The sequence below is a fragment of the Flavicella sediminum genome (genome assembly GCF_006381105.1).
Taxonomy (GTDB): Bacteria; Bacteroidota; Bacteroidia; order Flavobacteriales; family Flavobacteriaceae; genus Flavicella; species Flavicella sediminum.
The window spans coordinates 173,015-230,685 of the sequence record NZ_VDET01000002.1; the positions used below are offsets into that span (position 1 = coordinate 173,015).

Sequence of the window (57,671 nt, forward strand, 5' to 3'; positions counted from 1 at the left end):
TCAATCACTAGTACATTTTTATTAGGAAATAAAAACGAAGCAGCACTCATCAAAGCAATTCTATCCACCCCTAAAGTAATAGGGGTTTTATAAGAGTTTATAAACGGAACCTTTGTTTGGCTATTTAACCATACTACTGCTGAAACATTTTTTAATATAGCTGCTATTTTCTTAGTTAACGCACCTACTGAAGATACAATTGTATTAAAAATTTCGTGTTCAATGAAAATATTTTTAATTTTTTCTTCGAAATCATTTTCATCGCTTACAAAGCTGAAAACAATGCTATCTCGCTCAAAAACAAATACTTTAATTCGACTATTACCTGCGTCGATTATTAGATTTTTCATATTATTTTATAATCCTTCAAAGATACGAATACATTTTTTCAAAATATGTTTGGATATATCTAAATATTACATGTATATTTGCAACCGCTTAGGCAAGCAGACTAGTTCTAAATGCCGCAGCAACAAAGGTGCCTTAGCTCAGTTGGTAGAGCAATGGACTGAAAATCCATGTGTCCCTGGTTCGATTCCTGGAGGCACCACTTAAAAACCGTAAAGATTCATTTCTTTACGGTTTTTTTTACACTCCAAACTTTCAACTCACATACAATTTTTGGGTCAGTCGTAAAAGTTGTGGGATTTTGATAATTACGCATAAATATTGGCAAGTCTAAATAGGAAAAAAGGAATATTTCTTACACCTCTAAATTGTGCTCTAAAGTCTTTAATTTTGGCATTGAAGGATTCAGCAGAACAAGTTTAGCAGTTTTCGAGCAAAAAAAAACCATAACAAATGTTATGGTTTTTTTTATGCGGAGAATGAGGGATTCGAACCCCCGGAGGTGTGACCCTCAACAGTTTTCAAGACTGCCGCATTCGACCACTCTGCCAATTCTCCAAGTGTCTCATCAGGTATTCCCTGAATGCGGTTGCAAATATACAGGCTTTTTACAATACACTCAAACTTTTTTTAATCTTTTTTTACATTTTTTTTATTTCAAAAATCAATCTACTGAAAACAAAAAAGTTAGAACAAAATTATTTTTACTTTAAAAGGATTTACCAACATTAAGTACCTTTGTTTTAAAATATTTGTATGACATTAGATCTTATTCTTCTCATTATTGCTGGTTTTTTTGCTGGAGCCATAAATACAATTGCCGGCGGAGGATCCCTATTGACTTTGCCTTTACTTATTTTTATGGGCTTGCCAGAGGCCATCGCCAATGGAACAAATAGAATTGCTATCTTTTTTCAGACAGCATCCTCTGTCGCTGGTTTTCGAAGTAAAGGCGTAGTAACATATCCTTTTAGCCTTTACTTAGGCATATCAGCTTCCATAGGCTCCTTTATAGGCGCACAATATGCTATAGACATTGACGGTGCAACCTTTAAAAAAATCTTATCTATTGTCATGATTGTTGTTGTGTTCTTAATTGTATTCAAGAAAAACAACAACTCATTAGAAGTCTTAGCAGAAAGAACTACAGGAAAACATTTATACATAGCCATTATTGTTTTTTTCTTTGTAGGACTTTATGGTGGTTTTTTAAATGCAGGCGTCGGTTTTATAATGCTAGCCATATTACCCATGATCAATCGATTTACTTTAGTAAAATCGAACGCTACCAAAGTAACCGTTGCTTTTATTTACACGGCCATTGCCTTGAGTGTATTTATATTTAATGGAAAAGTAGATTGGAAATTAGGTTTAACGCTAGCTATTGGAAATGCTACGGGAGCTTGGTTTGCCAGCCGTTATTCAGTAAAAAAAGGTGATAAATTTATTCGGTATGCTTTATTTGTGATTGTTGTGGGAATGTCTATAAAATTATGGTTTTACAATAGTTAATTATCTCTCGATTAGAAAGGTCATGAAAAAAGTTTTTTTTAACTTCGCCAAAAATAATTTTTATGTCGAATTCTTTCGGAAAACTTTTTAGAATAAGCACTTTTGGTGAATCACACGGACCAGCAATTGGCGGTGTTATAGACGGATGTCCTCCTGGTATTGAACTAGATTTTGAAGCCATTCAAAATGAACTGAACAGAAGAAAACCTGGACAATCTAAAATTGTGACCCAACGAAAAGAACCAGATGAAGTAAAATTTCATTCTGGAATTTTTGAAGGCAAAACGACAGGTGCTTCTATTGGTTACGTGATTGAAAACACCAATCAAAAATCGAAAGACTATTCCCATATTGCTAAAACATACCGTCCTTCACATGCCGATTACACCTACGACAAAAAATACGAAGGTCATAGAGATTATAGAGGAGGCGGAAGAACTTCAGCAAGAGAAACAGCCAATTGGGTTGTAGGAGGTGCCGTTGCCAAACAAATTATTAAAAACATTAAAATAAATGCCTATACATCTGCTATTGGCCCTATTCAGTTAAACACACCTTATCAAGAATTAGATTTCAATCAAATTGAAGCTAATATTGCACGTTGTCCGGATCCAGTCATTGCAGAACAAATGATTGATTATGTTTCTGACATAAAGAAACAAGGGGATACCGTTGGTGGTGTTGTAACTTGTGTTCTGCAAAATGTACCTGTCGGATTAGGAGAACCTATTTTTAATAAATTACATGCTGCTTTAGGACAAGCAATGCTTTCTATCAATGCCGTAAAAGGTTTTGAATATGGTAGCGGTTTTGAAGGAGCTAAAATGAAAGGTAGCGATCATAACGATATTTTTAATGCGGATGAATCGACGAAAACAAATCTTTCTGGAGGTATTCAAGGGGGAATTAGTAACGGAATGGACATATACTTTAAAGTAGCTTTTAAACCTGTTGCCACCATTATTCAAAAACAAATGACCATTGATAGCGATGGAAATGAAGTAGAAATGATGGGAAAAGGAAGACATGATCCTTGTGTTGTACCTAGGGCTATTCCTATTGTAGAAGCCATGGCTGCCATGGTATTAACAGACTTTATGATGTTAAACAAATCGACTCAGATATAAACATACAAAACTCACCAATTGGTGAGTTTTTTTATTTTACAGCAATGAAAAAATGGAAGATTTTAAATAAAAAAGACATGTCTCCTAGCAAATGGTTTCCTATTGAACGCCATACGGTAGAAATGCATGATGAAAAAATTGTTGACGATTTTTACATTTCTCCCTTAGGAGATGGTGTGATGACACTTCCTTTTACTAAAGACAACAAAATTGTTCTTATAAAACAATACAAACACGGTTTTGGAGAAATTACTTATGACTTACCTGCTGGATTTACACAAGTAGGAAAATCAGTTGAAGCATCAGCACTTGCTGAATTAGAAGAAGAAACGGGCATTATAGCAACTAGTAGCGACTTATTCTTTTTAGGGAAATTTTGCAATGTTCCCGCCAAACTAAAACATACAACTTATAGTTATTTAGTTAGAAATGTTTGTTTTAATGGAGTACAAAAGCTTGATGACTGCGAAGAAATACTTGTAGAAACACAAGAACCCCAAAAAGTAATTTCTATGATAAAAGAAAATATAATTATGAAAAGTGACGTGGTGGCCACTATTATGAAAGCTTATTTAGAATTCCCTGAATTGTTTATTTAATCCAAATTTATTTAAACCTAACAGGTTTTGAAAACCTGTTAGGTCTTAATAAAATATTATTTCGCTTTATTTACTTTATTCATATTGGCTTTAGCGAAAGAGGCCCAACCCGAATAATTTTTCCCACCAACAACAACGCCACTGTTATAGTAGTGACATACGGCAGCGGCCAAACCATCGGTAGCATCCAGGTTTTTAGGTAAGGTTTTTAAATTCAAAGTAGATTTTAGCATCAAAGCAACCTGCTCTTTACTAGCATTTCCATTTCCGGTAATAGCCATCTTAATTTTTTTGGGAAGGTATTCTGTAATTGGAATTTCTCTTGACAAACCAGCAGCCATTGCCACACCTTGCGCCCTACCCAACTTTAACATGGACTGCACATTTTTCCCAAAGAAAGGAGCTTCAATAGCAATTTCATCAGGATGATAGGTATCAATCAGCTCAATGGTACGTTCAAAAATAAGCTTTAATTTGGTATAAGGATCATCGTACTTCTGAAGTAACAATTCATTCATTTGAATAAATTCCATTTTTTTCTTCACTATTTTTATCAATCCAAATCCCATAATGGTGGTTCCTGGGTCTATTCCTAAAATGATGCGTTCAACACTCAATACACTATTATTTACAATTAATACTTTCACTTTATTTTATCGCATATTAGCAACAAAACAACACCACGAAGATAAAGAAATTCAATGCAGTAAAACTTACGAGATGCCAATCTACCAAATATTTTTTCTATTTTCACAAACTCTTAAACCCTATACCTTTTGATTTTATTTGGATGTTTTATAAGCCTAAGCTATGTTAGTGTATTAACGTATTTATTAATGGGCTTTGAAAAAAACAAACTTGCTAAACCAATAAACATCCCAAAAACTAATTTTTCTATTATCATTGCTTTTAGAAACGAAGAGAAAAACCTACTCACTTTACTGAACAGCTTAAAACTACTAAACTACCCCGATAGTAAATTTGAAATTTTATTGGTGAATGATTTTTCTACTGACAACTCAGTTCCTATTATCGAAAATTTTCAACAAGAAAACAAAACGATAGCGCTACAAATCTTACACACTCCACAGACTACAAAAAAACAAGCCTTAACATTCGGAATACAACATAGTAAATTTGACCAAATAATAAGCACAGATGCCGATTGTATAGTACCCATTAACTGGTTAAAAAGTTACGATGCCTTTTTACAAAAACATCCCGCGAAATTAATTTCTGGGCCAGTTGCTTATAGTACCGACAATTGCTTTTTACAACAATTTCAGAATTTAGAATTTCTAAGTCTTATGGGAGCTACTATTGGTGGTTTTGGAAACAAGTCACCTTTTATGGCGAATGGTGCTAATATTAGCTATTCTAAAATAATTTTTAAAGAGCTACTTGGCTTTAGCGGAAATGAATTCATTGCCAGTGGAGATGATTTGTTTTTACTGGAGAAAATAGAAAAAAACTATAAAAATGAAAGCCATTTTTTGCAGAACTGCAACGCTATTGTAACAACCAAACCCGCTCTAACATTTCAGGAATTAAAAATGCAGCGCATCCGTTGGGCAGCTAAAATGACACATTCTAAAAACAAATTTGCAAAAATAGTAGGCATCGTAGTTTTTACCATGAATTTGAGCCTTATCATCTCCATCGTTATATCTATAAAATGGACAATCCTATTACTTACTAGTAAAGCTGTCATTGATTATTTACTCGTCAGAAAAACTGCTTTGTTTTTGGAACAAAAATCTTGGAAAAAATATTTCTTACCCAGTTTATTCCTATATCCATTATTCAACACCTATATCGCCATATTAGCACTTTATAAGGGCTATACATGGAAGGGAAGAAACTTTAAACAATAATTACTTTGCAGGAAATAAAGCTTCAATAAAACTATCGACATTGAATAATAAATAAACAATGACCACTAGTAAAACTAGTAATATCACAGTTCGTTTTTTATTAGGTACTTTACGTTTTTTAAGTCTGTCCATTTGATGATTTTATTTCTTGTGCTAATTTATAAAAACTAGATGAGTGTGTGACACAAAAAATCCGCTTTCCTTTCGAAAAGCGGATGCTTATAAATTGTATTGAAACTACATTTTTTTCATTTGTTGTTTCATCATTTTAATTTGATCATTCAACATACCATGTTTGTCTAATTTCTTAGCTTCATTCAACAAGGTAGTCGCTTCTCTTTTTCTTCTTTTATGCATGGCTACACCTGCTAAGTTTAATTTCGCCATGGCCACATCATGATCCATAGACAGACCAATGCTCAAGGCTTTTTTAAACAACTTTTCTGCTTTGGTCATGCTAGTTTGAGTCACCATTAAACCTTGTAAAAAATAGAAATAGGCTTCTTGAGGTTTTCTTAAAGCGCTTTCAGGCTTTTTAATATAATCTAACCATTTTTGTGCGCCAGGAAAATTTTGTTTTCTAATTTGTAAAAAAGCCAATAATAAAAATTCATTTTTATAGAAGAAGAAAATAAAGACTCCTGCTAACAGAAGAATCATAATTCCATTCATTATATTTTCATCTATAAATTGAAATACAGCCCAAACAGAAATTAATACGGCTAAGGCTATTTTAATATACTTACTAAACATTTTTAATCTAATTTTTATAATTAAAGCTCCTTTAAAAGGAAAGCAAATTTACATTTTTTTAAGCTATCTAAAAGCTATTTTTTATAGTATTTCAAATGTTTTCTATACGCTAGCACTCCTAGAACAGCAACGATACCTATTGAATAATAGACAAATGTAGGAGTTACAATTTTATCTCCACTTGCATAAGAATGCAGTCCTGATAAGTAAAAATTCACACCAAAGTACGTCATGATAATGGAAGCGAAAGCAATCACAGACCAAAGATTGTAAGTAAAACGACCTCTTAAGCCAGGAACCAAACGCATGTGTAAAATAAAGGCATAAATCATAATACTAATCAGCGCCCAAGTTTCTTTAGGATCCCATCCCCAGTAACGTCCCCAACTTTCATTGGCCCACATACCCCCAAGGAAGTTTCCGATGGTTAACATAATTAAACCAACGGTTACCGACATTTCATTAATAATAGTCAATTCTTTGATGGTTTCATTTAATTTCTTCTTGTTAGACTCATTGGTCAAAATAGTTAAAATTAATGCAATAAAACCTAAGATCATTCCTAAAGCAAAAGGTCCATAACTAGCTACAATAATAGCCACATGAATCATTAACCAATAAGAGTTCAATACCGGAACTAAGTTTGCAATTTCAGGATCCATCCAATTCCAATGAGCAATCATCAGAATCATAGATGTTAAAAAAGCTGTTGCAGCAATGGTCAAGGTAGATTTTCTTCCAAAAACCAAACCGAAAAACATAGTTGCCCAAGCTACATAGATCATAGATTCATAGGCATTACTCCATGGAGCATGTCCGCTAATAAACCATCTAGCCGCCAAACCGGCCGTATGCATCGCAAAAAACAACAAGACCAAACCAACAATAAATTTGATACTTATATTTAAGAGTTTACTTTTTGTAAAAATCTGTACAATTACTAAAATAAATAAAAGTAGCCCCGCGTACATATAGTACATAAAGAGCTTCTTAAATATATCGTACTTATTATACGCTATTTCAAATTTTATTTTATCATCAGAAGGATATACAGCAGCTCCGTATTTTTTCTGGAAGTTTTTAATTCCATCTAAAATTTTATCGGTCTCCGTATAATCATTTGATATTTTAGCTTGACCCAAAGTTTGAATATATACGGGTAAAATTTGTTTTACAAAAACAGAATCGATCCCTGTAAACTTAGCCGTAGATAATTCTGGTTGCGACACCCATTTATTCGTTGCATCTTTAGGAATAGGAAATATTCTAAGAATACCACCACCAATAGCAGAATACAACAAACCAACACGTTTATCAACGTTTATTACATCTTTTTGAAACTTACTTTTGATGCTATTCTTTTGCGCTTCAATAACCAATTCCTTGATTTTATAATGTCCATTTTGATCAATAAAATCAATCAAACGAGCATATTTATCAGTAACAGGAATTCCTAGCAAAGATCTTAACTTGTCATTTCCACGTTCTAAATAAATAACAGGAACTTGAAACCATAAGGTAGGATTCTGAACAATCGACAAAAACACTTGGTTCGAATTTAATCCCTTATACGTTTCTTTTTTACTCACTTTACGTAATAACTGAGACGCGAATGTGTGCACAGGTTTCATTCTACCACCTGCATCCTGAATTACCAATTCACTGAAGTCCTCAGCATGTTGTGCATCGACAGCATTGGCAGCCATAATAGAATCCAATTGTGCATCCGTAATTTTATTCACATGATTTTTATGCGTTGAGGCTTGTTCTTCATGTTCCTGCTCATGATTATGATCGTGTTCATGATCGTGCCCATCTTCTTGGCTAAAACCAGAAAAGGCAATCATGAAAAGTAACATACACAAAGTGGCTTGTTTTTTCTTTATTTTTCGAAGCTGGTGTCTTAATCCAGAAAACCTCGTATTCTTTACAAAAAGTATCAATAACAATCCTGCATACAAAGCAAAATAACCAATATAGGTAACTAGAGTCCCCCAGTAATCATGATTTACAGACAAACGAGTTTCTTCATATTGATCTGTGATATCGTAACTAGATTGAAAAAATTTATAGCCCTTATAATTTAATATATTATTCATAAATACTCTAAAGTCAAACGTTTTATCTATGTCAATTACCGTAATTTCACTCGCATAAGACATAGCACTTTGAGAACCTGGATAGTTTTCTAACTGAAAGTCGTTCAATTTAATTTGAAATGGTAGATTTATTTCTTTAGCTCCATAGGTTACCCTAAAATTAAGATCTCCTAAAGTAAACTGTACAGGTGCATTTGTAGCATATTGTCCACCTTTAACTTCAATAGATGTATTTTCGTTTTTTGTCGACACATTAAAAACTAACAAATCTTCAGGATGTTCGTCCTTATTTCCAGAAACCACTGCCATTTCTCCCTTCAAAGGAGGCTTAGGCACTACAAAACTTAAACCTGCAATAGAATGTAGTGTCAAATACTTAAAAGTTTCTAAGGTATCTTTTTTAATACTTCCTTTTAATTGATCTGCCATTCTTAAAAATGTACCGTCAAATAAAGATTCCATCCTTAATTCATCACCTACTTCTTCAAAATTAACCAACGCATTTTCTTTATGGGCATATCCAACTAAAACACCATGGATATTTTCAATTTCTCCCTTTTTAATATAATGATCATGCCTACTACCACTGCTAGATTCAACAAAATGGATATACTTTTCACCATTTTCAGATTCCTTAAACTCGGTAAATGCATTTGGAATATAATTCGTCAATTCAAGGGATACTTCTTGCCCTCTAAAATCGGTATTTAAAGAATAGTTATTTGTACCCCACGCAGACAATAACAAATCGTCTTCCACAATTTTTTGTTCCTTATTATCATCAAGTGTTACCGTTACATAGGTCCTATCAGAAAAGAAAACATTAGAAGTTTCTCCTTCTTTAATTGGCATAATACCTTCGTAACTAATATAACGTGTAATACCAGCACCTATCAAAATACAAAGAAAAGACAAGTGAAATAATAACACAGCCCACTTCTCTTTTTTATACAAACGGTATCTAAATATATTACCAAAAAAATTGATCGTGAACAATACCATGATTGCTTCAAACCACCAAGTATTGTAAACCAATGCTTTGGAGGTTTGTGTTCCAAAATCATTTTCAATAAATGTGGCTATTCCCATCGCGGTTGCGAAAACTAGAAATAGAACGGCCATTAATTTTGTACTAAATAAAAGTGCTACTATTTTTTTCATCTCTTTGAAATTCTGCTTTTTAGACCTTAGAAAACCGCCAATCTACTCTCAGCCGAATCCGACTGCAAATTTAACAATTCTAATCCTAAGAAAATTGTTAAACTTTTGTTTATTAAACAAAAAAAAAGAGTTCTTTTCAGAACTCTTTTTTTATTAGGCTTTAAAGATTGTTTTCCACCATGGGAGTTTTTCAACTTCACCATAACCATAAGCACCATAAGCACCATAGCCATAACTTTTCTTATAATCAGAAGCATTGATCAACATGGCCATGTTTGGCAATCTTTTATCCGTATACAAGTTTTGAGGAATTGCCAATAGACGTTTATCTAAGAAACCTGCTCTAGAAACATAAATAAACAAATCCGCATACTTACTAACTAATAATGTATCAGTCACTAAATTGACCGGAGCCGTATCCACTACAATATAGTCGTACTTCTCCTTAAGTTTTGCAAATAAATCTTCCACTCGTTGATTTAATAGTAATTCCGCAGGATTAGGAGGTATAATACCAGAAGAATAGATATCTAAATTGTCATATCCCGGAATATTGAACTTTAGGTCAAAAACATTTATGTTTTCATCTTTTATATAATTCGTAATACCTTTAGTGTTTGGCAATCCCAAATATTCAGTGATTTTAGGAGCTCGTAAATCCATTCCTACCAAAGCAACCTTTTTACCTGACAAAGCAAGGGTACACGCTAAATTCACAGAAACAAACGACTTTCCTTCTCCACTCGTTGTTGATGTAATAAAAAGAGATTTACAATTTTCTTCAACCCCAGTTAGCAAGAAATCTAAATTGGTTCGTAACAAACGAAAGGCTTCAGCAGTACTAGATCGTCCTCCTTCTTTCACAACTATGTTTTCACCAGTATCATTGATAGGAATATCACCTAATATTGGTGCGGATACATTCTCTTCTAAATCTTTACGTGTATGCAGCTTAGTATCTAACATATCGTTTAGATAGATAACACCGAATGGAATTATTAAACCTAATAACAAAGCAGATAAAACAACAATATTCTTTTTAGGAGAAATCGGTTTTAACGAACCATGAGCATGGTCAATAATTTTTGAATTTGAGGTTGTAACAGCCAATGAAATTTCAATTTCTTCTTGTTTCTGCAACAAATACAAATACAACTCTTCTTTAATCGTTTGTTGTCTCAATATATTCTTAAACTCCCTCTCTTTCCCTGGTATTTCAGATATTCTAGAATTATTGACAGCAGATTTCTCTTTCAAGTTCGTCAAAGTAGTTTGAAGAGATCGTTTTAAGTTTGTAAAACTCTCTCTTAAACTTTTTTGATAATTAGACAACTGACCATTAAACTCTAACACTAGAGGATTATTTCTTCTAGAATTTCGCAAAAGTTTATTCCTCTTTAAAACAATCTCATTGAACTGTTCCACTTGAAGTAATAATGATTCATCTTTAAACCCTAAATTGGTAGGAATTAATTGATAATCCGTATTACTTTGTTCAAAATACGAATCCATCAATTCTATTAAACTCAATTGTGTTGATATTTCGAAAACTTCCCTTTCGTCAATATCCAACGTTCTATAAATATTAGTAGTTTCAGAACTAATATCAGTAATGTTATTAATTCTTTTGTAACTTTCTATTTCTTTATCAATTCTTTCCAAATCATCTTTAATAAGAACTAATCTTTTAGATATAAATATGGAAGTATTTAAATTCACTTCACTCTTATCTCTAATAGTCTCAGAATTATAATTATCTACAAGTTTATCTATTATATCAATTCCTTTTTGTAAAACAGGACTTTTCATACTCAATAACAAAACACTTGAGGAAAAAAACTTATCAACTGGGTTAATTTGAATACCCGAAACGATATTATCAACTTCTGCATGAATGCTAGAAACTTTAACTCGAACTTGTTTATTTAAAAAAACATCTTTATACTTTTTGTTTAATTCAATAGTATATCCGTTTTTTTCGAGCTTAAATTCACTTCCAAATTTTAGGTTTAATGATTCTTTTTTCGAAGCACTAATTAACTCAAATTCTTTTAAATTAATAATTCTAACATAAAAAGTAGTATCTATTTCTTTAGTAATTAATGAAGGTATTTCTTTAAATAAAATAGGACAATCACCTTTATGAATCTCTGACTCCTTTATCCTACCTTCTTCATAATAACGTATATTCAAATCAAGATCTTCAACAACACTTAACGCAAGGCTTCTTGATTTCAAAATTTGCATTTCATTTTGAATGTTACTTCCCGATCCTTCTAACAGTCCTAAATCTTGAAAAGCACTCAATTCGGAGGTAATTGAACTTTGATTATCCTTTATTAAAATTGAAGAATCTATTTGATATAAAGGTGATGAATATCTTATATAAATAAAAGCGATCAACAAACTTGCAACAATGCAAAAAAAGAACCATTTCCAGTGAATAAGATATTTTTCAATCTCATCTCTAATACTAAAATTTTCTTCAACTTTATTTTGTATATTATAATTGGGACTATTCTGACTCATATTTCTACCTTAATGTAATTGATATAATTGTTAACAGCAAAGAAACAGATGAAATAATAATACCATTCGTGGAACTATTCGTAGATGAATTAATTCTTGGTTTATTTGGCTCAACATAAACTACATCATTTTGCTGCAAATAATATACAGGTGAGTTAAAAACTTCAGCAGAAGTTAAATCAATCCTATTATACGTTAGACCTTCTTCCGTTTCTCTTACCACTAAAATATTCTTTCTTTTACCATACACTGTCAAATCTTTAGCAGCTGCAATAGCATCAAGAATAGTATATCTTTCCCTTGTAACCGACTTAATTCCAGGTGAGCTAACCTCTCCTAGTACAGACACACTAAAGTTCAACAACTTCATAACCACCTGAGGCTCCTGTAAATATTTCTCAAGTTTCTTCTCAATAAGATTCACACATTCTAATCTTGTCAAACCTGACAACTTCAGCATACCTAACTTAGGAAAGTCAATCATACCATCTTTTCCAATCAAATATGTTTGTAGTTGTGGGGTCGATGTTGTTGTTAATTGATTTCCTGAAAAAGCAGCAACAGGTAAATTAAATGGTTTTGTAGCCTCATAATCGATAGAAGAAACAGATATAGACAGCCGATCATCAGGTTTCAAAATAGGACTATAATCTTTTAATTCATTAAACCCATGCTTTTCTATTCCTTGAAAATAAACAAGATTTTTTCTTGGAGCGCATGAATAAAAGACACCAATAACCAAGATTAAAAGACAATAATTATATAATACTTTCATTAAATTATATTTTTTTTTTGCAAAGCTACTAGTTTTATTTGTTTAAATCCAATTATTAGTAACTTGATTATTTTTTTCATCTAAATTCTCAAAAACAGAATTCTCAGAAATATACTCCGGAACAATTCCTTTTAAAAAACGCACCAATTCTGCATCTTCAATTCTACTATTATTTTTGCATAGATTCTCAATCCCCGCAACAATCTTCACGCAGTCCAATTCCCTAACTTTGCTAATCATTATTTTTTCATGATGAGTTGGCATCGTATTTTCTCCATCATTTAAAAGTTCTTCATATAATTTTTCACCGGGTCTTAATCCAGTAATTTTTATATCTATATCATCTGGATATTTCAATCCAGAAAGTTGGATCATTTTAACGGCAAGGTCATATATTTTTACCGATTCTCCCATATCAAAGATAAAGATCTCACCTCCTTCTCCCATGGTACCCGCTTCAATAACCAACTGACAAGCCTCAGGAATCGTCATAAAGAAACGCGTAATTTCTTTATGTGTCAATGTCAACGGCCCTCCTTCTTCAATTTGTTTTTTAAACAGAGGGATGACAGATCCATTGGAACCCAACACATTTCCAAATCGAGTTGTAATGTATTTTGTCTTTCCTTCGCCTTCTTTTTGTTTGCAATTGATATACATCTCGGCAACTCGCTTTGTCGCTCCCATGACATTGGTTGGATTTACCGCCTTATCAGTAGAAACCATAACAAATTTATCCGCCTCATATTTCAAGGCTAAATCTGCAATATTTTTTGTACCATTCACATTAATTTTAACCGCTTCATAAGGAGAATCTTCCATTAAAGGTACATGCTTATAAGCAGCAGCATGAAAAACGATATCCGGTTTGTATTTACTAAATAACTGATCCATTCTATACAAATCTCTAACGTCGGAAACATAGACTTCGTAATTGCTTACTCTTTCTCTTTTCAACTCCTGTTCTAAATCATATAAAGAAGATTCTGCTTGATCAATCAAAACCAACTTCTCACAAGGATAACCACTAATTTGGCGAGATATTTCACTTCCAATAGAACCTGCAGCTCCTGTGATAAAAACCGTTTTTCCCTTAAATTCCTGATCCAAAATAGGATTGTCCAAATTTATAGGACTCCTTTCCAATAAATCTTCAATTTTTATTTGTTTTACTTGGCCGATATGAAGATCTCCATCCACCCATTTAGATACAGGAGGTGCTATTTTCACCTGTACATTCAAGCTGTACATTTCATCAACAATTTCTAACAATCGCTCTGGTCTTATTTTCTGAATCGCAATAATAATTTCTTCAATTTTATTATCTTCCACGAAAACATCTGTAATTTCTGTAGAATCGAAAATAGGTAGGCGATTAATTTTCTTACCTGATTTATTCACATCATCATCAATAAAACCGATGATTTTATGAGAACTTTCTAAATCTTTAGACAAAGTTGAATAAACAATGCTGCCCATCTCACCAGCTCCATAAATTAAAACATGAGCTGGTTTTTTTAAATCAGAGGCTATTTTCCGATAAATAAATTTAAAAACAAATCTACTAGTTATTAAAAATATAATATTTAACAGATAGTGGATAACAATAATAACAATTGGTACTGTAAAATAAGGCCTAAAATTAAACCATTTATTTAGTAAGACAATTAATGCTAATAAACAAGCAAATAAACTGACACCTATATAAACATTCAAAGCATCTCTCAAGCCTGTTTGCCTAATCACTCCCTTATAAGAACCAATTAAAAAAAAACTAACGAAAGCAAGTATTGCGATAACCGGAATATCATAGAATAAGCGATACACATCAAAATCAACACTAAAGTTAAAACGAATAAAATAGGCTATAAAGAACGTTTGAACCACCAAAAACACATCAATACACAGCACCATCCATCTTGAAACATTTTTATGGGCATAGTTTGATAAATACGAACGAATCATGCAATTATTATTTTTTAAAATTGTTTAATACCAACTCTACTTATATCATAGGGAACAAAGTTACATCTTTTTTCAAGAAGTAACTTTACAAGTTTATATTCTTTTTATGCCTAAAACAAATCACAAACCAAATTACCAAAAGAGAAATCAACACTCCTATAAACAACTTAACAAAACTCCAAAGACTACCTCTTAGTAAATAGAACTCAGCTCCTAACAAGCTTAAAAAAATCATATACTCAAAGATATTTGTTTTCATTTTAAAATGTCTAAAATCAAAAACAGAATTAACTAATGCTATGAATATTGTAAACAACAAAACACCTAAATAACCGAAGTTTGCATAGCCTTCACCAAAATAAGGCATTGCTACGTTCAAATAGGTATAACCTATTTTCTCTCCTAATAAATGCCCTGTAGGCACAGGTCTATCACTCCAAACAGATTCTTGAACAAAAAACAACAAAGAACCTAAAAGTTGTTTTCCATTGGTTATTATATCTTCATTTACCAACAAACTAAAATTCTGAAAAGCATCAAAATGCCCTGAATTAAACAATTGATAATCAAAAGAAAAATCACCCTCATTCCAATGTCTAAATGAATTTAATAGAGGAAAAACAACTATTAATCCAAAAATAAATAACAATACATAATTTAGTCCCTTTTTAGGCCATGACGAAAATAAAAGAACCACAGGAATAAAAAGTAAGGCTAGTATACTTCGAGAAAGGGATGTTGGAAAGCAAATAATTAATGTAAAAAGAATAAATAAACATTGATGTTTATTAAATATCTTGTTAACTATCCAATAATACATCATAACAAAATAAGGAATAACTTTTACGATCAATAAAACTCCATAACCTATCAAACCGAGATTTGTATTATTTTTTAAATCAAATACGAATGGTCTAAATAAAAGTAATTCCCACTTAAATTTAATCAAATACAAATAAAAGACTATCGAAATTAAGGAAAGTATGTATAGTTTTACCAAGGAAATTGGCAAGGAAGAATAATCAATCTTAATTTTACTGATGCTAAAACGGGTTTCAATTTGTTTATAGAAAAAATTGTATAAAATTAAATAACCAAGTAATATTAACAGCAATATTACTGAAGACTTCATGTAAATTTCATTAGTTATATACAGTTTACAATAAAAAACTTTATTTGCTTTAAATTGACTTACAGGTGCTAAACAAAAAAAGAAATAATAGAATAAACAAAATGTTTTATTCAATGAGTATTTTTGACTGTCGACGGACAGGAGCAATCCATATAACGACACAAAACCGATTGAGCTAAACATTAGATTTAGACAAAAACTATACCTAATACCTATTTTTGAAAAAACAAAAAATAGGGTAAATACAGCTAAAACACTGAATACATTTACAGGTGTAATATATTTATATTTCAACATTTTTTCTTATTCTGTAAAACATATACGATGCTAAAATTCCATAAATAGTTCTTCCTAATATAAACGAAATAGCTCCTCCATAAATTCCATAAATTGGAATTAACCAAATTGAACTAACTATCATAAATAATGTCGAAATAAATACAATTTTACCTAAAATACCATCCTTAAAATAAGCCAATAAGCCATTGACACCATAACTAGATATTACCCCCATCAAAAGTGGAGTTACACTTAAAATTTTAACAACACTAATAAGTTCTTCAACTGCTGTTAAAGAGTTCTTTTTCAACCAAAAAGCAATTATAAAATCACTTGAGAAATACATTATCAAACTTAAAAATCCACCAAGACCAATTAACACCAGTCTAGAAATGGCCATCAATTCATTCTTTTTATTTATTAGTGGATAGAACACATTAGTTAAAACTGAATTGATAGTACTAAAAGCTGAAGTAAACTTAAGCCCCATTTGAAAAACACTTAACTGAGCTGGTAAACAAAAAAAACCTGCTAAAAAAATTGAAATAACGCCATATGTTGAAGGTAACAATAAACTGATAAATGAACTAAAATAAGTTTTTAAATAAATTAGTACTTTATCAATTGAAATTAACCTAATTCTTATTTTCCTTTTTCTAACAACCCATACAAAAGATATTATAGAAACCATACCAGTGCCAACAGCTTCACACAAAGGTATTTTTTCAAAATCAGCTTCAACATTAATAAAATTAATCACCAAAAAGACATAAATTATACCTCCGGAGAGATTAATTAGGGTAATATATTTCATCTTCTCGACCCCTAAAAACAACCACCTAACGGAGAATAAATCACTTATCAGCAAGAAAGAGCCTACTAAATAAATACTTCTTAATTCATATGTCGTAGGAAGAAAAATAATTAAGACTAAGAAAACACTATAAATAACAATAAATAAATATAATTTAACTGTTATAACTTCATTGAAAATATCATTTACTTTTAATGCATTTTTTTTATTCTTTGCTAAATCTCTAACAGCGGTTAAATTGAACCCATAATTCAAAATATTTAATAAAAAATACACTATGGACATTACAAACACATAATGTCCATAATTATCAATCCCTACCTTTAAAATTAAATAAGGAATTAAAAAGATGGTCAAACCAAGATCAATTCCCTTCAATGAAAATAAAGAAATAGTATTTTCTAAAACATTACCTAGCTGTTTCCCAAATTTCATTAATTATTTTTAAAGTCATTTATTGACTGTTTTATGATTTTTATTACTTGTTTTAAATCACTTGTTTCCAAATTTGATCCACTTGGTAAGCACAAACCTCTTTCAAACAAATGTTCGGAAACATTATTTGTAAATGAAGTGCATTTTTCAAAAACAGGTTGTGTGTGCATTGGCTTCCATAATGGCCTCGCCTCAATATTTGCTTTTTCTAAATTCAACCTAATAGACTCTCTTAACTCAAAGCTTGAAGTTAAGACACATGATAACCATCTATTAGAAATAACATTTTTAGGTTCTTCTAAAAACTCAATCTCTTCAATTTCATTCAATTCTAATTTATAAAAATCAAAATTTGCTCTTCTAGCATCAACATGATCTTGAAGAACTTCCATTTGCCCTCTACCAATTCCTGCAACAACATTACTCATTCTATAATTATATCCAATTTTTGAATGCTGATAATGTGGAGCATCGTCTCGTGCTTGGGTAGCTAAAAAAATAGCAACCTGTTTTTGTTTTAAAGACTTACAAACTAATGCACCGCCTCCCGATGTTGTAATTATTTTGTTTCCATTAAATGAAAGCACTCCATAATCAGCAAGCGTGGCACATTTTGAACCTTTATAAACCGAACCTAAAGCCTCAGCCGCATCCTCAATTACTTGTATCTCATATTTAGCTGAAAGTGCATTAATTTCATCCATTTTAGCAGGCATTCCATACAAATGAACTACTATAATTGCTTTGGGTTTTTTCTTTTTTTGTATCCTATCTTTTATTGCATTTTCTAACAATATAGGACACATATTCCATGTATCATACTCACTATCAACAAATACAGGAATTGCTCCTTGATAGGTAATTGGGTTTGCAGAAGCTGAAAAGGTAAACGACTGACACAAAACCTCATCTCCTAACCCCACACCCGCCAAGACCAAAGCCAAATGAATAGCTGATGTACCAGATGCAAGTGCAGCAATATTAGAATCATTCCCTAAATATTGTTCTAACTTGTTTTCGAATTCATTTACATTAGGACCTAATGGAGCAATCCAGTTAGTTTCAAAAGCTTCATTCACATAATCTTGTTCTGTTCCTCCCATATGTGGAGATGACAACCATATTTTTTTATTCATGTTTATTGTATTTAATGATTTTTGCAGGATTACCTACTACTACAGCATACTCTGGCACATCAGAAAGCACAACAGCCCCTGCTCCAATAGTAGCCCATTTACCTATATTTAGGCCTTGTATTAATTGTGCACCAATTCCTACATGTACACCTTCATTTAATGTGACATCTCCTGCAATAGCAGCATTTGGAGATACGTGTACAAAATCTGACACCAAACAGTCATGTTCGATAATTGCACCTGAATTTATAATACAATGCTTTCCGATTTTTGCTGAGATATTAACTACCGCTTTTGGCATTACTACTGTTCCTTCTTCTATCTCTATATTTTTAGATATATAACTACTTTTATGAATTAATGTTACATAATTAGCCTGAATTTTTTCCGCAATTTTCTTTCTAAAAAAATTATTACCGATACTTATCAGTAATAATTCCTTTTCTAAATCATGATTATCATATTTAAGCACAGGAATACCAAGCAATTCATCACAAAATGGATTATCATCTAAAAACGAATCAACAATCATATCTGTCGAAGATTGAATTATGTCCACAATTACTTTACCATGACCACTTGCTCCAAATAAAATCATCTTAATTTTCACCATTAAAAACCTGAGTTGTAGCTTGACCAGCGGTGTTAATTCCCTCAGAAACAATCACTTTTTTTATAGTCAAGAAAATAATCTTCAAATCTAAGAAAAAACTTAAATTTTCAACATACCACACATCATATTTAAACTTTTCACTCCAACTTATTGTATTCCTTCCATTCACCTGAGCCCAACCTGTAATGCCCGGTTTAACTAAATGTCTTTTTCTTTGTTCAATATTGTATAACTTCAAATACTCGGGTAACAAAGGTCGAGGACCTATTAAACTCATGTCTCCTTTCAAAACATTTATTAACTGTGGCATTTCATCTAGGGATGTTTTACGAACAAACTCTCCTATTTTAGTTAACCTCTCCTTATCAGGTAATAAATTGCCTGATTGATCAGTCTTGTCATTCATTGTTTTAAACTTAACAATTCTGAACAACTTCCCATTTAAACCTGGCCTAACTTGATAAAAAAATGGTTTACCAGAATTCGCAACTGTCAAACAACAAAACACAATTAAAAACAATGGACTAAATAAAAAAAAACTAATAAAAGCTACTATAAATTCTATCATCCTTTTTAAATAATTTCTATACATTTTTTTCTAATTCTTTATATTCATTTAAAATTGCTTCCCAAACATTAATTTGACTGTACAAATTACAAATATTTTTTCTTGAATTTACTGAAAGTTTTTTCCTGTAATCAACATCAACAATCATTTTTTCCATCATTTTTTCAATTTTATATGAATTTTTAACAGAAACTATTACTCCATTCAATCCTTCAACTATAATTTCATTACAACCATTAATATTAGATACTATAGAAGGTAAACTCATTGCTCCAGCTTGCAGTACTACATTCGGAAATCCTTCTCTATAACTTGGGAATACTAAAACATGGCTCATTGCAAAAAAAGGTCTAACATCTTTTTGAAAACCTACCGGAATAATATTTTTATTTGTATTTATAAACTTTAATGTATTATTAGATAATGGATCTAAATTAGACTCAAAGTCTCCTACCAATAATAATTTTATTTTAGCATGTTTTGATTCCAAATTAACAAATGCCTCTATTAATTCATTAATCCCTTTATCACCAACCAAGCGCCCTACAAATATAAAAACAAGATCCTCTGGTTGTATTCCATATTCACTTTTTAGCTCACTAGTTGTTTCTTTTGTAAACAAACCAGGATCAAAAAATGATGTATCAATCCCGTTTGAACTACCATTACCGATTACTTTTAATTTTTCAGACTTAGCAAATCCTAAGTCTAATATAATATCTTTTAATCCAAATGAATTAGGAAATACTTTATTAGCACATGTGTATGTTAGCTTTTCAACAAAATTCAAAAGTGCTCTTTTTTTTCCTTTAACTTCCATTAATGGCAAACCTGCAACGGTATGCAATCTAATTGGCACCCTAGCTAGTTTTGCAGCTAGCATTCCTATTGTTCCTGCCTTTGGTGTGTGTGTATGAACAATCAATGGTTTTTCCTTTCTTAAAAAAAAATACATCTTTACTAATGAAACTAAATCTTTAATAGGTGTAATTTCTCTTGTCAATTCAATACAGCGAACATCTACACCTTCTTTAACACCAACTTCCATTAATTGTTTTTCATCAGAGCTAACTGCTATAACTTTATAATGACTTTTCATAAAAGCCATTTGTCCTTCAATTAACTTATCCAATGAGATAGGAACCGTTGTAATTCGAATAAGTTTGTGTTTCATGCTTTTATTCCTTTAAGACATTTATTTGGGGCGAAAATACATTATTTTTCACATTAAACTCTTCTAAATTGTGTTGCCATTTTGGATTTACAATCCTAATTTCTCCATTAATTTTCTTTTTCAACTTATCCTTATTACTTGGCTGATCAATATTAAAACCGGATTTAGAATAATAATCTATAGGATCAATAATCTTCATATTGATTGACCTAACCTCATCTCCTCGTAAATGACGTAAATAAGCTAAAATACCTCTGCTATAATTATTATACGTCACCGGATTATTAACTATGACTTTATCAATAAGATCTTTATTAGTATTGGGTTCAAAATCAATACCACAAGAAGGCAGCGTACCGTTTGTATTTGATACTACAGGTTTTTCCAATAAAAGATTCACACAACTAATTACTGAAATTCCATTTCTTCGACAATTATCAATAACGGGATAATATATTTTCACATCTTGATTTATTTTTTTCGTAGTGCCCAAATAAATTCCATCTCCCCAACAATCTTTTATTATTGGGTTTATAATTTCAATATTATTTGATCCTCTAATAGAAACACCCATTCCCCACTCACCTAGTTTATTTAGATGATCATACCTTTCACCTACAATATTTGGAAAATACAATTTTATATGTGATGAATTGTGTAAACGTAATACTTCATAGTGCTTTAAGTCATTAGGACTCATTATCAATTTGGATTTTTCAGGAAAGACTATAATTTTATTACTAGGTACTGTAATTCCTTTTGCACTTATTAATAATGGAAAATTTGGAAACACTAAAGTATCATGATCATATATCCCTATTTGTATTGCAGCGGAATAGTCTACTGAAGCATCCTTTACATAATTTTCAGGAAGCAACTGAGTTAAATCATAAGCTTTCGAAGCTAGTTTTTTGGCTTCTTTTCTATAACTACATAGTTCTTTTTTAAATTCATATAAACTACTAGGAACCTCTCTATACGTAAATTTACGAGGCTGAGTGCAAGCACTATTATTTAAAAGAAGAAAAACAAAAATGAATGAAAAAATATTTCGCATATAAATTATTTACCTAGAAACAGAGTTTACAAATATACAGATTAGTCCTCTAAATTATTTATTAGATCTTCCCATTTTTTATAAACACTCTTCTCATCATAATTATTTTTAACGAATTCATAGCCATTATTCCCAAGTATGCTTCTTTCATTATCCGATAAATTAATTAATTTTTCCATTTTTTCTGACAAATCAACTGCATTATTTTTTTCTGACAAAAAGCCACATTGAGATTCAGACAATAACTCAATACATCCAGGCACAGCTGTTGCTACTATTGGTTTTTTTTCCGACATTCCTTCTAATACTGCATTTGGAGTTCCTTCCCAAAAAGTTGAAAGTACAACGGCATCTGACTGTAACACATATTCTTTTGGATTGGAGCAAAAACCTAAAATATCAACTTGTCCCTCTATACAATGTTCTTTCAATAATTCAAAAGGCCAAATTGCATTATTTAAATTTCCTAAAACATATAATTTTACCTTAATGTTTTTATCTTTTAAAATTCGAATAGCTTTAAATAAACTAACATAGTCTTTCTGAGGTCTAAAATGAGCTATACTTATAAACGTAAACACCTCCGCTTTTTCCTTTTCAACAACTGTATCTGGAATTGAGATCGCATTATTCATCAAAAATGATCTTTCAGGAATACTCAATCCCTCTGATTTAAATTTGTTTAAAGAAACAATTGAATTAAATGTAGAAGCATTATCAAGTTTATATGTTAACTTATATAGTAACGAATATCTTTTGGCTATTTCATTATTTCTAACAGAAGTTACTAGTTTTACAGAAGTACACATTTTAACAAACCTAGCTATTATATTGGCACCAAACATAAAGGATATAAGTATATCCGTGCTATTTGATTTTATATACTTAATAATTGAAAATACACCTAAGCCCTTCTTTATTGGAATATGCTTAAATAGCACATTTTGTTCTTCTAATTGGTCTTTAAAATCATTTGTAGGCAAAAGGTATAAAACAGCAACATTATGACCTTGTTTTGCTAAAAATATTGACAACTTGACCATTTGCGTTTCTGCCCCTCCTTTTGAAAGAGAAATAGTAAATAATGTAATGTTTTTTTTCATTCAACTTTTTTATTAATTTCAAATCAGGTAATATTTCTATAAAATTATGAGGCTCTTAAATTAAGAGTCTTAATTATAGATTGAACTTTAACGAATACGAAATATATCAAAACAACTTCTGTCGAACAATTCTATTGAACCGTTTTTGTAAACAGCTCTTCATAGTCTTTCATGATTTTTTGTGACTTAAACTTCTCCTTTACAGAAAGATTCACGGCCTCTGTTTTTTGTATGTTTTTCAACTTGTTTAAATCTTTTAAAGTAGACACAAACTCGTCTTCATTTTCCACCAAATAACCATTTACTCCGGATTCAACAATTTCTTTGGTTCCTCCTAAAACATTAAAAGCAATAACTGGTGTTCCAACCAAACAGCTCTCTAACAAAGCATTTGGAAAACCTTCAACAAAAGAACCTTGTAAAAAATAATCGTATTTTTTCAATTCATTCAAAACTTCATTTGTAAATGAAATATAACATATCTTATCTTCTAAATTCAAGGACTTTGCTTTTTCTTTTATTTGTTGTTCACAGTGGCCAGAACCTATTATTGTATAACTAAACTTATAATCTTCAATTTTACTCAAACATTCCAAAAGTCGAATATGACCTTTTTCTTCGCTAAGTCTTCCTACTGTAACAAATTTTACAAGGCTTCCTAATTGCTCCCTTGCTTCAAAAGGTATTTCTTTTGTTATTGGATTGTTAATTACAATTAACTTATGGGGGGCTATATTAAAATTAGTAACAAAATCATCTCGCATGTCTTTAGACTGACAAACAATTTTTTCAATTCCTTTGTAAGATAACTTAATAAGAAAATTAAATAAACTTGTATTAAAAGAAGAAAACTCCATTCTCTTGGAAAGTACACTTGCCTCTCTTACTATAAATTTTATTTTCCTAAAATAAAAAGAAAACAAACCCAATATAATGTTGATATGCCCAATGGAACTAAACACCAAATCTGGTTGCTCTTTTTTTAAAATCTTAAAAAGTGTAGGTATTGCGTTTAGCAGTCTCGTTTTTTCTAAATAGCGTACATCTACTCCTTCTATATCAAAAACAGAATTAGCTTGATTGCCTAAAACTATAAGTTGTGTATCAAACTTTTTCTTATCCATCATTGTAACCAAAAATGAAACAATCCGTTGAGCTCCTCCCGCTCCTATATTGGGTAAAATAAAATATATTTTCATAGTTTTCAAACTCATTCCTTTATATTTAATTATATATCATTCTTCTGAAGCCATTTTGATAAAATATAAACTCTCCATATATAAGATGAATATTCACCCTTCCCAAGTAAATGATCTTCGTACATTTTTTTAAATTTAGAAATATCTAGATTTGGTATTTTATTTAATAGATTATCCGAAAAACTTTGGCTAAACTCTTCTTTCAGTTCATCTCTAATCCAATGACCAATAGGAATAGAAAATCCTTTTTTAGGCTGATTAAAAACCTCCTCTGGAATATATTCTTTTAAAATTTCCTTTAATATGTGCTTCTTTCTTCCATTATTATACCTATATGAAATAGGTAATTCCCTTGCAAATTCAATAATTCTATAATCCAAGAGAGGACTTCTTACCTCAACTGAACTAGCCATACTAGCTCTATCTACTTTTACATTACTATCATTCTCTAACCACAATTTAATATTTAAATCAGCTGTCTTTTGTAAAATATCTGTAGAGCTAGTTCTGTAGCCCCTGTAATGGTTCATCCAACCTAGTTTCCTATTCTTCAAAAGGCTGTTATATCCAATAAAGGTACCTTCAATAAAAGCATTTTTATCTTTTACTTCTAGTAACCTTCTAATAGAACTGATTTTATTGCTTTTACCAGTGAGGCCTAATAGATGAGAAATTATTTTTCGAAAAAACAATGGTACTAAAAATATTTTTTTATATTTTACTATTGCATCAAAATGATTGTAACCTAGAAAGCTTTCATCTCCTCCATCACCTGACAAAGCCATTGTTACGTATTTTTTAGTGATTTTATTTAGCAATAGCGAAGGTAACGCTGAACTATCAGCAAAAGGCTCATCATAGACCTCTAGCAACGTTGGCAGCATCTCATAAAAATCTTTAGGCTTACAAATTACTTCTGTATGATCTGAGTCAATAATTTCGGAAAATTGTTTTGCAACTTTACTTTCATCATATAGTGGATTCTCAAAGCCTATGGTAAAAGTTTTTATTTTTATCGGTGATGTCTTAGAAGCAATACTCGATATTAATGCTGAGTCGACTCCTCCAGATAAAAATGTTCCGTAAGGTACATCTGATTTTAATCTTATTTTAACTGCATCTTTTAATAATTCATGTAGCTTATTCTTAGAATCTTCATAATTTAAATTAGTCTTATCAACTTTTTGTAAATCCCAATAAGAATAAATATTCTGTGTACCTGATAACATATCAATCTCCAAATTATATCCAGGAGGCAGTTTATATACATCTTCATAGATACTAAATGGAGAAGGTATATATGCGCATTCTAAATATATAGATATCGCATCATTATTAATTTTCTTGCCATTTTTAAGAGGAGCCAATTGACTGCATATTTCAAAAACACCATCTTTCCAATAATAATAAAAAGGTTTAACACCTAAACGGTCTCTAGAGCAGAATAACTGCTTTGTAATTGAATTATAAATAACCAATGAAAACATTCCGTTTGCCTTGTCAATAACATTCTTACCCCACTCAATATACCCCCGAAGCAACACCTCTGTATCCCCAGTAGTCAAGAATTTATGCCCTTTTAATTCTAATTTTTTTCTTAATTCTTCAAAATTATAAATTTCACCATTAAAGACTATCGTGAACTCATCAATTTCCATTGGTTGGTTTGACCTTTCGTCTAAATCTAAAATAGCAAGACGTAAATGCGCAAAAGTCAAATTGTCAACTTTCTTAATTCCCGTATAATTAGGCCCTCTAAATTGAATTCTTTCAATTTTATTTTTCACTTCTTCCTTAGAGGAAGTAATATTCGTTACATAAATTCCACACATAAAACCGTATTAAAATATCATTTTATTTTTAAAAATTTTATTTCTACCTATAACAACTATAAATAAAAATTTAGACAAAAAAGTTTTCATCAAAAAGGGTTCCTTTAGCTCACCAATAAACATTAACAACAACAAACCTATAGTTAATAGTTTTTCGTGTTTAGAACCTGACTTATCTGAATTCTTAATTTTTCTAAAGAAAATAAAATAAAAAAGAATAGTTATGGGTAAGCCAAAACTAAAAACATTTTTAATCATCCCTGAATCAGACCCCATTCCATTTGCATAATCATCTGTATCAAAACCAGCTCCAAACAATAAATCTGACGTAGATTTTGGAAAAAACAAATGCCCTTCGGTAAAACTATTCATGTCTTGCCCTCCTTTTTTATCTTCATCAAAAATTTCAAAGGCTTGCCCGTACCACTCAGAAATACTATTACTTTTAGCATTTTGCGAGAAAAAATAGGAAACTGCAATTTGCGATACTATAATTAAAGCCAATCCTACTAAAAAATTCTTTATAAATTTTCCATTCTCAGAAAACATATACGAATAAATAGCAATAAACATTAAAATTAACAACACCCCTGTTCTACCATTAATGGCTGTTGCCAAAAAAATTGGCAATAAACAAATTATATATTTTTTGTTATTTGTAATGGAAAAAAAATACAAAGCCAACAAACCTCCTATAGACAATGTTGTTGAATAGCCAGAACCTGAACTATTACTAAGCCCTCTATATATTCTAAAACTATTTTCATCAAAATTATTTTGTCCCAAAGGAGCCAAAGTATTCATTATACTAAATATAGAACCATTTAAAAATGAAAGCACAACTAACACCGATTGGAAAGCAATGGATATAAAAACTATTTTATAAATATATTGTAAATCTTTTTTAAAGATATTTAGATAAGCTGATAAAAACAAGAAACTTAGCAGATAGGCTTCTAATACTAATAATAAAAACCGGTAGACTTGGTGGTTTATTTCTCCACCAAAGTCCATAGAAACAATGACACCATACACTGCGAATAGCAATAATAAAACATATGACTTGGAAAAAAAAACCATGTTTTTAGGTTTTCTTACAAAAGGAACCACACAAAAACCAATGGTGATAAATATTTTGTCAAAAGACACAGGTAATACACCTAAAATATTAAGTTTAAAAACTATAAAAAAGGTAAATATATTAAGTACTATTAAACACAATGCTCTCATTAAAATTTCATATTGATTTGGAAAAATTCTATTTTTTTAATTTTACATACATAAGCAATAGCACCTTCATTGCATAATAGTGTACTTGTGCTAGTGACTTGTAAATCTTACCATACTTCTTATCAAATTTAACTAGGGTAGCCCATACCATTTGTTTTTTTAAATGTATAGGAAACTTAAATTTACCTTTCGAAAAAGCATCAAACTCTTCCAATAATAATAACGAGGATTTATAAGCAATTGTTCTGTTCTTATGTAATGTACTATTCGTAATACCTCCTTCGTGCAGCCTGTATACGCTCATCTCTTCTTCTATAAAAAACACTTTCTTATCGTTAATCAAAGACATAAACATTGCCATATCACCTTGAAGGATATTGGGGTTTTCTATATATTTTTGATTTTTGTAAATACGAAACAACACCGAAGATGTATGAAAAAACAGTGAATATATGTAATCAAAAATTGTAAATACAGTCTTACTAGAATCAATTCTCCAATCTTTCTTCATCAATTCATCGCCTCTTAAAACATTTGTATTATGCACACACAAATTACAATCTAAATTATTTTCTAAAGCATCCACTTGCTTTTGTAGCTTTAAAGGATCTGTCCAATAATCATCTCCTTCGCACATCGCCAAATATTTTCCTTTTGCCCTAGGAAGGTTAAATTTGACATTGAATCTTTTGACTCCTAGTGAATATTGATTTATTGTTTGAAAAATAGGCTTAATCAAGTCTGGGTACTTCAACTGATACTCCTTAATTATCTCAGCCGTATCATCGGTTGAAGCATCATCATGTATTAAAACTTCAAAATTAAAGTCTGTTTGTTGCATTACAAAACCATCCAAGCATTGTTTAATGAATTTACCATGGTTATATGTAATGCAACTAACCGACACTAGTACATTATGACTCATCTAATTAAAGATTAATTCGATTTTTAATAGTCTCAAATGCTTTATTCGATGTATCTATTAATTTTAAATTTATTTCCTTACATTTTTCAATGATCATGTCTTTTTCTTTTTCCAATTTTTCAATTTTAGAAAATAATTCATCTTTAAAATTATCCTGATTAACTTTCACATTAAAATCTAAAAAATCCAATTCTTCCATCAATCCTCTATGTTTTGGATGATTTTCCAAAGCAATTACAGGAACATCAAAACCTATAGGTACAATTTGACCATGCCCTCTCATCGCTATTGCAAATTCAGCATATTTATAATATCCAACAGCCATTTCAGAGTGATCAAAAGCAAATTGAGCAAAATCCCATACTTCAGCATTATCTATATCCTTAACTATTTCTTGACTAATAGCTACGTCATCTGGAACATGAGGCGCATAAACAACTTTATACCTTTTTGATAGATCTTTTGTAACTTCTATCATATCAGAAATAAAGTTTTTTTGTCTATCAATACTTCCAAAACGACTTAACGGTTTATCGTTTGCTATTTGAACAATTACATAAGGAACATTTTCAAAATTTTTATATTCCGTATTCAAATCTATATGAAATCCAGGATCAGGTATGACAGGTGCCGCAATGCCGGTTTGATCTAATATTCTTTTCGCACTTCCATCATTTCGAACTGAAAAATAAGCAGCGTGTTTAATTGTCTCATTTAAATGATCTATTCCTCTTTGAGGTATACCACCTTCTTCTACCCAATAATTATATCCAACGCCATAAACAATAAATGGTATTTTAATTTGCTTGATAAGCTCTTTATCTATTAGCCAAAACCATCCGTTAGGCCAATGTGCTCCATGGATAATACCCCCACCACCAATAACTAAAAGATCGTATTTTTTATTTACAACCTCATTTATATAATATTCAGTAAACTCTCGTCCTTGTATATTTGTTTCTGCAATATAATCAACATTCAAATTTTCGCGTAATAAATTTTTTACACCTATACCCAAGGCATAGTCTCCAATATTAAAATTTAAACAATAAGTGTGTAATATTCTCATAATATATCTATTTAATTTAGTAAACTCTCAACTGCGTCTGGTGAAAAAACTGGTAAATTCAAATTGTTATAAACTTCAAATCTTTCAACATGTGAATCATCAATAAAAATAGATTCTCTGTCTTTCATATACTTATATTTTTGATCCTCGTTTTTTAAATGAATAATCTCATCAAACAATTCAAGTAGTCGGTATTCCGACAGTGTTTTTTTTATATCCAGGCTATGCTTAGTGATTAATTTTAAGCTTTTATTTTCGTTTAATGCTTGATATAAGAATGCGATTAAAGTAGTATTAACTTTATCTGTTAGTAATAAACAATCATCAAAATCGACATATACTGTTTGGTATTCAATATTAATTTTATATTTATTACTTAAGGCTCTGTCAAGAGTCAAGTCATATTTATTAGAAAAAACACTAACATCATAGCCAAAGGCATCAAAAACAGACAATAAAGCTAGATTTACTCCAGTGTTCCTAAACAAGGCTGAAGATCCAGCAATTCTACTAGCAACTTCCAACAAGGACAACTCACCATTTACGTCTTTCTTTACTTGAAAAAACCATGCTCCTCTAAATTCAATCCTTTTATTTATATTTTTGGCGAAATTTGAAAATTCATTTTCTAAATCCGACACAGGAATAGTATTTACACTAATTCCTTTCATAATTCTTTTTCTTTCTCTAGCTCTAGCGAACAATAATTCTCCATTTTTATCCGTAAAACAATCGACTGTATATTCTTTTCCTGGAAGGTTTTCCAAAATAATACAATTCTCATATTTCTTCAAATGATTAATCCCTTCTTCTTCATCCTCAATCAATTTAGCTCCTCTTGATCCATAACCTACATCTGGCTTCATAAACACAGGAAACAGGCTAACACTCTCAATATCTGTATATTGCATCGGAACGTTCACATAATTTCTCAATACACTATAAGTCGACAACTTAGAACTACAAAGAGTATTGGTTTTAGCAGGTGAACCTATAATTAGACAGCCTAATACATCAGACGCTTCAGAAACTTTAGAAATTACTGCATCCATTGTAGGATAAATTGCGTCAATGCTTTGCTCTTCAATTATTACTTTTAATTTAGATATAAAATCATCTGAATTATAAAAAGGAATGTTTTCAATACATCTATTATATATGAACTTTCCATGATCCTCTACACTACTTCCTCCTATCAAATTTAAATGTCTAGAATACTTTAAAGACCTATGTATTTCTAATCCAATTTCTGAACCACAAGGAAAGACCAAAATGTTTTTTTTCATCATAATTTAATTTTTAATACTTAATAAAACTTCACAAATTACATTAACTTCTTTATTAGATAGTTTAAAATACAAAGGCAAACACAATACTCTTTTAGCAATGGCATCTGTTACTTTTAATGAAATAGGATCTAAATAAGGCAATGAATTGGCTAAAGATGGATAAAAATACCTTCTCGCAAAGATTTCATTTTCTTTTAAAACATCAATACATTTCAACATAAATTCTTCCGTTTCAAAAACCAAAGGAAAATAGGCGTAATTCTTACTTGCCTCACTATGCCAAATCGGCGTTACCGCAGCTAATCCTTGCAGGTTTGTTAAATAAGCTTCTGTCAATTTTTTTCTTTTGTTATGAATGGCTTCAATATGCTTGTAGTTCACCAAGCCCATTGCTGCATGGTATTCTGAATTTTTTCCATTAATACCCAGTTCCGCAAAACTTTCGGGTCCATCAAATCCAAAATTTCTAATTTTTGCTAATTTTTGAGATAATTCTTTATCATTGGTCACTACAAATCCTCCCTCAATAGAATGGTATAATTTGGTAGCATGTAAACTACAAGTACTAATATCTCCATACTCAAAAATAGACTTGCCATGAACTTTTACACCAAAGGCATGCGCCCCGTCGTAAATAACTTTTAGATTATGCTTATTTGCAATTTTTTCAATCGCTATTACATCACATGGATTTCCATAGACATGGGTCGCTAAAATTGCTGTTGTATTTTCGGTAATCGCTGCTTCAATTTTTGCAGCATCAATATTTAAGGATTGCTCATCAATATCTACAAAAACGGGGGTACAGTTTTCCCAAACAATACTACTTGTTGTTGCTATAAATGAAAAAGGCGTTGTTAAAATTTCTCCTTTTAAACCTAAAGCTTTAATAGCCATTTGCAAAGCGATAGTACCATTAGTTACATACAACAAATGGTTTACCTGTAAATGTTTTTGTAAAGTAGCTTCTAATTCGTTAGCCAAAGGCCCCATATTGGTCAGCCAACCACGTTTCCAAATACCAGAAATTAATTCGTTGTACTCTTCTTTTGGAGGTAAAAATGGTTTTGTTACTGGTATCATTTTATTTTCTGTTTTTAATGATATTTAAAACTTCAAATATCGGTCTTAATTTAAATAAATAATTCATAAATAAATAAAATAAACTTCCAACTATAGCCGGTACTACAAGTTGAATAAATTCATGATAATCGTGTAAAAGCATCATACTAAAATACATTATACCACACATTAAAATAGCTAATAGCATTATTGGCAACAGATCAATTAACTGTTTCTTCGATCCATAATCAATCAATTTACCACTGTAGTAGGTGTTAATAAAAAAACCTACTAAAGAACTGAAAATAGAACTCAAAAGCAAACCATAAATCCCATACTGAAAGGCTATAGCAATAACAACTAACAGTACTATTTTTTTATAAATTTCTAATTTCAAAAAAAGATCACTTCTCCCTAATACTTTTAATAAATTAATATTTAAAAAATGTAGTGGGTACATTACTCCAGAAACGCATAAAATTTGAAAAAAAGGAACAGCTTCCAACCATTTCTCGCCCAAAACAGACAAAAACAATGGTTTTGCTACAACCGATAACCCCAGCATAATTGGAGCTATTACAAAAAACGAAACGGTCATTACTTTCTTGAAAACACGTACCAATTTCTCCTTATCATCTTGAATCTTAGACAACAATGGATAACTTACATTTGTCAATACACTAGTCATTGTAGAAACAATATAGTGCTGAAACGTTTGAGAACGTTCAAAAAAACCTAAAACACTAATGGCATAATACTTCCCTATTAAAATATTGTAAATATTTTTAAAGCCCGTATTTAAAAGACTAGATAAAGTTAATTTATAACCAAACTCAAAATGCGTTTTTAACCTATCAGTATCAAACACTAAAATTGGTTTCCAAGAAGCTTTATACCAAAAGACCAATGAACGCACTGTTTGGTTGATTAAAAACATCCAAACCAAACTCCAAACTCCATAACCTAGATACGCCAAAGAAATACCACAAATAATACTTACTACTGTTGCAGGCATCTGATATTGCGTCAGTTTTTTAAACTCCATATCCTTTGTCAAAATAGTATTCTGAATAGACACAGTAGCAGAAATGATAAAACCAATACAATATACCCTAATAATATCAGTTAATGTGGGTTGATTATAGAAAACAGAAACATAAGGTGCTATTAAAAATATAATTATATAAATAACCACACTTAATAATAAATTCGTATAAAACACAGTGGAATAATCCCTGTCATCAACTTTAACAGATCTAATTAAAGATGTAGACAACCCCGTATCGGCAAGGGTTGTTCCAATTCCCATAAAAATAGTGATCATCCCTAAGAGCCCAAAATCATCTGGCTCTAGAATCTTTGCTAAAAACACAGTGGAAACAAACGCAGCACCTCTTGTTAAAAACAGATTAAAAAATGACCAGACTACACCAGACAATGCTTGTTTTTGTAAAGACATTTTTACTTATTTAGCAGATTCTTCAAATAATCATAATAGTCACCTTTTAAGGCATGGATATTATTTAGTATTTGTTCTCTCGTAATCCACTTATAGGCGTAGGCAATTTCTTCAATACAGGCTATTTTTAAACCTGTTCTTTTTTCCACTGCTTTTACAAATTCCGTTGCTTCTGTTAAGGCTTCATGTGTACCAGTATCTAACCAAGCAAATCCTCTACTTAAAATTTGCATTTTTAATTGCTCTTGCTCCAAATATTTTTGATTTACAGATGTAATTTCCAATTCACCTCGGTGACTCGGTTTCACATTCTTTGCAATTTGAATAACACTGTTCGGATAAAAATACAAACCAACTACCGCATAATTAGATTTAGGTTCTTCAGGTTTTTCTTCCAAACTTAAAACATTGTTGTCTTCGTCAAATTCTGCTACTCCATATCTTTCCGGGTCATTTACATAATTCCCAAAAACAACGGCTTTTCCTTCCGTTTTAACGGTTTCAACGGCGCCTTTTAAAATGTTTTGTAATCCCGCTCCGTAGAAAATATTATCTCCTAAAACCAAACAAACATCATCATCGCCAATAAAATCTTCTCCAATAATAAAAGCTTGGGCTAATCCATCAGGAGAAGGCTGTTCAGCATATTCTAATTGCACCCCAAACTGACTACCATCACCCAATAATTTTTTAAAATTAGGCAAATCTACAGGTGTCGAAATAATTAAAATTTCTTTGATACCTGCTAGCATCAATACCGATAGCGGATAATAAATCATCGGCTTATCGTATATAGGTAATAATTGTTTACTAACACTTATTGTTAATGGATGTAATCTTGTACCTGAACCTCCTGCTAAAACAATCCCTTTCATAGCTAATGTTTATTTATATTGTTTGTTATAATATTCTTGATAATCTCCACTTACAATTCTTTCCATCCAATCAAGGTTGTCTAAATACCAGTCAATGGTTTTCACAATTCCTTCTTCAAATTGCAAAGAAGGCTCCCAACCTAATTCTTCTTTAAGTTTTGATGAATCAATAGCATAACGCATATCGTGCCCTGCTCTATCCGTTACATAACTGATCAACTTTTCAGATGTCCCAGCTGGTTTTTGCAATTTGTTATCCATTTCTCTACAAATCACTTTGATCAAATCTATGTTCGACCATTCGTTAAATCCGCCAATATTATAGGTTTCTCCAACTTTTCCTTTGTGCAAAACTACATCAATAGCTCTTGCATGATCTACCACATACAACCAATCTCTAATATTTAAACCAGCACCATAAACCGGTAAAGGTTTTTCATTTAAAATATTGTTAATGAAAAGTGGAATCAATTTCTCAGGAAACTGGTTGGGTCCATAATTATTTGAACAATTGGTTACCAATACAGGCAAACCATAAGTATTGTGATACGCACGTACAAAATGATCTGAACTTGCTTTAGAAGCAGAATATGGAGATTGTGGATCGTAAGAAGTATCTTCTAAGAAATAACCTGAATCCCCTAAAGAACCAAAAACTTCGTCGGTAGAAATATGGTAAAACATTTTTCCGGTCATATCATCTTTCCAGCTTTCTTTTGCTTGATTCAGCAAAGTAAGCGTACCCATTATATTTGTTTGTGCAAATTCAAATGGATTGGTAATAGATCTATCTACATGAGATTCTGCGGCTAAATGAACAACCGTATCAATTCCATATGTTTCAAATATTTCTTTTATGTGAGCACGATCACAAATATCTGCTTTGATGAATTTGTAATTTGGGGCTGTTTCTACAACTTTTAAGTTCTCTAAATTACCTGCATAGGTAAGATTGTCAATATTGACAATTGTATAATCTGGATATTTTTCAACAAATAACTTTACCACATGACATCCAATAAACCCTGCACCTCCGGTAATTAAAATATTCTTCATCTCAAATAATTATAAATAGTTTCTTTTAAATAACAATTTTATAAACCGCTATCTCTAACTGCGTCTGTTAAAACATTTTTTACATCATAAATAATAGCTTTCTCTTTTTTCAATAAAGAAAAATCTATTTCTTTAAATTCATTATGCGCCACAGTTAAAAGAATGGCATCAAACTTCTCCGTTGGAAGCTCTGTTAGTGAATCTAAATTGTATTCATGTTTTACCTCATCGGCGTTTGCCCAAGGATCGTAAATAGTTACTTCAACACCATATTCTTTCAATGATGAAATCACATCGACCACTTTGGTATTTCTAACATCCGGACAGTTTTCTTTAAAGGTAATTCCCAAAGTTAACACCTTTGCATTTTTAATTTTTATGTCTTTCTGAATCATGGTTTTTACAACTTCAGAAGCGACATAGGCCCCCATACTATCATTCAGTCTTCTACCTGCTAAAATAATTTCAGGATGGTAACCATATTCTTGCGCTTTTTGCGCCAAATAATAAGGGTCAACTCCAATACAGTGACCTCCAACTAAACCTGGTTTAAAAGGCAAGAAATTCCATTTTGTACCCGCGGCTTCCAATACATCATGTGTATTGATTCCCATCAAGTTAAAAATCTTAGCCAATTCATTTACAAAAGCAATATTGATATCTCTTTGTGAATTTTCGATCACTTTTGCAGCTTCAGCAACTTTAATGGTCGGTGCCAAATGCGTTCCAGCAATAATAACAGACTTGTACAAGTCGTCTATTTTTCTTCCCATTTCAGGAGTAGAACCCGAAGTTACTTTTAATATTTTTTCAACCGTATGTTCCTTATCTCCCGGATTGATTCTTTCTGGAGAATATCCTGCAAAAAAGTCTTTGTTGAACGTCAAACCAGAAACCCTTTCTAAAACAGGAATACACTCCTCTTCTGTAGCGCCTGGATAAACAGTAGATTCATATACCACAACATCTCCTTGCTTTAATACTTGACCAACCGTTTCACTAGCTTTTACTAAAGGTGTAAGAACTGGTCTGTTATTTTTATCTACCGGAGTAGGTACCGTAATGATGAAATAGTTACATTCTTTTAAATCTTCCAATTTACTAGAACAATACAAACCATTAGCAGCTCCATTTTCCTGAACCAAAACACTTTGTAAAACCTCATCTTCAACTTCTAATGTGCTGTCACTACCTGCCATTAACTCTGCTATTCTGCCTGAATTAATATCAAAACCAACAACTGCATATTTTGTAGCAAATAACCTTGCCAAAGGCAATCCTACATAGCCTAATCCAATTACTCCAATTTTAATCTTAGTCATACTTTTATTTTAATTTTTCCCAATACCAGTTAACAGCTTCTTTCAATCCTTGCTGCAATGAAAATTCTGGATTATAGTTTAATAATTTTTTTGCTTTTTCTATACTTGCCAATGAATGTGGAACATCACCAGCTCTTAATGGTCCATAGACAACTTCAATATCCTTTATTTTCGCATCATATTCTGCTAAATTATCTTTCAATGAAGTCAATAAATCATTTAAAGTAGCTCTTTCACCAAAAGCTGTATTGTACACTTGATTTACAGCTGCTTTATCTTCAACAGTTAATGCACGTAAATTCATTTCAATAACATTATCTATATAAGTGAAGTCTCTTGAATATTCACCATCACCATTAACAACTGGCGATTCGTGATTGATCAATTGATTTACAAACTTAGGAATTACAGCTGCATAAGCTCCATCTGGATCTTGCCTTCTTCCAAAAACATTAAAATATCTTAAACCAATGGTTTCAAAACCATATACTTTAAAAAAAGTATCGGCATACAATTCATTCACAAACTTTGTAATTGCATAAGGAGACAAAGGTCTACCAATGACTTCTTCTACCTTAGGCATCGATTTAGAATCTCCATAAGTAGAAGAACTCGCTGCATATACAAATCTTTTTACTCCTGCATCACGAGCAGCAACTAACATATTTAAAAACCCACCAACATTTACATCATTGGTTGTAATTGGATCGTTAATCGATCTAGGCACAGAGCCTAAAGCAGCTTCATGTAACACATAATCTACACCAGCAACCGCCTTATGACAATCGTCTAAGTTCCTGATATCACCTTTAATTAAAGTAAAGGATTCATTTGCCATAAACGGATCCACATTTTCTTGTTTTCCTGTAGCAAAATTATCCAAACAAACTACTTCATTTTGTTTCTCTAGCAAAGTTTGAATTAAATTAGAACCAATAAACCCCGCACCTCCGGTGACTAAAATCTTCTTATTAGATAATTTAATTTCTGAAATATTACTCATGTTTATTTCTTTTTTTTATATGATTTATACCAATTCACAAACTGTAGTACGCCTTCATTTATTCCAGTTGTACTTTTATATCCTAATTTTTCAATATCCGAAACATCAGCCCACGTTTGTGGAACATCACCTGCTTGCATCGGTAAGAATTCTTTTTGAGCCTCCACACCAAAACTAGTTTCAATAGCTTTGATAAAATCCCCTAAACTTTGAGGTCTCCCATTCCCTATATTTGAAATTCTATAGGCAGGTTTTCCTTCTGCTTTTTCCGGACGATTTTCCAATAATATCTCAATTCCATTAACAATATCATCTATATACGTAAAATCACGGCTCATATTTCCGTTATTAAACACTTTGATGGCTTTGTTATTTGAAATAGCATCAGCAAACAAATAGATGGCCATATCAGGTCTTCCCCAAGGTCCATACACGGTAAAAAAGCGAAGTCCTGTAGTTGGAACATCATACAAATGGCTGTATGTATGCGCCATTAATTCGTTGCTTTTTTTAGTAGCTGCATATAAACTTATCGGGTAATCGACATTATCGGTTGTTGAAAATGGCACTTTTTTATTTTCGCCATAAACACTTGAACTACTTGCGTACAACAAATGCTTGATTTTATTGTGACGGCAACATTCTAAAATGTTTAAATACCCCACCACATTGCTATCAATATAAGCTTCTGGATTTTCAATACTATACCTTACTCCTGCTTGTGCTGCTAAATTACAGACAACATCAAACTCTTGCTCCTTAAATAATTTTGGCAAAGCTTCTCTGTCTTCCAAATTCATTCTTACAAATTGGAAATTTGCTTCATAAAGTGAACCTGTTGCGTTCTTTAAAAACTCCTCAGCATCTACTCTTTGAATGCCCAATTCATTCAAACGGGCATATTTTAAGTTTACATCGTAATAGTCGTTGATATTATCTATCCCCACTACTTGATGTCCTTTGGCTAGCAAAGATTTTGATAAGTGAAAACCAATAAAGCCTGCGGCTCCTGTTACAAGTATCTTCATTTAGTTTTTCCCTATTTGGTAATATTCAAATCCTTTCTCTTCTAAATTAAAGGCGTTGTACTGGTTTCTTCCGTCAAAAATAACAGGCAACTTTAATTGCTGTTTTATTTCTTCAAAATCAGGAGAACGGAATTCTTTCCATTCTGTTAACAAAATTAAAGCATCTGAACCTTTTAACACATCGTATTTTGATTCAAAATATTTAATATTTTCTACACCGTTTAAATAACACTCTTTTGCCTCTTCGATTGCCTTAGGATCATAAGCTTGAATCTTAGCGCCTCTTTTTACCAATTCTTTTACGATATAGATGGCAGGTGCTTCTCTCATATCATCAGTTCCTGGTTTGAAAGCCAATCCCCATAAAGCAAAAGTTAAGCCTGATAAATCTTCTCCAAACTTTTTAACTATTTTTTGAGCAATGACTAATTTTTGAGCATCATTAACATTCTCTACAGAAGTAATCAATTCAGCTTTGTAGCCATTTTCCTCAGCAATTTTCTTTAAAGCTTTCACATCTTTAGGAAAACAAGAACCTCCGTAACCGGCTCCTGGATAAATAAAACTATATCCAATTCGAGCATCCGATCCAATTCCTATGCGGACTTGATTCGCATCTGCTCCAACTTTTTCACAAATGTTTGCAATTTCATTCATAAATGAAATTTTTGTTGCCAACATGGCATTGGCTGCGTATTTTGTCATTTCTGCTGAACGAATATCCATTGAGATAAAACGATCATGAGACATACAAAATGGATGATACAACTCCTTCATTTTATCTATTGCGATAGCACTATCAGCACCTATCACAACTCTATCGGGCTTCATGAAATCAGCGATTGCCGCTCCTTCCTTTAAAAATTCTGGATTAGAAACTACATCAAATTCCAAAGAAACACCTCTTGTATCCAATTCGGTTTGAATAGCAGCTTTCACTTTGTCTGCTGTTCCAATTGGCACAGTAGATTTATCTACAACTACCAGTCTTTTTTGCATCGTTTGCCCTATAGATTTCGCTACTGCTAAAACATATTGCAAATCTGCAGAACCATCATCTCCCATTGGCGTACCTACAGCAATAAAAACTATTTCAGCATCTTTTATTGCCTCTGACAGATCTGTGGTAAAATAAAGATTCTTATTTTTTATATTTTTCAAAACCATTGGCTCTAAACCAGGTTCAAAAATTGGAATGATTCCGTTATTTAACTTTTCAATTTTTTTAGGATCTATGTCTACACAGGTAACTCTATTTCCCATTTCAGAAAAACAGGTTCCAGAAACTAAACCAACATATCCTGACCCAATAACTACAATATTCATATTATATTTTTATTTCTTTAAGCTTCTCTTTGTCATGTACTTCTTTTCTTAATCCGCTGCTAGAAAACCTGTGCTCTCTTTTATTAAAATAAAGTTGAATCCCTTTTTCTTCACAGTACTCTCGTCCTGTAAATTTTTTATTCGCATATTCTTCTCCAATTACTCGTACGTCAATTTTGAAAGATCTCAAAACATCTTCTAAATCTTGTTCTGTAGCATATGGTACTATTTCATCCACAAAACGACAACCTTTCAATTGGATATATCGCTCAACAACCGATTGAACAGGCCTGTTTTTCTCTGGACGATCTAGTGTTGGATCTGTCTGAATTCCACAAATTAAATAATCACATTGTCGTTTTGCGTCTTCCAACATTGTGATATGACCTGCATGTAACAAATCAAAAGCACTAAAAGTAATTCCTATTTTCATAATCTATTTATAGTTAAATACATGATTGCTAAAACTCGTGCAAAAATACTTTAAAATTTTGAGTTTTAATATTTTTTTAACAAATGATAATAATTTAATTACGTCAACCGCAATTACACCTATTCCTTTAACGATAAGTAATTGCGAAACAACCGAAATTCAACAAACTGTAATACAATCAATTAACTAATTAAAACTCATAATTACACTTTTTCAACTCTTGATAAGTTACACCATTTTTAAAAAAGCAAACTCTTAACTCTATTTACACTCCAAAGTCTTCCTCTATCAATTTTACACTTCTGATAAAACTTGGAATAAATATTCTATTTTATCTAATATTGTCACTTGTTGATTACCAACAAACAACCCATGTTCATGTAAGTATTTTGCATTTTTCAATTCACCATGAATTTCATAATCAAAATATTGCATCACCTCATTTTGAGTAAAATCTCCCGTCACTATAGGTCTACAGTCAATATTATTATCCACTAATTTAGCAACAACATCTTCTCTTTTTACTTTAGAAGTCGCTTTAATTATTAATGAAAAACCAAACCACGAACTCTTATCTATATCTTTTTGTATGATAAAATCAGGATGATTCTTAAACAATTCAACAAATTTCTGGGCGTTATTCCTTCTATTCTCAATAAAAGAAGGCAATTTTTTTAACTGCTCTACACCAATAGCACCACTCATTTCCAATGGCCTCACATTGTAGCCAGGTAAAACAAACCTAAATGACTCTTTAAACCAATCCTTACTTTTATTCGACACATGATTTTTGTCGGGCAAATTCCTCGTCCAACCATGCGCTCTCAAAGAGAGTAATATATGATACAACTCTTCGTCGTCGGTAGTAACAAAACCACCTTCCATGGTAGCCATATGATGTGAAAAAAAAGTAGAAAAGGTTCCCATTACGCCGAAAGTACCTGCTTGCTTCCCTTTGTACTCAGCCCCCATCGATTCACAATTATCTTCTAATAAAATAATATTCTTTTCTGAAATCATGGCATTGATCGCATCAAAATCATTTGGATTCCCCAAAAGATTAACTGTCATAATCAACCTTGTTTTCTCAGAAATTGCGGATTCAAGTGCTTCTAAATCAAAATTCAGGGTCTCTAAATCAACATCCACAAATTTTAATTTCAAGCCATATTGCTGCAACGGAAAATAGGTAGTTGACCAAGAAACAGCGGGTACAATAACTTCATCTCCTCTTTTCAGCTTGTTATTTTTTGTAAAAAAAAGTGCTGCGACAGCAATTAAATTTGCTGTTGAACCGGAGCTTGTCATTACACAATATTTTGTATTCAAGAAATCAGAAAAATTTTCTTCAAATTTCTGAACACTATCTCCCATGGTATAAATATCTTTATCAATAACAGACTGAATGGCCTGTAATTCTTTCTCATCCCATGTAGAAGAGGCTAATTTATAATTCATCTTTTAGAATATTATTTTTATAAAAATCATATGTTTTTTCAATACCTTCTTTCATACTTAATGCATGTTTCCATCCAAACTCCGATAGCCTTGTGACATCAATAAGTTTCTGTTTCATTCCTACAGGCTTACTTAAGTCATGTACAAAATCTCCTGTATAACCGATCACGTCCGCTATGGCTTTGTAATACTCATTAATTGTATAGTCGTAGCCCAGTCCTACATTCAGGTTTTGAGGCATTTTTTCAAAATTATCAATTGCAAAAAAGATGAAATTTGCCAAATCTTCTGCATGCATAAATTCCCTTCTCGCCAAGCCATCGCCCCAAATATCAATTGTGCCGAGCTGATTTTCTTTTGCTTCATGAATCTTCCTAATGACCGCAGGAAGCATGTGCGAATTTTTAGGAGAAAACTTATCATAAGCACCAAACAAATTACAAGGTATAATTGTTTTGTAAGCAAAATAATTATCTTCTTGAGAAATATACGCACACAGCCGAGCTGCTACTACTTTTGCCAGTGCATAACCTTCATTTGTAGGCTCTAGTTCACCTTTCAAAATAAGATCTTCATTCAAGGGATTTGCCGCATCTCTTGGATACATGCATGAACTTCCTAAATTGAGCAATTTAGCTACCCTATTTTTTTTAGCTGCTAAAATTACATTTCTTCCCATATCTAGGTTGTCAACTAGAAAACCAACAGGATCTGCCATATTTGCGTGAATACCTCCAACTTTTCCGGCGGCATGAATAATCAAATCGGGTGTGTTATTTTTTATGTATTCATCTACTTCAGAAAAACTAAGGAGATTTAAAACTGCACTTGTTGGGTTTAGAAATTCAAAATCTGCAACATTTTCATGTGCTAAAATATTTCGGCCCACCATTCCTGAGCCACCAGTAATTAATATTTTCATTGAGAATTATTCAAAATAATTATTTGTGTAGTAACCACCTTCTTTCAAATATTGGTCTTTGGTCATTAACTTCAGATCACTTTTCATCATGTCTTTTACCAAGTCTGACAATTCATATTCCAGTTCCCAACCCAATTTATTTTTAGCCTTGCTTGCATCACCTACTAACAATTCCACTTCCGTAGGACGGAAATATTTAGGATCTACTGCTAAAACCTCTTTTCCTATTTCAATTTGATATGCTGGATTTTCACATGCAACTACATATGCCTTTTCATCAACACCTTCACCTTTAAACTCAAGTGTAATTCCAACTTCTGCAAAACTCATTCTTACAAACTCTCTTACAGGAGTTGTAACTCCCGTGGCTATTACCCAATCTTCGGCTTCTTCTGCCTGTAAAATCATCCACATCATGCGAACATAATCTTTAGCATGCCCCCAATCTCTTTTGGCATCTAAATTCCCTAAATAAAATTTATCTTGCAATCCTAAGGCAATTCTAGCTGTAGCACGAGTAATTTTACGAGTTACAAAAGTTTCTCCTCGAATAGGAGATTCATGATTAAATAAAATACCATTACACGCAAACATTCCATAAGCTTCACGATAATTTACCGTAATCCAGTAAGCATACATTTTTGCCACCGCATATGGTGAACGTGGATAAAAAGGAGTTGTTTCCGTTTGTGGAACTTCCTGAACTTTACCATACAACTCTGAAGTTGAGGCTTGATAAATACGTACTTTCTTTTCCATCCCTAACAAACGTACGGCATCTAAAATTCGTAAAGTCCCCAAACCATCCGCATTTCCCGTATACTCTGGTGTCTCAAAAGAAACATGCACATGACTCATTGCTGCCAAATTATAAATTTCATCTGGCTTAATTTGTTGAATTAGTCTTGTAATATTTGTACTATCGGTCATATCACCATAGTGCAAAAAGAAATTTTGATTTTCGATATGTGGATCTTGATATAAATGATCTATCCTATCTGTATTAAACAAAGAAGTCCTTCTTTTCATTCCATGAACCTCATAGCCTTTTTTCAACAAAAACTCACTCAAATAGGCTCCATCCTGCCCTGTTACACCTGTTATAAATGCTACTTTCATATTTAATCTTATAAATTCATAAACTTTATTTTTACAAATAAAATTACGTACTATTACTTCTTTCTTAATTCAACAAATCGGAATTTTCACTATCTAATTTATTATATACTTCTTTTACATCTTGAGAAGCTCTTTTCTGTAAAATCAAATTTGCGTCTGGCGTACAAACAAGAATGGTATTTCTCATTCCTACAAAAGCTGTAAACCTATCGGAACCGATGACCATGTTTCGGTTTTCATCTACTGGATGGCCTTGTCCTACCAAATATTCATACACAGATTCAAACGAACCTAAATCGGACCATTTAAAATTTGCAGGCACTACTTTTATTTTTGAACTGCGTTCCATCACAGCATAATCAACACTGATAGACGGAATATCTAAAGAAAGGTCTAAATCTAAACGACAAACTTTACTGTTTTCATCACCTGAATTTTCCCAAGCTTTTTTTGCTTTCTTATAAACAATAGGAGAATATTTTTCTAATTCTGCTAAAAACACACCTGCCTTAAAACAAAACATACCACTGTTCCATAAAAAACCACCTTTTCTAATAAAATCTTTTGCTGTTTCCAAATTAGGTTTTTCTCTAAAAGAAATCACATCATCCTTCTCATACTCGATATAACCATATCCGGTTTCCGGTTTTTTAGGAGTCACTCCAAAGGTAACTATAAAACCATCTTTGGCCTTTTGAACGGCTTCATCCAACGCTTCTTTATACGCTTTTTCTCCATCAATCATATGATCTGAAGGAGTGACCAAAAGCACAGAATCTGAATCTGCAGCAAAGGCTGCAAAAGCAATTGCGGCAGCTGTATTTCTTGGTGTAGATTCTATAATATCAAAATAGCTCGTATTTGTTTTTTCTAAAATAGCACGACTTAAATGACAGTTATCTGTATTACCAACCACAATTACTTCATCAACTAGTTCTTTGCTTCGAAGCAACGTTTTTTCAAATAAGGATTTATTTTCAAATATTTCTAAATACTGTTTCGGTCTACTTTTTCTTGAAAGCGGCCATAGCCTACTACCGATACCTCCTGTCAACAATACATGAACTAGTTTATTTTCCATAATTATTTTTTTTTAAAACATTGAACTTACTAACTTTTGACCTATTTCTAAACTTTTTTTTTGTGTTTTTTTATTTCCACAAGACATTCCTTTAAAGATTTCTGCCAATCATTTATAGAAACCCCTAATTCTTTTTTTATCAAAGACGTATTTAAAACACTCCTTTTTGGGCGCACGGCTTTTGTTTTATACGCCGTGCTAGCCACCGGCAATACTCGACAATTACTACCAGAAATCTTCATTATTTCTGCGGCAAAACCAAACCAACTACAACTTCCTTCATTTGAAAAATGATACAATTTAACTCCTGTATGTTTTGTATTTACAATATTCTCTAAAATACATTTTGCTAAATCTTTCGCATAGGTTGGTGTTCCAAATTGATCATTTACCACAGTAATACTTTCTTTTTCTTTAGACAGTCTTAGCATTGTTTTACAAAAATTACTTCCAAAACTACTGTACAGCCAAGATGTTCTAATAATCACCGAATTATCTGGCGCTATTTCCAACAAGACCTGCTCTCCTTTTAACTTAGAAACTCCGTAAGCATTGATTGGATTAGGAATTGCATTTTCAGAATAGTCTTTTCCTGAATCCCCATCAAATACATAATCTGTGGATAGATGCCATAAAGAAATTCCATTTTCCTTAGAGACCTCTCCTAAATTCTTTACGCCGATATAATTCACCAAATCTGCTTGAGAACTATTTTCTTCCGCCATTTCTACGTTTGTATAGGCAGCACAATTAACAATTGTATTCACTGAATTCAAAGACACAAATTTCGAAATCTGCTCCTTTTCAATAATATCTAACTCATTTTTAGACACAAAGAAATAATTGAACTGTGGAAATTCATCTTTTAAAGAATAAATTTCACTCCCCAATTGCCCTTCAGAACCTACAACTAAAATATTATTCATAAAATTTCAATTCTTCTTCAAAACATACAGCTTGGTTAAACTCTGGCAATACCAAATCTTTTTCTGAAACAATAATATCTTCGTTTTTCAACTTCCAATCTATATTCAATGTCTTGTCTAAATAAGAGACACCAGCCTCTGACTCTGGGGCATATTTAGCATCTACTTTATAAGACACGATAGCTACTTCACTTAAAACCGCATAACCATGCGCAAAACCCTTTGGCACAAACAATTGCGTTTTATTTTCATCATTCAACAAAATAGAAAACGTATGTCCAAAAGTTTCTGACGATTTTCGCATGTCAACCACGACATCCAAAATTTCACCTTGTATAACTCGTATCAATTTTGACTGACTCCAAATTCCTTTTTGATAATGCAAACCTCTTACTACACCAAAGGTAGATTTAGATTCGTTGTCTTGATCAAAAGAAACCTCAAACCCCAAAAATTTTTCTAATTCTTCTTTTTTAAAAACTTCTGAAAAGTACCCTCGTTCATCATAATAAACCTTAGGATTACACACGACCAATCCAGCTAATTCTGTTTGTAAAAACTCCATTTATTTCTTATTCTTTTTTATCTTTCAAAAGGATGTTTTGATTTAGGCAAACTCACAAAATCATGCACCTCACCTGCTTCTTGTGTACTCAATTCCATATTCCGAATCGCATGTACAATTTCAATTGATTGCCTTGCATCATCCAAACCGAAACCATTTCCATTTAAAATCCCTTCGTAACTTCTTGTATGCAATTCAGTGAAACCTCCACTAAACTCAATTTCTTCTCCCTCAATAGTGATAGATCGATAGGTCCGTTGGCCTTTTTCTTTTATTTCCTCTGGTAACACATTATAGTCGATTGACAAAAACCATTTTACTCTAGCTTTCTCAAATTCTAAATACCCTGCTGCTCTATCGTGCTCATGTAAATGCACTTTATTTGTTTTTACATCTCCAAATACCCATGAAAGCATATCGTAAAAATGTACACCAATATTAGAGGCTATCCCCCCCGACTTAGAAACATCTCCTTTCCAAGATGTATAATACCAATTCCCACGAGATGTCAGATAGGTCAAATCGACATCGTAAATTTTATCTTTAGGTCCGATGGCAATTTTCTCTTTCAAAGCAATAATACTGGGATGCAATCTTAATTGCAAAATAGTATACACTTTATTTCCTGTCGTTTTTTCTATATCAATTAAAGCATCCAAATTCCAAGGATTTAATACCAATGGCTTTTCACAAATGGCATCTGCACCACTTCTAAGTGCCATTCGGATATGCGCATCATGTAAATAATTAGGTGTACAAATACTTACATAATCCAAAGGAATTCCTTTTTCCCGACGCAACCTTTCTATATGACGATCAAACCGTTCAAATTCAACAAAAAAGTCAGCTTCAGGAAAATAACTATCCATCAAACCAACACTATCGAATTTATCCAATGCGGCTATTAAATTATTATTTGTATCCTTAATTGCTTTCAAATGCCTGGGCGCAATATATCCAGCTGCTCCAATAAGCGCAAAATTCTTCATATTCTTTACTTTATCAACGTTCCCAATATGCGTATCTTCTTAATTTTTCAAAACAAAACATAGCGCTACCATTAAATTTCACCATCAACATTTCCATTTTTTTGAACCGCCACAACAAATTATATCTAATTCAAAAACTAGGTAAAAATACATATTTTTGATGAGTCTACTTCTTAAAAAGAAACAATCTCCAATATAGAAAAAACAAATGTAGCACGAAAACTAAATACGATCATTACATAGATTTCGAACAAAAAAAAACTCCACAATTTCTTGTGGAGTTTCGGTGGGCAATGAGGGATTCGAACCCCCGACCCCCTCGGTGTAAACGAGGTGCTCTGAACCAACTGAGCTAATTGCCCTTAGCGGTGGCAAATATACAACGCTTATTTAGATAAACAACAATTTTTTTTATCTTTTTTTTATAAAATTTCAGCAACGACAAATGTACTCCCTCCAACATAGATACAATCTTCTGTAGTAGCATTTTTTAAGGCGTTTTTATATGCCTGATTCACAGACAAAAACACTTCTCCGTTCAGTCCAAATCCCCTAGCAGCCGACTTTAATTCATGTGCATCTAAGCCTCTTCCTAAATCTGGTTTGCAAAAATAATAATTTGCGTTTTTTGGAAACAAAGGCAAAACCGCAGCTAAATCTTTATCGTTAACCACACCTAAAACAATATGCAATTTTACAAACGACTCCTTTTTTAATTGCTCCATGGTATATAAAAGGCCTTCTTTATTATGTGCCGTATCACAAATTACCTTCGGATTTTCTTGTAACAACTGCCAACGACCTAACAAACCGGTATTTTCAACAACCTTTTTTAATCCATTTTTTAAATCTGTTTCAGAAACTAAAAAGCCTTTCGTTCTAATTAGTTTTATAGCTTGAATGACGGTTTTAATATTGTGTTTTTGATAAGCTCCTATTAAATCGGAATCATAGTTTTCTTTCACCAATTCAGAAGCCAAAAACAAATCGGCATTTTTTACTTTGGCAATTTCTTTAAAAACAGGGAAAGTTTCCTTTTGAAACTCACCTACAACCACAGGAATATTGAACTTTATAATACCTCCTTTTTCAAAAGCTACCTTCTTTAAAGTATCTCCTAAAAACTGCGTATGGTCCAAGCCTATATTTGTAATTACTGAAACTTCTGGCATAACAATATTTGTAGAATCTAATCGCCCGCCTAAACCGACTTCTATAATAGCAATATCTACTTTTTCATCACTAAAATACTGAAAAGCCAAACCAACAGTCATTTCGAAGAAAGACAAAAAGTTTGTTTCGAAAAACGTTTTTTGTTCTGCAACAAAATCAACCACATATTTTTCTGTGATTTCTTTGCCATTGATTTTTATTCTTTCTCTAAAATCTTTTAAATGGGGAGAAGTATACAAACCTACCTTATAACCCGCTTCTTGCAAGACAGAAGCTAACATATGACTTGTAGATCCTTTACCATTAGTTCCTGCTACATGAATACTTTTAAAATTGTTTTCCGGATGTTGTAAGCGCTCCGACATTAACAATGTATTCGACAAATCTTTTTTATAAGCTGCGGCTCCCTGTCTTTGATACATGGGCAACTGCACAAACAACCAATCTAGTGTTTCTTGATAATTCATCATGAGTGTTGAGTGTTGAGTGTTGAGTGTTGAGTGTTGAGTGTTGAGTGTTGAGTGTTGAGTAAAATAAATTTTTAATTAATAACTATTCTGACAAAGAAAACTTATACACAATGACCCCAACTTGTTTGTTTGGCGCATCCCCATCTGCATTCCATTTGGTTTGTAAGGCTGCCTGCTTTGCCGGACTCAATAAACAAGGTGCTGTATTTGTCGTCCCTTTTACCCCTGGAGTTGCTTTTATCACTTTCCCCGTTTTATCTACTTCAATACTTACAACCACGGTACCTTCTTCATTGCAATTAGGTTTTACGACAGGTCGTGTTAGTGGTTTTCTACCCGCTAAATTGTAATTTCCATCTCCACCCGTACCTCCATTTCCGTAGTACTTAGAAGAAGTGGGATCTCCATCAACTTTTCCTTTTAAGCCGGATTGCTGATCATCTCCTTCTCCTTTGGAAGTTGCTCCATCCGATTTACTTCCATTTAACAAATTAGCCAGTGCATTTTGCGTTTCTTTAGAAGGCTTAGGAACCTCCTTTACAATCGGTTTTTTTTCTATTTCTTTAGCCCTAGGCTTTGGTTTTTGAATTTCCTTTTTTTTCTCTTTTGCAACTACTGGAGCATCTACATTTTCTTGCGTAATCAATTCCTCTTTCAAAACCTCTGGCGCCTCCTCTGCTACCTCTTCTACCACTTGTTCTTGAACCTCTTGGACTTTTGGAGCCGACTTAACGGATTCTTCTATTACAGGTGGGCCGTTCCCTACATCAGAAGTCCCAAAATTTATGGCCACACCATATTCTTCAGGAGGATCTTGGTATTTCATTCCGAAAGCATATATTAAAAACAACAAAGCAAGCATCAAAACAGTCGTCATAACTGCTGATTTTTTTTGATGTTTTGTTTCTAAATACTTCATATTTATTTTTCTTTTAATGACGCCTACATTCCTTTTACAGCCAAAATCATTTTTATTTTATTCTTATTGGCAATATCTATGACATGCATAATATTTTTATAAGGCACATTTTCATCTCCTCGAATAACCAACGTTTTTGCTTCACCACCAGAAAACTTTTTGATAACCACACTTTCTAATTGCGATTTTTCAACAAGCTCTCCTTCAATATAAAATTTTGAATCTTTTGTAATAGAAACGGCAATACTTGCTTTACTTTCTGTTTTACCACCAGCTTTAGGCAATAAAACGTCAATGGCATTTACGGTAACCAAAGTAGATGTCAACATAAAAAATATCAACAATAAAAAAACAATATCTGTCATGGACGACATATTGAAATTTGGATCTACTTTATTTCTTCCTCTAATATTCATTTTGATATTTTATTTATTGAACCAAGCCTCTTTTTTCATGAATGAATTCCTCCTAAACAGGCTCATTCAATAAATCTAAAAACTCAACAGATTTTGCTTCCATTTGGTACACAATCTTATCTGTTTTTACCACCAAGTGATTGTAAGAGATGTATGATATAATTCCAACAATTAAACCACCAACAGTAGTTGTCATTGCTGTATACAAGCCATCTGCTAATAATTTAATATCTATCTGACCTCCAGCATTTGCAATTTCGTGAATAGAAATAATCATTCCTATTACCGTTCCTAAAAACCCAATCATAGGTGCCGCCCCAGCAATAGTTGCCACCACACTTACATTGGTTTCTAATTTATAAATCTCCAATTTCCCTGAATTCTCAATAGCTGTATTGATATCATCCAAAGGTTTTCCTATTCTTGAAATTCCGGTTCCAATTAAATTTGCCACAGGAGTATCAATAGAAGCACACAAATTTTTTGCCGCTTCAATATTTCCATTGGCTACATAATCTTTAATTTGATTCATAAAATCTTTATCGACTTTACTTGCTGCTTTGATAGCAAAAAAACGTTCAAAATAAATATAAAGAGACACCGCCAACAAGACCAAAAGAATGGCTATAATAATTTGTCCACCGATACCTCCTTCCATAATCAATTTGTAAATTGATAATGTTTTTTCTTCAGAAATAGCCATTGCAGCATCTGCTACTTCAGTTTGGAACATTGATAACATATAAAGAATAATTTTTAGTAGTACGCAACAAACTTTAGCCCTAGCCTTTCAAGTTTAAATGCATACCTGATTTTTAATGAAACGAAATTACGAATAGTTAATTGTTTTTATTTGATATTTTTTCTAAAAAAATAAAGCTCCGGAAAAAATTAACAAAAAAAAGAGCTACCTGATTTAGATAGCTCTTTTATAATTTATGTATCCTTAAATACTATAACAATAAACGTACCATAATATACCCAACTCCTCCTAATACAATTGTATACGGCAAAGCCATTTTCACCATTTTACCGTAAGATAAATTAATTAACGGTGCCAATGCAGAGGTTAATAGGAATAAGAAAGCTGCTTGTCCGTTTGGCGTAGCAACACTCGGTAGATTTGTTCCTGTATTAATTGCAATTGCTAATTTCTCAAAGTGTTCTCTTGTAATTGTCCCGTCTAAAAAGGCTTGTTGTACTTCACCAATATAAACCGTTGCCACAAAAACATTGTCAGAAATTGCAGATAAAGCTCCGTTTGCTAAATAAAACAACCCTGGCTGAGATTCTGGACTTTGATGTAAAGCCCAATCAATAATAGGAGAAAACAAATGTTGATCGTGGATCATAGCTACTACAACAAAAAAGACCACCAATAAACCTGTAAAAGGCAAAGCTTCCTCAAAAGCATGACCTAAAGCATGCTCGTCAATAATTCCGATAAAAGCTGTTTGAAAGATGATCAATGCTAATCCGATAAAACCAACAGGAGCAATATGCAATGCCAAACCTGCAATTAACAAAACAGCTGCTAATCCTTGAACTCTTAAAGCATATTTTTCTTTATCTGTTCTTTTTGCATCTTCTTCTGCAGTATAAGCTTCAAGAATTTGATTTACAATAGCTGGTCTTTTCGCTCCAAAACCAAAGGTTCCTGTCGCTTCTAAAATTACCGTTGTTAACAAACCACAAACCAAAACCGGTATTGTTATAGGCGCCATTTGCACAAAAAACTCAATAAAATCCCACCCTAATCTTTCACCTATCAATAAGTTTTGAGGTTCACCCACCAAAGTACAAACACCACCCAAAGCAGTACCTACTACTCCATGCATGATTAAACTACGTAAGAAACTTCTGAATTGCTCAAGATTTTCTCCACTTAAATCGTCTTTATCTAAAACACCATCTTTGTTATAATCTTCTGCACTAGAATGAATTTTGTGATACACCCCGTAAAAACCAACAGCAACACTAATTAATACAGCTGTTACCGTTAAAGCATCTAAGAAAGCGGAAAGAACTGCTGACAAAAACACAAATAATAATGACAATACTATTTTAGATTTTATTTTTGTGAAGATTTTACTGAAGATAAACATCAATAATGGCTTCATAAAATAAATACCTGCAACCATAAATACCAATAACAATACTACCTCTAAGTTTTGATCTACTTCATGATAAGCATTTTTTGGACTTGTTAATCCTAAAGCTATAATTTGAATAGCTAACAAACCACCCGATTGTAGTGGATAACATTTTAAGGCCATGGCTAAAGTGAAAATAAATTCACCAATAAACATCCATGAAACTATGGTATGTGCTAAATGCGCATCTATTGCCATTGGCAACACAAAATAAAGCACTGTATTCATTACTAAAAACAAAATCATTGTGGTTTTAAACCACTTAGGACTGTTTCCTAAAAAGTACTTAAACATAATTCTAAATTTTAAATTTTTCGTGCCACTAAACTAGCAATTTTGAACTAAAAACTGCACAATCGCATATATTTTCTTTACGAAATGCTTTTCGTAATATAAACTCCATAATTCACCGCTAAAATTCACTATTCTAAAATTAGCATACCTCATTTTATAGAAATCTTATTTTAACGCTTTTCTAAAAAAAATAAAACGATTCGAAAATAATTTCACCCGCCTATAAAAGCTCCTTTTCGGCATTTTTACACCGTATAAGTCCTTTAAGAAATAGCAACTACCACACCACTAGAATGGTCATGACTAGCCCCCGTGACACTTTTTAAACAGTTGGTTTTTCCTTCTATTTTTAAAACACCTAACAAAGCAAACAACAAAGCTTCTTTAAATTCTACTAATTCTTTTGAAGGAATAACAATCTCTGTTTCGGTCAATTCTTGAATTCTGCCTATTAAAAAAGTATTATAAGCTCCGCCACCTGTTACCAAAGTCTTTGCCTTCTTTTTTGTACTCAACACTTCTGAAATTTTTATTGCGACATGTTCTACAAAAGTCCGTAAAACATCTTTTAGAGAAATCGGATACAAATGAATCAGCGGCAATACTTTTTCTTGCACAAATTCAAAACCTAAAGATTTGGGAATTGGCAACTCATAAAAAGGATCCGCATTTAATTGCTGCAATAATTCTTCATGCACATTTCCTTCAGAAGCCAACTTTCCTTTATCATCATATTCCAAACCAATGGTTCTTGTAAAATAATTCATGACAATATTTACCGGACAAATATCAAAGGCTTTCCGCAAACCATTTTCTTCAAAAGAAACATTGGCAAAGCCACCAATATTCAAACAAAATTCAAATTCAGAAAACAGCAACTTATCGCCTACAGGAACCAAAGGAGCTCCTTGTCCGCCCAAAGCCACATCCTGCGACCTAAAATCATAAACCACTTTGGTATTGTTTATTTTTGAAATCTCTTCGCCACAACCTATTTGTAAGGTATAACCTTCATTGGGTTTATGAAAAATGGTATGCCCGTGAGACGCTATAAAATCGACTTTAGCTATTTTATTTTCTGTTACAAATGAAAGTACCAAATTCCCCAAATACTTACCATATTCTTTGTCTAACGCTTTTAGTTCTGTTTCCGACTGCTCAAAAGCGTACTTTAATTTTTCACTCCACTCTTTTGGGTACGCAAAGGTTTCTGTTTTCTTTATAGTATAGGTATACTCTTTAGCTACAGAAATTTCGGCAAACACCAAATCCACACCATCTAAAGAAGTCCCCGACATCAAACCAATTACAAAATATGTTTTCCCCATAATTTATCATTTCTTAGAAAACTCAAAAATAAGCATCTATCATTACTATTGACACTTTTAAATTCTAAACTAATATTTATCCCAATTCCATTAAAAAAAAATTATATTTAAATTCTTTAATTTTTAATACACATATATGAATTTCGAACTTTCCGAAGAACACATCATGATTCGTGATGCCGCAAGAGAATTTGCACAAACAGAATTGCTACCGGGTGTTATAGATCGTGATGAAACCCAAACTTTTCCGCACGAACAGATTAAAAAGATGGGACAGCTTGGTTTTTTGGGCATGATGGTCGATCCGAAATACAATGGTGCCGGAATGGATACAATTTCTTATGTATTGGCTATGGAAGAAATTTCTAAAGTAGATGCTTCAGCCGGTGTTGCCATGTCTGCCAATAATTCATTGGTTTGCTGGGGACTTGAGAAATACGGAAGTGAAGCACAAAAACAAAAATATTTAACTCGGCTTGCCACCGGAGAAATTTTAGGTGCTTTTTGTTTGAGTGAACCAGATGCAGGAAGTGATGCAACTTCGCAAAAAACAACCGCCATAAAAAATGGAGATCACTATGTTTTAAACGGTGTTAAAAACTGGATTACAAATGGAGGTAACGCTAGTGTCTATTTAGTAATTGCCCAAAGTGATCTTTCAAAAAAACACAAAGGAATTAATGTTTTTATAGTTGATAAGGACATGCCAGGTTTTGTTGTCGGAAAAAAAGAAAACAAATTAGGAATTAGAGGTTCCGACACACACTCCTTATTATTTACCGATGTAAAAGTCCCTGTAGAAAACAGAATTGGAGAAGAAGGTTTTGGTTTTCGCTTTGCTATGGAAACTTTATCAGGAGGAAGAATAGGAATTGCGGCACAAGCCTTAGGAATTTCTTCTGGCGCTTATGAACTTTCTTTAGCCTATAGCCAACAACGAAAATCTTTTGGGAAAGAAATTGCCAAACACCAAGCCATCGCTTTTAAATTAGCGGATATGGCAACGGAAATCGAAATTTCTAGATTGCTGTGTTTTAAATCGGCTTGGGAAAAAGACCAAGGAAAAAATTACGATTTATCAAGTTCTAAAGCAAAATTATTTTGTGCCGATGCTGCCATGAGAATTACGGTTGAAGCCGTTCAAATTCATGGAGGTTATGGTTTTGTAAAAGAATACCATGTAGAACGAATGATGCGCGATGCAAAAATTACGCAGATTTATGAAGGAACTTCTGAAATTCAAAAAATTGTTATTTCAAGAGCTATTTTAAAAGATTAAGCAAGCATGGCAGAACCTTTAAAAAATTATTTCAACCAACATTTTGTTGCACCTTTTTCTGAAGTTTGCAAAAAACACATCGCTAATTTCAATCAGGAAAAATTTCTAGCTACGGTTTTCGATAGCAACTGGAAAAATTTAGAATTGAAACCTAGAATTAAACATATTGCTTTTGCTTTGCATGAGCAACTAGGTTCTGAAATCCCTAAAAACCTTACATGCATTGTTGGCCTAGCTGAAGATATTCGCATCAATCAAAACAAACAAGATACTTTTGAATATTTAATTTTAGCCGATTATGTTGAAGTGTATGGACTTGAACACTTTAAAGAATCTTTACAAGCCATTGAAAAAATTACCGTGCTGGCCACTTGCGAATTTGCGATCAGACCTTTTCTATTAAAATACCCAGAACAAACTTTTGAACAGTTGTATAAATGGAGTACACATCCACATGCTTCGGTTAGAAGATTGGCCAGTGAAGGTTGCAGACCAAGATTGCCTTGGGGCATGGGCTTGGCTCCTTTAAAAAAAGATGCAAGTTCGATTTATCCAATTTTAGAAACTTTAAAAGACGATCCTTCCTTATATGTAAGAAGAAGTGTTGCAAACAATATCAATGATATTTCTAAAGACCATCCAGAAGCTATTTTAAAATTACTGAAGTCTTGGAACGGTTTTTCTGAAGAAAGAAACTGGCTGGTAAAACATGCTGCCCGGACTTTATTAAAACAAGGAAATACGCAAGCCTTGGCTTTATTTGGTTATGGAGATTTTGATAATTTTAAAGTCACCAACTTTCAATTCCTTACTAAAACAGTTCAAATTGGGAATGCGGCAGAATTTTCATTTTCGCTTCAAAATAAAAATAGCAAAGCTCAAAAAATAAGATTGGAATATTTTGTTCATTTTTTATTAGCCAATGGAAAGCCTTCAAAAAAAATATTTAAAATTTCAGAAAGAGAAATTGCCGCAAAAACAACATTGGATTACCTTAAAAAACATTCTTTCAAAATTATAACTACTCGAAAATATTATCCTGGAACTCATTCTATAAGTCTGGTTGTAAATGGTGTAGAATTAGAAACTTTGGATTTTGAACTGGCTGAATAAACTAGTAAAATAGTTTCAAAATTGTCAGGTCGAGCGGAGTCGAAACCTCGTTTATTACGATCGTCGACAGTAACATACTTACCTTTTGACTCCACTAAATGTAACAAAAGACCTTCAAATAACTCACTCCACCAAAAAATCAAAATACGTATTTGGGTAAGGCTCATTATGTAAAGTAAAATGCCACCATTCATATTGGTAGGATTTAAAATTATTTTCTAACATTACTTCTCTAAGCAGCATTCTATTCGCTTTTTGTTTTTCAGAAATCGCCGCAGCATCAGGCCATGCTATTTTATCAAACAAATCATAAGGACTGCCCATATCTAGCTCTTTCCCTGAACTCAACTCAATAATTGTCAAGTCCAAACTACTACCTCTACTATGACCAGATTTACGAGCTATATACCCCAATTTAAATAAATTTTTCTTTTGAACATTTGGGTAAAACTCTTGTTTCATCAAAGTATCACTTTCCATAGTGGCCCACTTCACAAAATAATCAACCGCTCTTTGTGGTCGGTAAGCATCGTATAGTTTCAAGCCCATTCCCAATTCTTGTAAAGTTTGCTGTACTTTATGTAATTGTTCCATTGCCTGGTTACTTAAATATGCAATAGGTTTTTCATACCCTTCTATTGGTCTTCCCACAAAATTATGAGCACCCTGGTAGCGAATATCTAAAACAATGGACGGAATTTCTTCTGCAACACTTTTAAAATCTGCAGGTCGTTCTACATTTTGACCAAAAATAGTTGTCAACCAAAAACAGCAAGTAACCCTAAAAAACCACTTCTTCATAAATCAATGCCAATCATAAATTCAACAAAAGTAAATACCTATCTTTGTAAAGATAAAAAGACATTTATGACTAACAATGATATTTTAAAAAAGTTACGTGTTGCCTTGCAACTAAAGGACACTGACATCGTGCACATTATGAGTTTGGTAGATTTTAAAGTTTCTAAAAGCGAAATAAACGCTTTGTACAGAAATGAAGACCATCCGAAATATGTAGAATGTAAAGATCAATTTTTACGTAATTTTTTAAATGGTTTGGTAATTCACAAACGTGGACCAATGCCTGCCAAAGGAGCTCCTAAAAAGCAATAAGAACTAAGGTAACAGTTTCTTAAAAATATTAATTCCCTAAAAACAATAAAAACATGAAAGAGTACAAATTCATAAAACAAAAAAGCACGCCTATAAAAAAAGATGCAGACTTTGAAGAATTATTAAATAGCTATGCCAAAACAGGTTGGACGGTTGTCAATACTTTTGTGCATAGAGGAATTGTAAAAGCTG

General features: G+C 32.1%; 52 protein-coding genes and 3 tRNA genes (2 of these 55 running past the window's edge). 9 read left to right on the plus strand and 46 right to left on the minus strand.

All coding sequences use genetic code 11. From position 1 onward, the window contains the following. Positions 1–350 carry the start of a type III pantothenate kinase gene (locus FGM02_RS01635; protein ID WP_139956301.1) on the minus strand. It extends 382 nt beyond the left edge of the window, so 350 of the gene's 732 nt are visible here — the first part of the coding sequence; the start codon lies at positions 348–350; the stop codon falls past the left edge of the window. 127 nt (positions 351–477) lie between these two features. Here FGM02_RS01635 and FGM02_RS01640 point away from each other — a divergent pair. Then, positions 478–550, plus strand: a tRNA-Phe gene (locus FGM02_RS01640). Positions 551–821: 271 nt separating this feature from the next. Here the strand turns inward: FGM02_RS01640 and FGM02_RS01650 are convergent. Next, positions 822–906: transfer RNA gene (locus FGM02_RS01650), tRNA-Ser, on the minus strand. Positions 907–1,104: 198 nt separating this feature from the next. Here FGM02_RS01650 and FGM02_RS01655 point away from each other — a divergent pair. From FGM02_RS01655 to FGM02_RS01665, 3 genes are all read left to right on the plus strand, one after another. After that, a complete protein-coding gene (locus FGM02_RS01655; protein WP_139956303.1) occupies positions 1,105–1,860 on the plus strand; it encodes a sulfite exporter TauE/SafE family protein in 756 nt (251 codons plus the stop codon). Between the two features lie 62 nt (positions 1,861–1,922). Beyond that, entirely contained in the window at positions 1,923–2,987 is a 1,065-nt protein-coding gene (gene aroC / locus FGM02_RS01660) for a chorismate synthase (protein ID WP_139956305.1), read from the plus strand. Between the two features lie 44 nt (positions 2,988–3,031). Beyond that, a complete protein-coding gene (locus tag FGM02_RS01665) occupies positions 3,032–3,586 on the plus strand; it encodes an NUDIX hydrolase (RefSeq protein ID WP_139956307.1) in 555 nt (184 codons plus the stop codon). 56 nt (positions 3,587–3,642) lie between these two features. On the opposite strand, the gene ruvC is transcribed toward FGM02_RS01665, so the two are convergent. Beyond that, positions 3,643–4,203 carry a crossover junction endodeoxyribonuclease RuvC gene (gene ruvC, locus FGM02_RS01670; RefSeq protein ID WP_139957732.1) on the minus strand — a complete coding sequence of 187 codons (561 nt, stop codon included), beginning with the start codon at positions 4,201–4,203 and terminating at the stop codon, positions 3,643–3,645. Between the two features lie 219 nt (positions 4,204–4,422). On the opposite strand from ruvC, the gene FGM02_RS01675 reads away from it, so the two are divergent. After that, a complete protein-coding gene (locus FGM02_RS01675; protein ID WP_139956309.1) occupies positions 4,423–5,460 on the plus strand; it encodes a glycosyltransferase in 1,038 nt (345 codons plus the stop codon). 237 nt (positions 5,461–5,697) lie between these two features. Here FGM02_RS01675 and FGM02_RS01680 read toward each other — a convergent pair whose 3' ends face one another. The 42 genes from FGM02_RS01680 to FGM02_RS01885 all read right to left on the minus strand — a co-directional run bounded on the left by FGM02_RS01680 (position 5,698) and on the right by FGM02_RS01885 (position 53,974). Further along, positions 5,698–6,213, minus strand: coding sequence for a tetratricopeptide repeat protein (locus FGM02_RS01680; RefSeq protein ID WP_139956310.1), 516 nt, complete (start codon positions 6,211–6,213; stop codon positions 5,698–5,700). Positions 6,214–6,287: 74 nt separating this feature from the next. Beyond that, on the minus strand, positions 6,288–9,473 hold the full coding sequence (ccsB, locus tag FGM02_RS01685) for a c-type cytochrome biogenesis protein CcsB (protein WP_139956312.1): 3,186 nt from the start codon (positions 9,471–9,473) through the stop codon (positions 6,288–6,290). A 153-nt stretch (positions 9,474–9,626) separates the two neighbouring features. After that, complete coding sequence (locus FGM02_RS01690; RefSeq protein WP_139956314.1) at positions 9,627–12,002, minus strand: GumC family protein; 2,376 nt, start codon at positions 12,000–12,002, stop codon at positions 9,627–9,629. 4 nt (positions 12,003–12,006) lie between these two features. Next, on the minus strand, positions 12,007–12,777 hold the full coding sequence (locus tag FGM02_RS01695) for a polysaccharide biosynthesis/export family protein (RefSeq protein ID WP_139956316.1): 771 nt from the start codon (positions 12,775–12,777) through the stop codon (positions 12,007–12,009). Positions 12,778–12,819: 42 nt separating this feature from the next. Next, complete coding sequence (locus FGM02_RS01700; protein ID WP_139956318.1) at positions 12,820–14,742, minus strand: polysaccharide biosynthesis protein; 1,923 nt, start codon at positions 14,740–14,742, stop codon at positions 12,820–12,822. 85 nt (positions 14,743–14,827) lie between these two features. Beyond that, positions 14,828–15,874, minus strand: coding sequence for an O-antigen polymerase (locus FGM02_RS01705; RefSeq protein ID WP_139956320.1), 1,047 nt, complete (start codon positions 15,872–15,874; stop codon positions 14,828–14,830). A 283-nt stretch (positions 15,875–16,157) separates the two neighbouring features. Continuing rightward, positions 16,158–17,402 carry an oligosaccharide flippase family protein gene (locus FGM02_RS01710; protein WP_139956322.1) on the minus strand — a complete coding sequence of 415 codons (1,245 nt, stop codon included), beginning with the start codon at positions 17,400–17,402 and terminating at the stop codon, positions 16,158–16,160. After that, positions 17,402–18,538, minus strand: a complete 1,137-nt coding sequence (locus FGM02_RS01715; protein ID WP_139956324.1) for a DegT/DnrJ/EryC1/StrS family aminotransferase — start codon at positions 18,536–18,538, stop codon at positions 17,402–17,404. The genes FGM02_RS01710 and FGM02_RS01715 overlap by 1 nt, the downstream gene beginning before the upstream one ends. Beyond that, positions 18,531–19,136, minus strand: a complete 606-nt coding sequence (locus FGM02_RS01720; protein ID WP_139957733.1) for an acetyltransferase — start codon at positions 19,134–19,136, stop codon at positions 18,531–18,533. The genes FGM02_RS01715 and FGM02_RS01720 overlap by 8 nt, the downstream gene beginning before the upstream one ends. A gap of 1 nt (position 19,137) precedes the next feature. After that, positions 19,138–19,743: a sugar transferase gene (locus FGM02_RS01725; RefSeq protein ID WP_139956326.1), complete on the minus strand. Its 606-nt coding sequence runs from the start codon at positions 19,741–19,743 to the stop codon at positions 19,138–19,140. Next, positions 19,736–20,893, minus strand: a complete 1,158-nt coding sequence (locus tag FGM02_RS01730; RefSeq protein ID WP_139956328.1) for a glycosyltransferase family 4 protein — start codon at positions 20,891–20,893, stop codon at positions 19,736–19,738. The genes FGM02_RS01725 and FGM02_RS01730 overlap by 8 nt, the downstream gene beginning before the upstream one ends. Before the next feature lie 4 nt (positions 20,894–20,897). Continuing rightward, positions 20,898–21,950 (minus strand): right-handed parallel beta-helix repeat-containing protein, encoded by a 1,053-nt coding sequence (locus tag FGM02_RS01735; protein WP_139956330.1) that lies wholly within the window; start codon positions 21,948–21,950, stop codon positions 20,898–20,900. A 41-nt stretch (positions 21,951–21,991) separates the two neighbouring features. Then, a complete protein-coding gene (locus tag FGM02_RS01740) occupies positions 21,992–23,053 on the minus strand; it encodes a glycosyltransferase (RefSeq protein ID WP_139956332.1) in 1,062 nt (353 codons plus the stop codon). 131 nt (positions 23,054–23,184) lie between these two features. Continuing rightward, a complete protein-coding gene (locus FGM02_RS01745) occupies positions 23,185–24,267 on the minus strand; it encodes a glycosyltransferase (RefSeq protein WP_139956334.1) in 1,083 nt (360 codons plus the stop codon). Between the two features lie 14 nt (positions 24,268–24,281). Next, positions 24,282–26,084: an asparagine synthase (glutamine-hydrolyzing) gene (gene asnB, locus FGM02_RS01750; RefSeq protein ID WP_139956336.1), complete on the minus strand. Its 1,803-nt coding sequence runs from the start codon at positions 26,082–26,084 to the stop codon at positions 24,282–24,284. Positions 26,085–26,093: 9 nt separating this feature from the next. Next, positions 26,094–27,164, minus strand: a complete 1,071-nt coding sequence (locus tag FGM02_RS01755) for a hypothetical protein (protein WP_139956338.1) — start codon at positions 27,162–27,164, stop codon at positions 26,094–26,096. A 178-nt stretch (positions 27,165–27,342) separates the two neighbouring features. Then, the gene (locus FGM02_RS01760; protein WP_139956340.1) at positions 27,343–28,239 is read right to left on the minus strand and encodes a glycosyltransferase family 2 protein; all 897 of its coding nucleotides are present in this window, start codon (positions 28,237–28,239) and stop codon (positions 27,343–27,345) included. A gap of 4 nt (positions 28,240–28,243) precedes the next feature. Beyond that, a complete protein-coding gene (locus tag FGM02_RS01765) occupies positions 28,244–29,308 on the minus strand; it encodes a polysaccharide pyruvyl transferase family protein (RefSeq protein WP_139956342.1) in 1,065 nt (354 codons plus the stop codon). Between the two features lie 11 nt (positions 29,309–29,319). Next, positions 29,320–30,597, minus strand: a complete 1,278-nt coding sequence (locus tag FGM02_RS01770; protein ID WP_166461114.1) for an ATP-grasp domain-containing protein — start codon at positions 30,595–30,597, stop codon at positions 29,320–29,322. A 3-nt stretch (positions 30,598–30,600) separates the two neighbouring features. After that, positions 30,601–31,680, minus strand: a complete 1,080-nt coding sequence (locus FGM02_RS01775; protein WP_139956344.1) for a DegT/DnrJ/EryC1/StrS family aminotransferase — start codon at positions 31,678–31,680, stop codon at positions 30,601–30,603. Position 31,681: 1 nt separating this feature from the next. Beyond that, positions 31,682–33,118, minus strand: coding sequence for a lipopolysaccharide biosynthesis protein (locus FGM02_RS01780; RefSeq protein WP_139956346.1), 1,437 nt, complete (start codon positions 33,116–33,118; stop codon positions 31,682–31,684). Positions 33,119–33,120: 2 nt separating this feature from the next. Then, positions 33,121–33,993, minus strand: coding sequence for a glucose-1-phosphate thymidylyltransferase RfbA (gene rfbA / locus FGM02_RS01785; protein ID WP_139956348.1), 873 nt, complete (start codon positions 33,991–33,993; stop codon positions 33,121–33,123). 9 nt (positions 33,994–34,002) lie between these two features. Beyond that, positions 34,003–35,049, minus strand: a complete 1,047-nt coding sequence (gene rfbB / locus FGM02_RS01790) for a dTDP-glucose 4,6-dehydratase (protein ID WP_139956350.1) — start codon at positions 35,047–35,049, stop codon at positions 34,003–34,005. A 38-nt stretch (positions 35,050–35,087) separates the two neighbouring features. Then, complete coding sequence (locus FGM02_RS01795) at positions 35,088–36,371, minus strand: nucleotide sugar dehydrogenase (protein ID WP_139956352.1); 1,284 nt, start codon at positions 36,369–36,371, stop codon at positions 35,088–35,090. Positions 36,372–36,375: 4 nt separating this feature from the next. Beyond that, on the minus strand, positions 36,376–37,374 hold the full coding sequence (locus FGM02_RS01800) for an SDR family oxidoreductase (protein WP_139956354.1): 999 nt from the start codon (positions 37,372–37,374) through the stop codon (positions 36,376–36,378). Between the two features lie 2 nt (positions 37,375–37,376). Then, complete coding sequence (locus tag FGM02_RS01805; protein WP_139956356.1) at positions 37,377–38,402, minus strand: NAD-dependent epimerase; 1,026 nt, start codon at positions 38,400–38,402, stop codon at positions 37,377–37,379. Further along, positions 38,403–39,728, minus strand: a complete 1,326-nt coding sequence (locus FGM02_RS01810) for a UDP-glucose dehydrogenase family protein (protein WP_139956358.1) — start codon at positions 39,726–39,728, stop codon at positions 38,403–38,405. Position 39,729: 1 nt separating this feature from the next. Beyond that, positions 39,730–40,161 carry an adenylyltransferase/cytidyltransferase family protein gene (locus FGM02_RS01815; protein ID WP_139956360.1) on the minus strand — a complete coding sequence of 144 codons (432 nt, stop codon included), beginning with the start codon at positions 40,159–40,161 and terminating at the stop codon, positions 39,730–39,732. A gap of 294 nt (positions 40,162–40,455) precedes the next feature. After that, the gene (locus FGM02_RS01820) at positions 40,456–41,619 is read right to left on the minus strand and encodes a DegT/DnrJ/EryC1/StrS family aminotransferase (protein ID WP_139956362.1); all 1,164 of its coding nucleotides are present in this window, start codon (positions 41,617–41,619) and stop codon (positions 40,456–40,458) included. Next, positions 41,609–42,541, minus strand: coding sequence for a GDP-L-fucose synthase family protein (locus tag FGM02_RS01825; protein ID WP_139956364.1), 933 nt, complete (start codon positions 42,539–42,541; stop codon positions 41,609–41,611). Before FGM02_RS01825 ends, FGM02_RS01820 begins: the two co-directional genes overlap by 11 nt. Positions 42,542–42,547: 6 nt before the next feature. Next, positions 42,548–43,660: a GDP-mannose 4,6-dehydratase gene (gmd, locus tag FGM02_RS01830; RefSeq protein ID WP_139956365.1), complete on the minus strand. Its 1,113-nt coding sequence runs from the start codon at positions 43,658–43,660 to the stop codon at positions 42,548–42,550. Between the two features lie 64 nt (positions 43,661–43,724). Then, entirely contained in the window at positions 43,725–44,741 is a 1,017-nt protein-coding gene (locus FGM02_RS01835) for a mannose-1-phosphate guanylyltransferase (RefSeq protein ID WP_139956367.1), read from the minus strand. A gap of 47 nt (positions 44,742–44,788) precedes the next feature. Next, positions 44,789–45,667 (minus strand): dTDP-4-dehydrorhamnose reductase, encoded by an 879-nt coding sequence (gene rfbD / locus FGM02_RS01840; RefSeq protein ID WP_139956369.1) that lies wholly within the window; start codon positions 45,665–45,667, stop codon positions 44,789–44,791. Then, positions 45,660–46,232 (minus strand): dTDP-4-dehydrorhamnose 3,5-epimerase, encoded by a 573-nt coding sequence (gene rfbC, locus FGM02_RS01845; RefSeq protein ID WP_139956371.1) that lies wholly within the window; start codon positions 46,230–46,232, stop codon positions 45,660–45,662. The genes rfbD and rfbC overlap by 8 nt, the downstream gene beginning before the upstream one ends. A gap of 17 nt (positions 46,233–46,249) precedes the next feature. Then, positions 46,250–47,221 (minus strand): Gfo/Idh/MocA family protein, encoded by a 972-nt coding sequence (locus tag FGM02_RS01850; RefSeq protein WP_139956373.1) that lies wholly within the window; start codon positions 47,219–47,221, stop codon positions 46,250–46,252. A gap of 287 nt (positions 47,222–47,508) precedes the next feature. Then, positions 47,509–47,583, minus strand: a tRNA-Val gene (locus FGM02_RS01855). Positions 47,584–47,643: 60 nt separating this feature from the next. Beyond that, positions 47,644–48,861, minus strand: a complete 1,218-nt coding sequence (locus FGM02_RS01860; protein WP_139957735.1) for a bifunctional folylpolyglutamate synthase/dihydrofolate synthase — start codon at positions 48,859–48,861, stop codon at positions 47,644–47,646. A gap of 85 nt (positions 48,862–48,946) precedes the next feature. Then, complete coding sequence (locus tag FGM02_RS01865; protein ID WP_139956375.1) at positions 48,947–49,783, minus strand: energy transducer TonB; 837 nt, start codon at positions 49,781–49,783, stop codon at positions 48,947–48,949. 23 nt (positions 49,784–49,806) lie between these two features. Then, positions 49,807–50,199, minus strand: a complete 393-nt coding sequence (locus FGM02_RS01870) for an ExbD/TolR family protein (RefSeq protein WP_139956377.1) — start codon at positions 50,197–50,199, stop codon at positions 49,807–49,809. 52 nt (positions 50,200–50,251) lie between these two features. After that, positions 50,252–50,941, minus strand: coding sequence for a MotA/TolQ/ExbB proton channel family protein (locus FGM02_RS01875; protein ID WP_243739330.1), 690 nt, complete (start codon positions 50,939–50,941; stop codon positions 50,252–50,254). 211 nt (positions 50,942–51,152) lie between these two features. Further along, positions 51,153–52,646 (minus strand): sodium/proton antiporter NhaB, encoded by a 1,494-nt coding sequence (nhaB, locus tag FGM02_RS01880; RefSeq protein ID WP_139956379.1) that lies wholly within the window; start codon positions 52,644–52,646, stop codon positions 51,153–51,155. A 263-nt stretch (positions 52,647–52,909) separates the two neighbouring features. Then, positions 52,910–53,974: an anhydro-N-acetylmuramic acid kinase gene (locus FGM02_RS01885; RefSeq protein WP_139956381.1), complete on the minus strand. Its 1,065-nt coding sequence runs from the start codon at positions 53,972–53,974 to the stop codon at positions 52,910–52,912. A 136-nt stretch (positions 53,975–54,110) separates the two neighbouring features. Between FGM02_RS01885 and FGM02_RS01890 the strand changes: the two genes are divergently transcribed. Both FGM02_RS01890 and FGM02_RS01895 read left to right on the plus strand, forming a co-directional pair. Further along, positions 54,111–55,253, plus strand: a complete 1,143-nt coding sequence (locus tag FGM02_RS01890) for an acyl-CoA dehydrogenase (protein ID WP_139956383.1) — start codon at positions 54,111–54,113, stop codon at positions 55,251–55,253. 6 nt (positions 55,254–55,259) lie between these two features. Further along, entirely contained in the window at positions 55,260–56,366 is a 1,107-nt protein-coding gene (locus tag FGM02_RS01895; RefSeq protein ID WP_139956385.1) for a DNA alkylation repair protein, read from the plus strand. A 123-nt stretch (positions 56,367–56,489) separates the two neighbouring features. On the opposite strand, the gene FGM02_RS01900 is transcribed toward FGM02_RS01895, so the two are convergent. Beyond that, the gene (locus tag FGM02_RS01900) at positions 56,490–57,167 is read right to left on the minus strand and encodes a M15 family metallopeptidase (protein WP_139956387.1); all 678 of its coding nucleotides are present in this window, start codon (positions 57,165–57,167) and stop codon (positions 56,490–56,492) included. A gap of 6 nt (positions 57,168–57,173) precedes the next feature. Here FGM02_RS01900 and FGM02_RS01905 point away from each other — a divergent pair, with 6 nt between their 5' ends. Continuing rightward, entirely contained in the window at positions 57,174–57,479 is a 306-nt protein-coding gene (locus FGM02_RS01905) for a DUF1456 family protein (RefSeq protein ID WP_243739331.1), read from the plus strand. A 53-nt stretch (positions 57,480–57,532) separates the two neighbouring features. Then, positions 57,533–57,671 carry the 5' portion of a DUF4177 domain-containing protein gene (locus FGM02_RS01910; RefSeq protein ID WP_139956391.1) on the plus strand. It continues 26 nt past the right edge of the window, so 139 of the gene's 165 nt are visible here — the first part of the coding sequence; its start codon is at positions 57,533–57,535; its stop codon lies off the right edge, out of view.

What these genes read in the sequence shown, in the direction of transcription:
- FGM02_RS01655 (WP_139956303.1), top strand. Translation starts at nt 1,105, where the DNA reads ATGACATTAGATCTTATTCTTCTCATTATTGCTGGTTTTTTTGCTGGA.
- aroC (WP_139956305.1), top strand. Translation starts at nt 1,923, where the DNA reads ATGTCGAATTCTTTCGGAAAACTTTTTAGAATAAGCACTTTTGGTGAA.
- FGM02_RS01665 (WP_139956307.1), top strand. Translation starts at nt 3,032, where the DNA reads ATGAAAAAATGGAAGATTTTAAATAAAAAAGACATGTCTCCTAGCAAA.
- FGM02_RS01675 (WP_139956309.1), top strand. Translation starts at nt 4,423, where the DNA reads ATGGGCTTTGAAAAAAACAAACTTGCTAAACCAATAAACATCCCAAAA.
- FGM02_RS01680 (WP_139956310.1), bottom strand. Translation starts at nt 6,213, where the DNA reads ATGTTTAGTAAGTATATTAAAATAGCCTTAGCCGTATTAATTTCTGTT.
- ccsB (WP_139956312.1), bottom strand. Translation starts at nt 9,473, where the DNA reads ATGAAAAAAATAGTAGCACTTTTATTTAGTACAAAATTAATGGCCGTT.
- FGM02_RS01690 (WP_139956314.1), bottom strand. Translation starts at nt 12,002, where the DNA reads ATGAGTCAGAATAGTCCCAATTATAATATACAAAATAAAGTTGAAGAA.
- FGM02_RS01695 (WP_139956316.1), bottom strand. Translation starts at nt 12,777, where the DNA reads ATGAAAGTATTATATAATTATTGTCTTTTAATCTTGGTTATTGGTGTC.
- FGM02_RS01700 (WP_139956318.1), bottom strand. Translation starts at nt 14,742, where the DNA reads ATGATTCGTTCGTATTTATCAAACTATGCCCATAAAAATGTTTCAAGA.
- FGM02_RS01705 (WP_139956320.1), bottom strand. Translation starts at nt 15,874, where the DNA reads ATGAAGTCTTCAGTAATATTGCTGTTAATATTACTTGGTTATTTAATT.
- FGM02_RS01710 (WP_139956322.1), bottom strand. Translation starts at nt 17,402, where the DNA reads ATGAAATTTGGGAAACAGCTAGGTAATGTTTTAGAAAATACTATTTCT.
- FGM02_RS01715 (WP_139956324.1), bottom strand. Translation starts at nt 18,538, where the DNA reads ATGAATAAAAAAATATGGTTGTCATCTCCACATATGGGAGGAACAGAA.
- FGM02_RS01720 (WP_139957733.1), bottom strand. Translation starts at nt 19,136, where the DNA reads ATGATTTTATTTGGAGCAAGTGGTCATGGTAAAGTAATTGTGGACATA.
- FGM02_RS01725 (WP_139956326.1), bottom strand. Translation starts at nt 19,743, where the DNA reads ATGTATAGAAATTATTTAAAAAGGATGATAGAATTTATAGTAGCTTTT.
- FGM02_RS01730 (WP_139956328.1), bottom strand. Translation starts at nt 20,893, where the DNA reads ATGAAACACAAACTTATTCGAATTACAACGGTTCCTATCTCATTGGAT.
- FGM02_RS01735 (WP_139956330.1), bottom strand. Translation starts at nt 21,950, where the DNA reads ATGCGAAATATTTTTTCATTCATTTTTGTTTTTCTTCTTTTAAATAAT.
- FGM02_RS01740 (WP_139956332.1), bottom strand. Translation starts at nt 23,053, where the DNA reads ATGAAAAAAAACATTACATTATTTACTATTTCTCTTTCAAAAGGAGGG.
- FGM02_RS01745 (WP_139956334.1), bottom strand. Translation starts at nt 24,267, where the DNA reads ATGAGTTTGAAAACTATGAAAATATATTTTATTTTACCCAATATAGGA.
- asnB (WP_139956336.1), bottom strand. Translation starts at nt 26,084, where the DNA reads ATGTGTGGAATTTATGTAACGAATATTACTTCCTCTAAGGAAGAAGTG.
- FGM02_RS01755 (WP_139956338.1), bottom strand. Translation starts at nt 27,164, where the DNA reads ATGGTTTTTTTTTCCAAGTCATATGTTTTATTATTGCTATTCGCAGTG.
- FGM02_RS01760 (WP_139956340.1), bottom strand. Translation starts at nt 28,239, where the DNA reads ATGAGTCATAATGTACTAGTGTCGGTTAGTTGCATTACATATAACCAT.
- FGM02_RS01765 (WP_139956342.1), bottom strand. Translation starts at nt 29,308, where the DNA reads ATGAGAATATTACACACTTATTGTTTAAATTTTAATATTGGAGACTAT.
- FGM02_RS01770 (WP_166461114.1), bottom strand. Translation starts at nt 30,597, where the DNA reads ATGATGAAAAAAAACATTTTGGTCTTTCCTTGTGGTTCAGAAATTGGA.
- FGM02_RS01775 (WP_139956344.1), bottom strand. Translation starts at nt 31,680, where the DNA reads ATGATACCAGTAACAAAACCATTTTTACCTCCAAAAGAAGAGTACAAC.
- FGM02_RS01780 (WP_139956346.1), bottom strand. Translation starts at nt 33,118, where the DNA reads ATGTCTTTACAAAAACAAGCATTGTCTGGTGTAGTCTGGTCATTTTTT.
- rfbA (WP_139956348.1), bottom strand. Translation starts at nt 33,993, where the DNA reads ATGAAAGGGATTGTTTTAGCAGGAGGTTCAGGTACAAGATTACATCCA.
- rfbB (WP_139956350.1), bottom strand. Translation starts at nt 35,049, where the DNA reads ATGAAGAATATTTTAATTACCGGAGGTGCAGGGTTTATTGGATGTCAT.
- FGM02_RS01795 (WP_139956352.1), bottom strand. Translation starts at nt 36,371, where the DNA reads ATGACTAAGATTAAAATTGGAGTAATTGGATTAGGCTATGTAGGATTG.
- FGM02_RS01800 (WP_139956354.1), bottom strand. Translation starts at nt 37,374, where the DNA reads ATGAGTAATATTTCAGAAATTAAATTATCTAATAAGAAGATTTTAGTC.
- FGM02_RS01805 (WP_139956356.1), bottom strand. Translation starts at nt 38,402, where the DNA reads ATGAAGATACTTGTAACAGGAGCCGCAGGCTTTATTGGTTTTCACTTA.
- FGM02_RS01810 (WP_139956358.1), bottom strand. Translation starts at nt 39,728, where the DNA reads ATGAATATTGTAGTTATTGGGTCAGGATATGTTGGTTTAGTTTCTGGA.
- FGM02_RS01815 (WP_139956360.1), bottom strand. Translation starts at nt 40,161, where the DNA reads ATGAAAATAGGAATTACTTTTAGTGCTTTTGATTTGTTACATGCAGGT.
- FGM02_RS01820 (WP_139956362.1), bottom strand. Translation starts at nt 41,619, where the DNA reads ATGAATTATAAATTAGCCTCTTCTACATGGGATGAGAAAGAATTACAG.
- FGM02_RS01825 (WP_139956364.1), bottom strand. Translation starts at nt 42,541, where the DNA reads ATGAAAATATTAATTACTGGTGGCTCAGGAATGGTGGGCCGAAATATT.
- gmd (WP_139956365.1), bottom strand. Translation starts at nt 43,660, where the DNA reads ATGAAAGTAGCATTTATAACAGGTGTAACAGGGCAGGATGGAGCCTAT.
- FGM02_RS01835 (WP_139956367.1), bottom strand. Translation starts at nt 44,741, where the DNA reads ATGGAAAATAAACTAGTTCATGTATTGTTGACAGGAGGTATCGGTAGT.
- rfbD (WP_139956369.1), bottom strand. Translation starts at nt 45,667, where the DNA reads ATGAATAATATTTTAGTTGTAGGTTCTGAAGGGCAATTGGGGAGTGAA.
- rfbC (WP_139956371.1), bottom strand. Translation starts at nt 46,232, where the DNA reads ATGGAGTTTTTACAAACAGAATTAGCTGGATTGGTCGTGTGTAATCCT.
- FGM02_RS01850 (WP_139956373.1), bottom strand. Translation starts at nt 47,221, where the DNA reads ATGAAGAATTTTGCGCTTATTGGAGCAGCTGGATATATTGCGCCCAGG.
- FGM02_RS01860 (WP_139957735.1), bottom strand. Translation starts at nt 48,861, where the DNA reads ATGAATTATCAAGAAACACTAGATTGGTTGTTTGTGCAGTTGCCCATG.
- FGM02_RS01865 (WP_139956375.1), bottom strand. Translation starts at nt 49,783, where the DNA reads ATGAAGTATTTAGAAACAAAACATCAAAAAAAATCAGCAGTTATGACG.
- FGM02_RS01870 (WP_139956377.1), bottom strand. Translation starts at nt 50,199, where the DNA reads ATGAATATTAGAGGAAGAAATAAAGTAGATCCAAATTTCAATATGTCG.
- FGM02_RS01875 (WP_243739330.1), bottom strand. Translation starts at nt 50,941, where the DNA reads ATGTTATCAATGTTCCAAACTGAAGTAGCAGATGCTGCAATGGCTATT.
- nhaB (WP_139956379.1), bottom strand. Translation starts at nt 52,646, where the DNA reads ATGTTTAAGTACTTTTTAGGAAACAGTCCTAAGTGGTTTAAAACCACA.
- FGM02_RS01885 (WP_139956381.1), bottom strand. Translation starts at nt 53,974, where the DNA reads ATGGGGAAAACATATTTTGTAATTGGTTTGATGTCGGGGACTTCTTTA.
- FGM02_RS01890 (WP_139956383.1), top strand. Translation starts at nt 54,111, where the DNA reads ATGAATTTCGAACTTTCCGAAGAACACATCATGATTCGTGATGCCGCA.
- FGM02_RS01895 (WP_139956385.1), top strand. Translation starts at nt 55,260, where the DNA reads ATGGCAGAACCTTTAAAAAATTATTTCAACCAACATTTTGTTGCACCT.
- FGM02_RS01900 (WP_139956387.1), bottom strand. Translation starts at nt 57,167, where the DNA reads ATGAAGAAGTGGTTTTTTAGGGTTACTTGCTGTTTTTGGTTGACAACT.
- FGM02_RS01905 (WP_243739331.1), top strand. Translation starts at nt 57,174, where the DNA reads ATGCCAATCATAAATTCAACAAAAGTAAATACCTATCTTTGTAAAGAT.